Here is a 57,671-nt window from a genome sequence, read left to right on the forward strand (position 1 = left end):
AGTTTGTTCTCCATAGATCCGTTTTGTCATTTCCATCTTGGAAGTAAAAAGTGTTCCCTTTCCATCCCCTTTGTAATGCCACATAGAGGAAGAGTAAACCAGTCCTTCAATCTGAAATTCATTGGCGTAAAGGAGCATTCGGATAAAAGAATCCACATCGTCTATCTCTCCATCAGTAGTGACTATGGTTCGGGGTTTTGAAGGAGGAATATTGGATTCATCTTCGATTTTTGGGCTTGGTGCACAAGCAAAAATCATAAATGCTAATGCAAGGACTATCCAATGTGAATTGGTGGAGAAATTCATAGATACAGGAGTTTGAGAAATGAAAAATAAGAAAAATGATCCTCCTTTACGGAAACCAACCCCTACTTCCGATTTTCCTACTAAAATCCTGATTTAGGGACGATTATTTAAAGTCTTCCACTCGCATCCCTTTCCGGAAGGTATTAAATCCAAACATGGTAGGGTGATATTCGCCTACATATTCCATGTCCATATCAGGCATGATCTGATCAGACATTCCCAAAAGCCAAAAAGAAGCATTCACAATCAATCTTCTAAGGTCTTCACTTTGAAAGTCCAATGACGCCCCGAGTGTAGATGCAAAAGCCATTCCCGGGGAGCCTCCTTCCAGTTGGTAAGGTTTGGTCCAAGCAATCGGCATCACTGCTTTTTCCCAGATCACCGGAGCATCCGGGCTCATTCCTGCAGTACTTTGACCGTACAAAAGAACATTTGCATCATCGGACAAATGCTTGATTCCATAAACATCGGAAGCACCCCAAATATCTTGAACCCCTTGAAGAATCGGGTGACCATTCTGAAGATTGACCCCATCTACCAGCGCTCTCGTCCCCTCTTTTCCATGATTTCCATGATGATTGACCCAAGTTTCCCCAAAAATCCGCTGTCCAAATCCACGCTCCCAGCCTTCAGCTTTACTCATCCAATCCCATTTTGCAAAACGGGATTCTTTATTTTTTTGATAGGCAAAGGCATGGGTAGATGTTCTTAAGCCGATAATCGGTTTTCCTGCTTTCAGAAAGTTTTCGATGTATTGGGTCTGTTCGTCCGGAAGTTCCCGAAAGCGAATCAACATAATCATCAAATCCGCAGTTGCTAAATTTTCCAATCCGGGAATATTGTTTTGAAAATTAGGCACTACATCCCCCGTCTCAGGATCAATTGGAAATAGTACAGTGGTTTTAAATCCATAGCGATGGGCCAGTATTTTACCCAACATGGGCATGGATTCCTCCGATCGATATTCATCATCCCCTGCAACCAAAACGATATGCTTCCCTTTTCCTGGCCCCTGCTCCCCTTCAAATTGTAAATATTCTTGGCCCTTTGATGGAAAAGCTAAAAGGAGAAGAAAACAGTATAAAAGGTAAGGAGCGAATCGAAGCATGGGTCTATTAATTTTTGGTGAAGATTTTCTTGAAAATAAACAGCAATCCCACAGTTAGCAAACCCACCCCTAATCCAAGGAGAAGATCCTTGATAATTCCCGGCCATGAAGGCAAAAGATGGTGCAAAAACTCAATATTATGGGTAAAAATACCTCCGGAAACCAGCAACAAAGCGACCGTTCCGATATAGCCGATAACCCGGATAACAACTGGAAGTGCATTGACCAAAAAGCGGCCGATTTTATCTGAAATGGTATTATCTTCTGGATTGAGGGCAATCAATTTATATCCAAACTCATCCATACGCACAATCAAAGCAACCAATCCATAAACCCCAACCGTAGCAAGCAAAGCGATGATGGAAACCACCACAATCTGGGTAGTAATTGACTGATCTACCACCGTCCCCAATGCGATGATGACAATCTCTACTGAAAGGATAAAATCTGTCGTGATCGCAGATTTAATCTTGCTCTTCTCATGAGCCAAAACCTCCTCTTGGGTTATCTCTTCCTGCAAATTGATTTCCTGATGGTGGTGGTGAGGAATAAAAAACTCCAAGATCTTTTCTGCTCCCTCATAAGCCAAATACAAACCTCCCAAAAGAAGAATAATCGTCACAGCCACCGGCAAAAAGGCACTCAAAAGAAATGCAATTGGAAGGATAATTAGTTTGTTGAGCAAGGAACCTTTTGTAATGGCCCATAAAACTGGCAATTCTCGATCAGGAACAAATCCAGAGGCCTTCTCAGCATTTACTGCCAAATCATCCCCTAGAATTCCAGAGGTTTTCTTAGCCGCCACTTTGGTCATGGTCGCTACATCATCCATCAGGGTAGCGATATCATCAAACAATGCAAATAATCCAGAAGCCATGTTGAAGTAGGATTTACGAAATACGAATCACGAAACTAGAAAGAAATTGGGCTTTTCTACAAAAATGAATAGTGAAGCCTATTAATGAAAGTTGCAATTTTTCAATCTTTCAATTCAGCAGGGTCAAAAATCAAAGGGAAAAACTTCCCTTCCATTTTATGTCCTTTCGGAATTACTGGTACTCCTTCCAAAAGCGGTTCGTCCGTATTGGAAACCGTTCCGTCTGCAAAGACATTTTGTACAAAGGCTTTTCGGGATCGATTGGAGTAATTCGCAAAGCTTCCATGAACCAATAGTGGATGATGAAAGGCTGCATAGCCTGCTTTTAGTGGGATAGCTACCGGTTTGAAGTTAGCCTTTTGCTCCTCAGACATCATCGCCATTAGACCATCCATCTCTCCAGCTAGGGCGGGTTTTTCTAAAAGTCCCCATCGGTGTGAGCCTGGAACATATTGCAGACAACCATTTTCTTGATTTGCATCATCCAATCCACACCAGCAGGTCAAATGCTGCATCTCGATGGTTCGGGTCCAGTAGCTGTAATCCTGATGCCAGGCAACATTGCCCCCATGATGCGCGGGTTTGCAAAAAAGCTGATCATGCCAAAAGCGAACGGGTTTATCACCAAGTAACTGTGAGGCAACCATGCGAAAAGCCGGATTCCATATCACATCGTGAAAAGCCTCGGCAATTCGCCAGTGTCCCAAGGAATGAAAAAGAACCTTATTCGGATCTCCAGACTCATTGCTGTGAAACTCATGAAACAAGTGATGTAATGGATGCTTTGGGTCCATGACTTCATCCAGAGCCTTTTTCAAGGCTTCAATTTGCTTCTCGTCTAAAAGCTTGATACCTGCAAGATATCCATGCTCATGGAAAAATTCGATCTGCTCGGATGACAAGCGATATTGATCCCAATCAGAAGCTGTTTTGGGCTGAGGAAAAAGATCCGAAATGGGGGAATGAAAATCTGCTAGATCTTGCATAGATTGGCCTTTTGGAATTTTTGAAGATAAAAAATCTTGACCTGATTTCCATTATCTATTGCTTAAGCCTCAGCTTTCCAATTTTTGCAATCTTTCCAACAATGGAGGGTGTGAATAATTCACAAAAACATACCAAGGATCGGGGTTGATATTGCTAAGAGTCTTTACTGATAGTGTTTTCAGAGCTTCTGCAAGTGGCTTCCCTGCAAAAGTTTCCTTTGCAAAAGCATCTGCCTCAAATTCATTTTTTCTGCTTAACCAATTCATCCCCATCCCGATCACCATGGAAATGGGAGAAAAAAGCATGGTAAACCCAATAATATTCAATTGAGCAGACCATTCGGTTCCCCCTAAAGCCAAACTCATCGTTTCACTAAAAATAAATTGTGATAGCAAAAACAAAAGCAGCCCTACTTGGATCACCGAAGTCAGCATTCCCCAGATAATGTGCTTTTTCTTGTAGTGCCCCACCTCATGGGCCAAGACTGCCACCAACTCATCCGGTGGATGCTGGTCCAAAAGCGTGTCATAAAGCACCACTTTCTTTCGCTTCCCAAAGCCTGAGAAAAATGCATTAGCCTTGTCCGACCGCTTGCTTCCATCCATTACCAAAATATTGTCCAGTGGAAAAGAAACCGATTTAGCGTAATTGATGATTTTTTGCTTCAATTCTCCGTCTTCCAATGGGGTAAGCTTATTGAAAAGGGGCAGTATCCAGGCGGTATAAAACAAATTAACGAGAACCATAAATATGGCTGCGATAGCCCAGAAGATCCACCAAAAATGGGGACCCATTTGATGGATTAACCAAAGAAAAACCAACAATAATCCTCCACCTATTAAAATACTAAGGAGATATCCTTTCAACTTGTCACTAAAAAATGTCTGGATAGAAGTTTTATTAAAGCCATACTTTTCCTCAATCACAAAGGTGCTGTAATAATCAAAAGGCAAGCTAATGATATCCGAACCAATAAAAATCAAAGCGAAAAAGGCTACAGAATGAAGCAGGGGATTTTCTACATAGTTTCCTACCCATCCATCGATGAGTCCAAACCAACCATTCCATATGAAAAGAATGGTTAAGACAAAAGAGAAAATACCGGAGAGCAAGCCAAAACGATAATTCTCCAGTTGATAATTTTTCGATTCTTGGAGTTTCTCTTGACTTAGATATTGAGAAAGGGTATCAGGAATGGCGGGAACAGGCCGCTTAACATTTAGGTAGCTGAGTAATTTCTCAACCAAAAACCCAAAGCTAACCACCCCTACCAAAAGGTATTTCAAATTCTCAGGACTCATGAACGAAATTTAGAATTTTGGACAAGGAAGAATTGTGTCCCTACGCAAAGGTTTTCCCTGAAAGCTATTAGGAAGGGTCCAGGAGATACTTACCTCATGCGCACCTCCTGATTGAATTCCCAATTGGGAAACAGTATAATCAAAACTATACCCGATGTTCAAGCCATTAAGTAAATTTACTCCTACCATCATCACAATTGCATCGCGATTACTTTGATTGTTTACGGGTTTGTAAGGAAGACCTCTATACCAAACACCAAAAACGATAGGTTCTACATAAAAATAGGCTCCGACGTCCAGTTGTTCGAAGGGACCTTGACGCTTGTAATTGAAGGTCGGAGTCAAGGATCTTTGTTTCCGTGCATGCGTAAAATCCCCACGATACCCACCTTCACCCAATGGGATACGATAGCCACCATGAAGCGAGAACTTGGCTGGCAGTGGACTCAAACCATCAATAAACGACTGATTGGGTTGATTTACATGATGTGCAGAAAGACCTAACCAGAAATTCTCTGTGAAAAACAAACCTCCTACGGAAAGAGAAAGCATACTCACAGGATCGCCTAGACCTGGAATATCTGTTCCTGGAAGCAAAGGACCAAAAGGATCATTTGGATTGATTTCATTAGCGAAAACCAAATTTTCATAGAAACCAATCTCTCTTCTTATATAGCTCGCTTGAAAACCCGGGCGGAAATAAGAGTTCTCCCCTAGTTTCAATTCATAAGAAACCATGCCCGAAATGCTAGTCGAACGAAGTTTGGAAGCTCCTTCTGTATCCTGCATGACATGCACCCCAACACCGATATTGTTGTTGGGAAGGTATGTGTCATAAAAAGCGGAAAAGGTAGTGAATTGAGCATCAATACTCGGCCATTGATTCCGGTAGTTAAACCCCACTCTTCCTGTCAATTCCCCACCTGCCATCGCAGGGTTGAGATATAAAGGAGCTGCATAATATTGGCTATATTGCGGATCCTGAGCAATTGCCCGACCGGATAATGCCAATAATATCCCCAGAAAAAAAACAAGTTTAAGAGAAGACCGTAACAAGGAATTGTTCGTTTATTTGAGTACTCAGTCAGCTTCTAAAACGTTTTAGTGATAAGCTTGTTTTAGAAAGCAGTTGGAAAAATATGAAAAGCAGACCGCAATCCATACATATCACGCTTTTTTTCATCCTCTTTTTTGGATTTGGACTTGTTCAAACTGGTTTTGGTCAAGGTTTTAATGATAATGAATGGATTTTTGGCTATTGCGGACCTAATTCTACAAACAATTATTTATCCTTTGGAAAAGGGGAAAATCCCACGGTTCAAACTCTTCCCGGCAATGTCATCATAGATAAATTTAGTAATGCACTTGCAATCGATCCAATTACTGGACAGCCACTTTTCTATTCCAACGGGTCAATTGTATATGACTACAGTGCCTCCCCTATTCAAGGTCAAGTGGGCAATCTCAATGGACCTATCAATACCCGTCAGCAGGTAGCTACTGGATTTCTGAGTTACGAACCTGACGGAGATAAATTGTTTTATCTTTTTTATACTTCTCCCGCAGGACAACTGCTTTATTCTTTGATCGACATGAATGCCCCCGGGCAAGCAACCGGAAATGAGCGGCCTTTAGGAGAAATCATAGAACAAGACCAAGTAATTGGAAATGCGCAAGGTCCAATTTTAGTGGTCAAAACAGCAGCCTCTCCTTCCTACCTGATCAGCTTTGATGGAGGAAATCTAATCGCAAGACGGCTAGATGCAAATGCAGGGGATTTTACCCAAACTGACAGCGAAGGAATTCCATTTACTCCTAAGGCTATCCTTTTCGATGCCGAACGAGAGCAGTTATTGGTCATCCCAGAAAATCCAGGAGATGATATACTAGTAATTGATTTCAATACTTCTTCGGGAAATTTTGGGACAAGCCGAAGTATTTCGAATAGTGGGGAAACAGAACCCATTGAAGGGGCAGCATTTTCTCCAGATGGTAATTTCATCTATTTCTCAAGGGGCAACGAATTATTGAGAGTTCCTACTTCAGACTTATCAGCTGACCCGGAGGTAATTCCTTTAGACCCTGCACCATCAACTATATACGACCTTAAAGTGGGTCCTGATGACCAACTATATTTTCTTTATGAGGAGGTAATTGGTGGTCCGCAATTGATGGGAAAGGTGGAAAATCCAAACGAGGAAGATCTTGCTGCGATCACTGTAAATATAGACCCCTTTGCAGGCACGGATTTCTGTGGCACTATCTTTCCGGTCTTTGGTCCCAATGCAGACATCAGCCCAACAGTTGACTTTTCCTGGACACCTGATGAACCTTGTGCGAATAATCCGGTCCAATTGATTAGCGAAATCAGTCCGGAAAATTACCAACCCGTATCATTCAATTGGGAATTTAATCCACCCCTTACCGATTCAGACGGAAACCCCGTTCCTGCTGATTATACTCAAGAGCATTTTCTTGTACCAGCAGACGCGACATCGGAGCAGTCCATTTCGGTAACCTTGACGGTTACCTTTGCAGATGGACAAACCATCCCTGTAACTAAGGACATTACACTGACAGAAAACAATCTAGAAGCTGATTTTACCCCAGCAGACACGACGATTTGTGAAGGTCAGTGCGTGGATATCGGCGCATTACTGCAAGCACAATCAACAGCAGGTCAGCAAGATGGAGAAGCTCCTGGTGGTGGTATGGATCAGTACGAATACTTCTGGTCCAATTACAAAGATGAAGGCTGGACTAGTCGTCAGGAAAATGAAGTTTGTTTACCAGGGACCTATTGGGTACTCGTTCGTGAACCGAACTCCAGCTGTTATGCTTATGCAGAAATAGACGTCAAAGTCTGGGACTTACAGGATCAAAGTAACGGAATTTGGTATTTTGGAAATGGAGCTGGTCTCAATTTCAATCCCGATCCAGATGATGAAACAGTACCCGTGCCACGACCGATTGAGGAACCTCATCCACGAGATATTCCGGCTGGGACAACTACCATAACCGATGTCAGTGGAGAAGTGCTCTTCTTTACGGATGGGGAATCGGTATGGGATTTAAATGGCGATTTGATGGAAAATGGAGATTCCATTGGTGGAGATAATTCTTCTTCACAATCTGTCATTGCTATTCAAGTCCCCGAAGAACCCACCTTATATTATTTATTTACAACACAGGCCAGCGCTAATGGGACCAATGAGGTTCGATTTTCCTTAGTGGACATTAAGTCTGACAATCCAACAGGAGTTGGAAATGTGGTCACGAAAGACAATTTTCTTTTCAGTCCTGCTACGGAGCAATCTGCTGCGTTGGTCAATGGAGATACCACCTGGGTACTGTTCCATGAATTAGGCAATAATACGTTCCGGGCTTATCCGGTATCCACTGAAGGAATTGGACAACCTGTATTCAGTTCTGTGGGTAGCAATCACGGGTTTAATTCCGGCGTAGGTTCTATGAAATTTAGCCCGGACGGGGAAAAAGTTGCGGTAACGATATCAGAGAATGGTTGCAATCGCCTAGAAATATTTGATTTTGATTCAGATACTGGTGAACTCACAGAATATGCCTTATTGGATTTGGGATGCGATGGTGAAGTTTATGGACTTGAATTCTCGGATAGCGGGGACAAAGTCTTTGTGTCATATCGAAATGGAGGGCCAGGTATCGAAGAATTCACCATTCGACCTGTAAATGATGAAGATGACCCAGATGCCGCCACTTGTCCGGCTTGTTTTGGCAACGCTTCAACACGTCCTCAAATCGAAACCTGTATTTTATCAAATCGAAATACTGTAGGTGGAACAGCCGGATTGGATCTGGGAGCCTTACAAATTGGTCCTGATGGTAATGTCTATGTAGCTGTAGTAGGTTCCAATCAGATTGGTCAAATCCTTGTCGGGTCTGGATGTAATTCTACCAGTACTTTTAATCAGGATTCGGTAGAACCTATGCCCGGCACCACCAATCTAGGACTCCCCTCCTTTGCACAATTGAGTGGTAGTTCCATTCCAGAACCAGCCTTAGCAGGTCCTCCCAGACTCTGCTTGGATCCAGATGAAGGAGCTTCTGCCCTTTTTGAAGGAGGTGGGGAACCTGACATTGATTCTTATTTCTGGACCATTACCCATGAAGATGGAACTGTGATTCTTCAGGATTTTGGAGGGCCTGGCGATCAGTTCCAAACTTTGGAGCAGATTTTCGATACTCCTGGCCTTTACACGGTTAATTTGAATGTGACTCGCTGCGCCACTCCGGATTATTACGATGCTAGTCTCGAGGTACAGGTAGATGCCCCGCCGACTTTGACATTAGAGTCTGATATCACGCTCTGTTCTGGAAGTCCGGTTGTACTAACTGCTATTGAGGGCTATGATCCGTCAACAGGTATTTATGATTTCCTTTGGACCAATGCAGCCGGCCAGGTATTTGGAGATGAAAACTCAAACAGTATTACAGTAGATGAGGAAAGCATTTACTCAGTCGAAGTAACCTATCGTATTCCGGATGGACTTTCAGATGAGGAAGCAGCCTTATTTGAAACCTGTCCTGCTACTGCTGAAGTTTTTGTCGGCCCAGCATTTGAATTTAACATCAATCAGGATGCTCAGGAGGTCTGTTTTGAAGATTTGGTAGTCAGCTTCGCACCTGATACACCGATTTCAGGGGAATGGTATTACGAACAAAACCAAGATGGCAACCCTGTTCTCCTAGGAGAGTTTTTCGAACTAGCTTTAAATGTCAGCACACTTCCTGAACCTGGGAATTATGAAATCATTTTCATCACCGAAGACCCTATTTTGGAGGGATGTACGGTTGAAAAACGTGTGGATTTGATTGTGAATGAACTACCATTATTCACTGCTACCCAAACAAATCCTGCCTCAGATTGCGCTACGGCAGATGGGGGATTTGAGATTTCAATGCAAGGAAATGTAACTACATTGACTATTCAAGAAACTGGAGAAGTCTTTACTAACCTGAATGCTGGAGATATTATTCCAATTTCGAGCGTAATTCCTGGGATCTACACCCTAGAAGCAGAAAATGATTTTGGATGTAGATATATCGGGACTGTAACAGTGGAAAATAGCAATCCTCCCATAGATTATACTTTTACGGTTACTCCTACAGACGAAACTTGCGGGCCATCTGGTGTGGAACCAGGATTAATCACTATAACATTTGACAATGGAATCCCATCTGGAGGAACTTATGTAATTACACGGCGAGGAGATGGGCAAGAATTTACAGGCAATTTACCAAGCCAAACAAGTTTTGATGTTCAAGTTCCGTATGGAGACTATGCGGTAGAAATCATTGATCCAAGTAGCTGTAGCATTCCTGATCCTGATCTATACACCATTGCTCAAAAATTCACTGTAAACTTTTCAGTTCCAACAGACTTCACAGCATGTGAAAGCTTTACATTCCAACCAGAGCCCTCTGGAAACCTGACCTTTACCCTTTTGGATAATTCTGGAAATACCATCGACCCAGATGGAAATGGTGATTTCACCATTAATCAAACAGGGATCTACACGATGCGGGGAGAGGATCCAACTGGAGAAAATTGCCCATTGGAAATACCAATGAACGCCACCATTACGCAGCCAATTCAATTCCAACTCAACGGGCCTATTGTTGATTGTCAGGCAGGTGTGGCTTATGAAGCTGTTTTGACTAATGCCAACCCTGCGGATGTCTTGTTTTTGTGGAAGGATGATTTGGGTATAATTGTTGGGAGACAACAACGATTCGTTCCTCCTAGAGAAGGTGAATATAGCCTAGAAGTGCAGCCAGCTTTAGGTGCTCAATGCCAAGGAAATTCGATCCCATTCACAGCTGTGGTTTTGGACGAAGATGTGGATGTAGAATTAGACGTAACTCCATTTTGCGGGGAAGTAACAAGCACCACTATTTTGGTTTCGGCTGATTTGACTACTGTTGCCGCAATCGAGTGGTATTTTGTTGAAGGAGGAACACGCACGCGAATCCCACAATTTGACGACCTTCCACTGGTTGAAGTTGATCAAGAAGGAACTTACGAAGTAATTTTAAGAAGTGCTGCAGGTTGTGATATTGGAAGAGCCAATGGAACGGTAGTTCGATCGACCATCATCCCACCTGTGGTTCCAACAGGATTTACCATTTGTGCTGTAGAAGGAGTAACAACTAGTATTGATCCAGGTGATTACGACAATTATTCCTGGATATTGAATGGAGAAGTTGTTTCCAATGATGCCATATTTACTCCTACTCTACCTGGAGTGTACGAAGTGGTTGTCTCTGATAATTTAGGGTGTGAATATGTGGAAACATTCGAGGTATTTGAAGACTGTGAGTTAAAAGTCCGATTCCCATCTGGAGTGGTATTAGGTGATGAAAACCGAAATTTTGTCATTTATGCCAATGAATACATCGACGAAGCAGAGGTTTTTGTATTCAACCGATGGGGAGAATTGATTTTCCATTGTTCTCATGAAAATCTCGAACCAGCCCAACCTTTCTGTCCTTGGGATGGACAAGTCAATGGAAAATTGGTTCCGAATGGAACATATGCCGTAGTCGTGAAGTTTACCAGTAGAGATCAAAATTTAACCGAACAACAAGTAAAAGCAATTACGATTATTCAATAGTATGTTAATTCTAATTTCACCAGCCAAAACCCTCGATTACAGTACTCCCAAAATTGAAAAATACAGCCACCCTGATTTCACCTCCGAAATCAAATCATTGGTGGGAGTTATGAAAAAAAAGTCTGCTAAAGATATCGCCAAGCTGATGTCGGTCAGCGAAAACCTTGCTCAATTAAACGAAGAGCGCTATAAGACTTTTCAGAAAGAATTTACTCCAGACAATTCCAAGCAAGCTTTATTGGCTTTTAAAGGAGATGTATATACCAAGATTGACGTTGACAATTATTCAGAAGATGATTTCGAATTTGCTCAGGAACACCTACGGATTCTCTCTGGACTATATGGACTTTTAAAACCCTTGGATTTGATCCAACCCTATCGACTTGAGATGGGGACAAGATTAGAAACCAAAAAGGGTAAAAACCTTTACGAATACTGGAATAAAAAAATTGCGAAAGCGATTAATGCAGCTTCCGATGGTTCTCCCATTGTAAACCTAGCATCCCAAGAATACTTTAAAGCGGTAGACCTAGAAACATTGAAATCCCCGGTTATTAATATCCATTTCAAGGAACATCGTGACGGCAATTATAAAGTGATTGGTTTATTTGCAAAGCAGGCAAGAGGGATGATGACCGACTTCGCCATCAAAAATCGAATAACAAATCCGGAAGATTTAAAAACCTTTCATGAAGAGGGGTATGAATTTTCAGAGCCTCTAAGCACAGAATCCGATTGGGTATTTGTTCGATAAAGAAATTACAGAGCCCAAGTCGTTAAAATGACTTGGGCTTTTTTTTACCTCGAAATCATTTTTCTATCTTTATAGATTGATTATCAGAGATTTTTATTTCCCTAAATTTTGAAGGCTATTATTTCACTCACTTGGTTCACTTTGTTTTTGCTCTTTTTCCAAGTTGGGTTTGAGCCAAAAAATGAAGTTTCCATTAATGACCCGAATAAGTCCTTCAAAGTTCTGAATGACCCGGGAATTTCAGGGCCAGATCAGCTATGTAATGTCTTCGGGAGTGTTTTGGGTACTTTTTCAGGAGGAGGGATTCCAGAAACGGACGTTTATCAATGGACTATAACAGGACCTAATGGACAAGTTTTATTCGACCGTCCCCCAGGTGGGTTTGATGAAATAACCTATACTTTTTCTTTAATAGGAACACACACTATAGCCTTAAAAGTCAGTAGAGGAGGCATTCAGATTTATGAGGAAGAAAAGGCTGTAGAAGTAATCAAAGGGGCTGAACTCACACTAAATTCAATATACCAAATATGCAATGGCCAAACCTTAACTCTTGAAGCAATAAGTCCTAGTTCCAACAATTTTTCGGCTTATGAATTCGAATGGCGAGATGAAAATGGAAATATTGTAGGAAATCAAAACACACTTGATGTAAATACTACGGGAAGTTATGAGGTGACATTTTTCTTCACCAATTCCGCTGGTGACCCGGAATGTACAACTACCCTTCAAACAGAAATAGTAGAGCTTCCCTCTGTGTCTATTGTTGGGACAGATACAAACCTCTGCCCTGGAGAAACTTTAGAATTTACAACCGACCCTCTAATCGCAGGAGACTGGTATGTACAGGAATTGGGGAGTTCAAACCCAACCAAAATCGGGAGTGGAAATTCCATATCCATCGCAGGGGGTTCAACTATCAGTCAACCAGGGGATTATGAACTTATTTTCCGAGTAGAAAATCCAACCAATCCAAATTGTATTCCAGAGGATGTTCGAACTATTACTTTCAACCCCTTACCAAGTATTGAACTAGTAGAAGCATTTGGTGCCTCGGGTTGTTTTATAGCAGATGGAGCATTACGGGTTCGAGCTGTATCAGATATAGAATTGATTTTTATTGAGGGAATCGGACAAAACCAAGGCCCATTTAAGGCTGGTGATCTTATTGATTTTTCCGGATTGGAATCAGGATCCTATAGCCTTGGTTTCACCTCCAATGGTTGTACATCCTTATTTGGGACGGTTGTTCCTCTATCAGACCCTCCGGAGGGTCTTGAATTTGAAATTGAAGATATTCAATCAGAAGTCTGTACAGAGACAGGCAAAACAAAAGGATCATTCTTGATAAGAATGATTAATGAGCCTTTAGAAGGTTCTTATCGATTATTAAATTTTAGAGGGGAGGAGATATTTACCCAATCAGCTTCAGGTTTGGATACATTACGTATAGAGATTGGAGGGGGAAAATATTTCTTTGAAGTTTTTGATCAAGACAGCTGTATACTCCCAAAACGAGAAGAATTTGAAGTTCCTGGATTAGACCAAGTAAATTTCAATATTCCCGCAAGCTTAAATATTTGCCAGTCTTATGATTTAATTCCATCAAGCTCCCTGGATTTATCATATACTCTCATCTCTCCAGACGGTACGGAAATTACAAAAGAGGCAAATGAACCATTTACTCTAACAGAAGCCGGGGAGTACACCATGATAAGCCGATTAGCTGGTCCAGGCGATCTTTGTCCTACTCAAAAAACATTTACTGTATCCTTGGTCGAACCAGTTGATTTTGAACCTAGGCTCATTGATCAAGACTGCTTTGGCAACATGACTTATGAAGCAGACATTTACGGAAGAGATCCTAGCTCTGTGAAATTCCGTTGGCTTGACGAAAATGATCAATTAGTTGGTACAGGCCAATTCCTAAATCCCACAAGTTTTGGGAATTTCAAGCTTGACGTCCAACCTGCAAATAGTCAAGCCTGCCCAATTCCTCCTGTAGAATTTGAAATTAAGCAACCCATCTTAGAGGTGGAAGTTTCGCTAGAATCTACAAAGCTTTGTGAATTTGGACCTAGAGCAATCCTGGATTTAACCTCTACTTTCCCTGAAGAAATAACAGAAATAGAGTGGAGGCGATATGATTTCGAAGGAAATATTGAGGACTTACCTGAGTTCAACAATCAAACCCAGGTAATTGTTGATGTCGAAGGAATTTATGAGGCTGCTGTATTTAGCAGAATTCCTACCATTAATAAAGATTGCGAATTAGGCAGATCAATACTTCGAATTGACTTGGTTCCAGAAAAAGTACCCTTTGATATACCCGGAGATCTTTCCATTTGTGATCCTTATGAACTCCAACCACAGACAAATGGAGAGCTGGAGTTTCTTCTAATTTTCCCTGATGGCAAAGAAGAAATCAAACCTTCAGGAGAACCATTCCTCATTGACCAAGAAGGCGATTTTACTCTTTTGGGTTACGATCCTGATATTTCAGGCCCACTCTGTCCGGACCAAAAAATATTCAATGTAAAGATTAATCCTCCCGTAGATTTCGAACCCACTTTTGTCAATTTGGATTGTAGTGGAATTTACGAATACATCGCCGAAGTCACGAATTACCCACCTGACCAAGTTGATTACTTTTGGAGGGATTCAAATGGTAACATTTTATCAAGGGATCAAACATTCTTATCCAATCAGTATGGAGATTTCTCACTTGAAGTACAGCCTTCAGGGTCACTTGCTTGCGATATCAGCCCCAAGGAATTCAACCTTACTCAACCTATTCTGTCAATACCCGCTGAAATAATTGCAGAAACACTTTGCCCAGACCAACCAGATGCCGCACTTCGGTTAGAAGCAGATTTAGAGCAGGTTCAGACTATTGAATGGTGGTTTACTGACTTGAGTAATAACACGGAACTTCTTGCAACAAATCAACAAGAGATTTTAGCTGTAGAAGAAGGAAACTATGAAGTCCGAGTATTTAACCGATTTGGCTGCCTACTTGGAAGTGACGAAAACTTTGTGATTAGAAGTACCGATCAAGTTCGCCCTAATGTCAAGGAAAAATATCTAATCTGTCCTAATTTAGAGATTGGCCCTCAAATCAACCCCGGTAACTTCGCTTCCTACGAATGGTATTTTGAAGGACAATTGGTGTCTACGGCATCCACTTACAAACCACTACAAATCGGACAATATGAAGTAGTAGTTGTAAGTTCCGAGGGATGTGCTTATGCAACAAATTTTTTCACAGAAGAAGAATGCGAACTACGGGTTCAATTTCCAACAGCCCTTACCCCAGATGACCCTGATAAGCCGTTTTTGATTTATACCAATTACTTGGTTGACGAATTGGAACTTTGGATTTTTAATCAATGGGGTGAGTTGATTTTCCACTGTCAAAAAACAGATCTTATTACCGAAGAATCAACCTGCATCTGGGACGGTTATTACCAAGGAAAGAAAGTGCCAAATGGAGCTTATTCAATTCGAATAAACCTGGTCAACTACGAGAAAAACATCAAAAAAACACAATTCGGATCCTTGATGGTGATTGATTGATAATTGGGGATTAAAAATATGTATTTTAAAAAATACCTACGTCCTCATCCTATGGCTTTGAAGAAAAAGCCAAAGGTTCTCTTCTGGTAATTGATTAGGTAGAGAAATTTTTATAACCGGAAAAGTCAGAATGCAATATTTTTCCTATTTTGACAGCTTTCAATCATATGCATTATCTAACCTAATCCAAAAAAACCTAAATCTATGACGCAAAACATCAACCGAACCGCGCTTTTCAATGCGAGTTGTCTGGCATTGATTACCACCGCATTTACCTTTGCAATTCGTGCGGGAATTCTTCCGCAATTAGGTGAAGACTTCGGTCTAACTGCTGAACAGTTGGGCTTTATAAACTCCATGTGGTTCTTAGGCTTTCCCATTTCTATGATTTTGGGCGGACTTTTCTACCATCAGCTTGGTCCAAAAATCATAATGAACATTGCTTTTGTAACCCATACCATTGGGATTCTGATGACTCTCTTTGCTGGAGGTTACACTACGCTTTTAATTTCTACCCTTTTCATCGGTTTTGGAAATGGCTGTACAGAAGCTGCTTGTAATCCAATGATTGCAGATATGTACACAGGCGTGAAAATGAATAAGATGTTAAACCGATTCCATATGTGGTTCCCAGGCGGAATTGTTTTAGGTTCCTTGATTTCCAAATTTATGACAGATGCTGGAATGGGATGGCAGCCTCAAATCTGGGTAATGATGATCCCTACCATTGCTTATGCGGTTTTATTCTTTGGAAAAGCATTCCCTAAGCCATCCGTAGAAGAGTCTACACATATTTCCAGCAATGTAAAAGCAATGATCAGCCCGCTTTATATCTTCCTATTCATCTGTATGTCAATCACTGCCATCACAGAATTTGGAACTCAACAATGGGCGAATGTGGTATTGGATAGCTCTGGTGCTAGTGGTATGTTGATCTTGGCATTGACTACAGGTGTCATGGCAGTAGCTCGGTTTTTTGCTGGACCTGTGGTTGGAAAATTGGGTCAAACAGGCGTCTTACTCAGCGGTGCGGTTTTAGCTGCAATCGGAACTTACATGTTTAGCGTTGTGACAGGCCCTGTTGCTTATGTTGCGGCGGTAGTATTTGCTTTAGGTGTTGCTTATTTCTGGCCAGTCATGGTAGGAGCTGTAGCACAGCGAGTACCACTAAGTGGGGCATTGGGAATGTCAATTATTGGTGGCGTTGGAATGTTTTCTACAGCCATTTGGCAACCGATTATCGGTAGCTGGATTGATTCTGCAAGAGCTTCAAATGTCGCTGAAGGGCTTTCTGGTGCAGCCTTGGAATTGGCAACAGGTCAAGAAACTCTCTTAAAATTGACTATGTTCCCTTCCATTCTTATCGTCCTATTTATAGTATTATTTATTTGGCAAAAAGGAAGTAAACCTGCATTATCATCAGCAGGTCACTAAAAATAAGATGCAGCCTTCGGGCTGCATTTTTTTATTGACAATTATAGCTTTCATATTCCTCCTTAAATAAGGACCAGAGTTTCCCATCTTCATCTCGATAGGTAATGGCTTCTGTTCGGATGCTAATTTCTAAACTATGTGGAGTTTCGATGAGCGTTCCATCCACAAGTGTGATGGTACATGGGCCCTTAATCTTCTTGATATCGACTAGGCCAATATCCTGAAGCCAGCTTTCACATCCGGATAGGATCAATAAAAGTAACCCAATGCAAAAAAGTTTATATCCCCTCATAAAGCTTATTTTGTACACAAAGTAAATACTAAGGTTACAAAAAAAAAGCCAAATCAAACTTAGACTTGAATTTAAAAACAGACCTCAAAGCCTCCTTACAAACTTTTTGAGAAAGGTTTTTCTAAAATTAGATAATAAAAAAGCCCGACTCAATCAAGAATCGGGCTATGTGACCTCGTCAGGATTCAAACCTGAAACCTCCTGAGCCGTAATCAGGTGCTCTATTCAGTTGAGCTACGAGGCCAAAAGCGAATGCAAAGGTATTGAATATCGTTTTGTTTTCAAATACACCTTCTGAGCTTTTTTTATTTCTCAATAAAAATCCATTGGATTACCTTAAGAATTATTAAGAGCAAAAGCAGGTTAAATCCTTTTGGATTTTCTATTTTTGCCCGCATTAGCATAAAAACAAGTCTAATTTTGGTGAAAACTAGCACATCAAAACTATTCACTCTAGGTGAATGAAGCGATATGCAAAACCCTAACGGCCTACTTTAAAACAGCCGTGGTAGCTAAAAACAGAATAAAAACGCATGAAAAAATTATTCGGATTTCTCCTTTCTCTACTATTTTTGATTCAATTCGTTCAGGCCCAAGAAACCAAAAATCCTAAAGTGCCTATCGGAGGCCGCCCCAATATTCCTTCTGACTTAGTCATCGAATTTGGTTTCAATGTATTGAACAACCGTCCTGCTGATTTAAGCACACAATTTTTTGGATCAAGAACACTAAACATTTATTACCAGCATCCTATTTCGATATTTGGAGAAACCTCCGGCGTCACCTTCAATCCTGGATTTGGGATCGGTACAGACAAACTTGCTTTTTCAGATGAAAACAATCTTTTCAATGATCCTGAAAAAGGCCCTGAATCCAGTCAATATTTAGCCATTAGTGATGTCTTTGGCGAAAACATTCAGGTCAACTCCAACACTTTTGCTCTGAATTATTTTGATATCCCCTTAGATTTCACTTATCATTTCAACAAAAACAATTACTACAAAGGTTTTCGTTTGACTATTGGTGGAAAAGTTGGATTCCTTTACAATGCCCACAGCAAAATCCAATTTAAGGATGAGGATGGACTGACACGAAAAATCAAGGACTCCCAAAACTATGGTTTAGAAAAAATTAGATATGGGTTAACCTTTAAAGCGGGCTCTCCAGGTTTTTATGTTTGGAGTTATTTTGGACTGAATCGATTATTCCAAGAAAATCAAGGTCCGTTTAATAACAGAGCTGCCCAAATTAATTTTGGGATTGCAGTCAACTTGTTTTAATTCTACACTGGGCAGTTTGCCCGGTTTTTTTATCCCCATATCCACTGAAATCCGAGGTAACAGCTGAGGAAACCAAATGCAAATCCCACATAAACCTCCAATGGTTTGTGAGCATTTAAAAACAAGCGGGAAGAGCCTACTATTCCAGAAAGTAAAACACCAAGTAAAAGCGGATACAAAGATTGGAAGTTGGAAAAATGAATCCCTAGCACCACAATTAAAGCTACCAAGCCGCCAACTCCGGTCATATGAGCGGACATTTTCCAAAAAAATGTCACAAGGGTTAAAAACGCAACGACTATTGAAATCAATCCCATTGTTTGCCAAATGATTGGATCGAGTTCTGTGATTCTATAGATAAAATACGAAGTCAGAAAAAAATAAATACTTGTTACAGTGAATGGAATCATCCGATCCTGCGTACTGTGCATGTGAAGGCTCTTCAAGGTACCACTGAGTCGTAATCCAAAAATCGTCAACATAGGGATTACCAAAGTAGACATGATGATCAGATAAAAAATTCTGGTTTTGAATTCAAAAGGAACACTACTGGCTTCGGGCACACCAAACAAAATCAACCCGAAAACGAACATTGGAATGATCAGTGGCTGAAAAACTACAGATATGACTAAGGCCCCTATTTTACCCACTACAACTCTTTTCTTAATCGAGCAACCGGAATTTGTAATTGCTCCCGATATTTTGCAACCGTACGTCTAGCAATATTATATCCTTTTTGGTTGAGTAATTTGACCAGCTTATCATCAGAAAGTGGCCGTTTTTTATCCTCTTGGTCTACCATAGACTGGAGAACCGACTTAACCTCCCGATTACTCACATCTTCACCACTATCTGTAGCAATACCTTCAGAGAAAAAGTATTTGAGTGGATACACCCCAAACTCCGTCTGAACCGCTTTACTATTTGCAACTCGCGATACGGTAGAGATATCCATATCAATTTTTTCTGCAATATCTTTTAAAATCATCGGACGAAGATTTGTCTCATCTCCATCTAAGAAAAATTCATGTTGATACTCCACGATAGCATCCATGGTTCTGAGCAGGGTGTTCTGACGTTGCTTTATCGCATCAATAAACCATTTGGCAGCATCTAGCTTTTGCTTCACAAAGGTGACCGTCTCTTTCAGTTTTTTGTCCTTTTTGTCCGACTTGTCATAAGCGTCAAACATCTCCGCATAGGACCTAGAAATCCGAAGTTCTGGAGCATTTTTTGAATTTAGGGAAACTTCAAGTTTTCCTGAATTATTGGTTAAAATGAAATCAGGAATGATATACTGCGTACGGACCAACCCATCCGAAGTTCCTCCTGGCTTGGGATTAAGACGGGTTATCAAATTAACCGCTTCTTTGGTTTCCTCTTCGGTCAAATCACACTTCCGCTGAATCTTGGAGTAGTGCTTTTTGGTAAATTCATCAAAGCAATCCTGAACAATCTGTAGTGCATGCTGTACCACCGGATCATCGGGATGTTCTTTCCGCTCAAGCTGAATTAAAAGACATTCCTGAAGATTTCGGGCAGCTATCCCGGCAGGATCAAAGTTTTGGATTTTGACCAAAATCTCCTCCAACTCATCAATATCCGTCTCTATATTTTGACTGAATGCCAAATCATTGATGATGGCTTCCAAATCTCTTCGGATATATCCATCATTTTCAATACTTCCTATTAATTGCTGACCGATTAATTTTTGTCGATGATCTAGTTTTAAAAAATTCAATTGCTGAATCAATTGCTCGTGGAGAGAAGTCTGAGAAGAAATCGGTATTTCGCGATCTTCATCATCTGGATTATAATTTCCATCTCCCTGCATCTTATACCCACTATACTCCTCATCCAAATAATCATCCAAATTGATATCCCGATCATCTACAGAAATATCCTCCTCATAGTTGTCCTCAAAAGGATCCTCTTGTGAGGATTCTTCTTTCTCCTCCCTTCCTTCTTCCAAGGCAGGATTGATTTCCAACTCTTCCTCAATTCGTGCATCCAATTCCGCAGTGGGAACCTGCAGTAGCTTTATAAACTGAATCTGCTGAGGCGAAAGCTTCTGAGAAAGCGTCTGACTGAGATTTAACTTCTGCATCTGGGTAAATTAAAACCTTTCCTGTGGGTTTAAAAAAAGCTTTTTCTATCGAAAAAGCCTTGAATTCAAAGTTAGGAAAAACACGCAATTTTTTGATAAAAAGCTTATTTAATCGTTTTTTTGCAGACCATTTTGAGTGACTAAGGCCACTCGAATCAATTTTAATAAAACAAATATGGCATTTAACAATCGGGTCAAAATCAAATCTTTACTGGAACAGCCGCTTATAGGAGCTGAAGTTACCGTTATGGGATGGGTGCGAACCAAACGTTCAAACAAAAATGTATCCTTTATCGCGCTAAATGACGGTTCCATCATCACGAATTATCAAGTGGTGGCCGACCCGAATGTGATTTCGGAGGATATTTTAAAAAAATGTAGCACTGGAGCATGCGTAAAGGTGGTGGGAACCATTGCAGAATCCCAAGGTGCTGGACAAGCAGCTGAACTTCATGCCCAATCCATTGAAGTTTTGGGAGAGGCAGATCCAGAAAAATATCCACTTCAGCCTAAAAAACACTCCTTAGAATTCTTAAGGGAAATAGCGCACCTGAGAATGAGAACCAATACTTTTGGTGCTGTTTTCAGAGTAAGACATGCTTTGGCCTTTGCGGTACACAAATATTTCAATGACAAAGGCTTTTTCTACATTCATACCCCAATCATTACAGCATCTGACGCAGAAGGAGCAGGAGAAACATTCAAGGTCACTACACTTGATATTGGAAATCCTCCTCGTAATGAAGAGGGCGCAGTGGATTTTAAGCAGGACTTTTTTGAGCGTGAAGCAAACCTGACGGTATCAGGACAATTGGAAGGGGAGCTAGCGGCTATGGCCTTGTCTGAAATTTATACCTTTGGTCCTACATTCCGTGCGGAAAATTCCAATACCACTCGGCACTTAGCTGAATTCTGGATGATTGAGCCGGAAATGGCTTTTTACGATGCGGAAGACAATGCTGATTTAGCAGAGGATTTTCTGAAATACCTTATACGATATGCACTTGAGAACTGTAAGGAGGACTTGAATTTCTTGGAGTCTCGTTTATTGGATGAGGAGAAATCCAAGCCTGCAGATCAGCGCTCAGAAATGGGATTGATTGAGAAGCTTAAGTTTGTCGCAGAAAATGATTTTGTAAGAATCACCTATACAGAAGCCATCAACATCCTGAAGCGATCCAAACCAAATCAGAAGAAAAAATTTCAGTATCTAATTGAGGAATGGGGAGCTGACCTGCAATCAGAGCACGAACGCTATTTGGTTGAAAAGCATTTCAAAAAACCAGTAATCCTAACTGACTATCCCAAAGACATCAAGGCCTTCTACATGCGTCAAAATGAAGATGGAAAGACAGTAGCGGCTATGGATATCCTTTTCCCAGGCATCGGTGAAATCGTCGGAGGATCACAACGGGAAGAGCGAATGGATAAATTGGTTCAACGAATGGAAGAAATGCACATCCCTACCGAAGAGATGTGGTGGTTCTTAGATACGCGAAGATTTGGAGCCACGCCTCACGCTGGTTTTGGACTGGGATTTGAACGAATGGTTCAGTTTGTCACTGGGATGGGGAACATCCGAGATGTGATCGCTTTCCCAAGAACGCCAGGAAATGCAGAATTTTAATTTCAATCCCCGTCCAAAAGATCGGGGATTTTTTTAGGACTCTTCCAAAATGGAAACTGAAGTAGTATCGGTACATTCTCGTAGAAGTTCCAGGATACTTTTTCCTAATACCGGATGAACCAAATCAGGCAGCACATCTGCCAAAGGCTCCAGCACAAATCGCCTATTTGCAATCTCAGGATGGGGCACTTTCAAAACCGGTAAATCGATTTGATTTTGATCCCAAAATAGAATATCAATATCCATGGTTCGGTCTCCCCATTTGACATATCGCCTTCTGCCTAGATTTCGTTCGATTTGCTGAATCTGTTTTAAAAATCGCAAGGGCACTAACTGAGTTTTTAAAACCACAACTTGATTTAGGAAAGGCTCATCAGCCACTCCTCCCCAGGCCTCTGTCACAAAGATTCGGGATTCTACCTGAAGTTCACCGAGTTGAACTAATGCTTTTTTGGCATTTTCAAGGAGTTTTTTCCGATCTCCCTGATTTCCGCCCAATATCAAAACCGCCTCATGAACCATTTCTATGAAAAAATTGATTTTTAATACTACGCCAAATTAAACTAATTTAGGCTCGGAAATAAAATTACTATGAAATTCTTAGGGAACGTTTTAGCAGTTATTGTAGGCTTATTTATCTTCAGCATTTTGAGTTTTTTACTCTTTTTTGGGCTGATTGGAATTATTGCAGCATCAGGTGAAAAGGAAGTAAGTGTAGAGGATAATTCAATTCTACATCTAAACCTCAACGGGCGGGCTTTGGTCGAACGAACCTCAGATGAAGACCTCAATTTTGGACCTTTTGGAAACCCATTTGGAGGTGGACTTCAGGCAGGTTTGGTGAATTTGAAAAAAGCGATTCGCGAAGCAAAAACCAATGATAAAATCCAAGGAATTTATTTGAATACCGGGCTTATTTTAGCAGGCCAAGCCAACTTATTGGAACTTCGGGAAGAGCTTGAAAGCTTCAAAGAATCCGGTAAGTTCATCATTGCCTATGACGAAGCCTATTCTGAAGGAGGATATTATTTAGCGTCAGTTGCCGATGAAGTTTACCTAAACCCAATGGGCGCTATTGATTTTAATGGATTGGCCTCTGAAGTAATATTCCTTAAAGGCTTTTTCGAAAAAGTGGGGATTAAACCTGTTGTTTTCCGAGTGGGTGAATTTAAAAGTGCCGTTGAGCCTTTTATCCTTGATAAAATGAGTCCGGAAAACCGACTGCAAACACAATATTTTCTTGATGACATCAACCAAGAAATGATCCGCTCAGTAGCCAATTCCCGAGAAATTGCTATTGACAGCATGCTAGTCATCAATAACCAAATGCTCGTTCGAAAAGCACAAGATGCGCTAGGTTATGGATTGGTAGACGGACTAACCTACGAAGATGAAGTCCATGCAATCCTCCGAGAAAAATTAGGTTTGGGTGAGGATGATGAAATCAAGACGATCAATGCAACCAATCTCGGTTCAGTTGCAAAAAGCTCAAACTTAACGTCAAAGAATCGGATTGCGGTCATCTTGGCGGAAGGTGAAATCATGAGCGGAAATATGGATGGCGTAATCAGCTCGGACAAATTCGCAAAGGAAATTCGAAAAGCTCGAAAGGACGACAACATGAAGGCAATCGTCCTTCGTGTCAATTCTCCAGGGGGATCCATTTTGGCATCTGAAGTTATTTGGAGAGAGATGAATGAAGCAAAGAAGGTCAAACCAGTCATTGTTTCAATGGGAGAAGTGGCAGCTTCCGGGGGCTATTACATTTCTGCTCCAGCGGATACCATCGTTGCTCAACCCAACACCATCACAGGGTCAATAGGAATTTTTGGGCTTTGGTTTAATGTTCAGGAACTGATCAACGACAAGTTGGGTATTACCACCGATGTAGTTTCTACAGGAGAGCTTTCGGATTTCATGAATGTGGCCAGACCACTCTCTGAAGTAGAAAAAACCATTGTTCAAAACTCTATTGAAGAAGGGTATGAAATCTTTATTTCTCGGGTCGCTGAGGGTAGAAACATGAGTCCAGAAGCTGTGAAGGAAGTAGCATCTGGCAGAGTTTGGACGGGTAGCCAGGCTAAAGAGCGAGGATTGGTGGATGTCTTGGGAGGATTGGATACTGCAATTGAAATTGCTGCTGGTAAAATCGAGGCAGGAGATGATTATCGGGTTATCTATTATCCACAGGAAAAACCTTGGTTTGAAAAATTAATGGATGATTTATCCAACAATGTTCAGACTAAAATTCTTCAAGCGAGACTAGGGGAATATTTTGAACTTTATCAAAACCTTGAAAAAGTGAAAAATTACCAAGGTATTCAGGCGCGAATGCCTCAAGAAATAAAAATCTACTAGACGAGATAGAGGCTGGCTCGAAAGCCCAAGGTTACGTCATCGCGAGGGAAACGAAGCGATCTCAATATTGATTTAAATTAAATCGGGATAGATTGCTTCTCCGCCACGACGGATCGCAATTACGTAACTCTTTTGAGCCAGCCTCTTTTTTTAAGCTTTTTGTAATAAAATCAACCAGGCCTTTTTCACATCCCCTCCTTCCAAAACTTCTTGGGCATAGCGATGTAAATGATCAATCCAACTCGCTTGGTCATTTTGAAAACGAGCCCGCATTTCTTCAATCATTGGACTCTTTCCAAAATCCAAAATCTCTTCCTCAGCAGGCAGGCTTTCTACATTCCCTAACCTCCCTAAATTATTTCCAGTCAAAACAGGACTGTTTCTTATTTCCTCTGGTATCTGATCTACTCCTATCCCCATCGTGCTCAAAGGCTTGGGAATCTCAAAAAGACAGGGGCCATGAGTACGGGAGTACCAATTACCTCCCAGCCTTGCAACTAAATCGAGCTTATGAGGATCTATGACTCCTTTTTCGTTGAATATTGCTTCGTCCACATGTACACACAGAACCTCACAAATTACTAAGTTCCCAGAGCCTCCTTGATCTCCTAAGGGTTTTACCTCATTCACTTTACACTCAAATGAAACTCTCGCCTCTTTAATTCGGGGAGGTTTAACATGGGTAGATGCCACGGGAGTAAATCCAGCTTTCACAAATTCATCAACACCCTTTGGATACTCGGTACTTGCCAAAGACATCTGCTCAACCATTCCAAAATGAACCACATGGATGACGACTTCCGGAACCTCATGAACATTTTCCAAGGTATGCTTGGTGGTGTTGTCACGAACACGGCGAGAAGGGGAAAAAATCAAAATGGGTGGATTGGTACTGAATAAATTGAAAAAACTAAAGGGACTCAAATTCACATTTCCCTCTGCATCGATTGTACTGGCGAATGCTATCGGACGGGGTGCAATACTCCCCTGCAACAAGGCATGAAATTGAGGAATCGGTAGGTCTTTGGGATAAATTGTCTTCATTTAATTTTTAAGATTCAGGGATTCAGATTTCAAAAGAGCCTATGAATTACACTAAGGCTTTTCTTTTCTTCAAATTAAAAGGCATTTTTAAATGATAAACAAAAAGAATCCGAATAGTTCCATGAAGAATCTCACAAATCGTCTCAGCTTGGCTTTTTCCCTCTTTTTTCTAGTAGCAATTAATGCTACCATATCGGCTCAAAATCACCAAGTGGCCACGTTTAATATCCGCTGGGACAATCCCAATGATGAGGGAAATCTTTGGAAAGATCGGCTTCCTCATGTAGTTGGGTTAATAGAGTTTCATAAAATTGGTCTTTTCGGTATTCAGGAAGGCTTGCATCACCAAGTAACCCAACTTCAGGATGCGCTAGGTTATCAATACTTGGGTGTGGGCCGGGATGATGGAGATGAAAAAGGAGAATACACTGCAGTATTTTTTGATCCCAAGGAATTTAAAGTGCATGAGGAAGGGACATTCTGGCTCTCCCCCACTCCTGAAAAACCGAGCAAGGGATGGGATGCAGCCTTGAACCGAATTTGCTCTTGGGGAAAATTTGAAGATTCTGATGGAAACCAATTTTATGTTTTCAACATTCATTATGATCACATTGGTCAGCAGGCAAGAGAAGAAAGCAGCAAACTCGTTGTCCAAAAAATTGAGGAAATCAATACCCAAAGTTTACCGGTAATTTTGCTTGGAGATTTTAATGTGACTCCTGACAATCCCGCATACACCACCATCATCCAATCTTCAGGCTGGAAAGACACACGTTTGATATCCAAAAATCCATCCTATGGCCCAAGAGGAACATTTACTGGCTTCGATTGGGAGGTTTTACCGGATGGCATCATCGATCACATATTTATCAACGGTGACGCACAGGTTCTCCGACATGGAATTCTTAGTGATAATTATGGCAAAAAATACCCTTCGGATCACTTTCCTGTCATGGTAGAAGTCAAATTCTAAAACTGAAAAAGCCCCAATTGGGGCTTTTTTTATGCATTCATCAACTCTTCGATTTCTTCTACTTCGATGGGAATATTCCGCATCAAATCGAAATAACCATTTTCTTTAATAACGATATCATTTTCCAAACGAACCCCCAAGCCTTCTTCTTGAATGTAAATTCCCGGTTCTACCGTAAATACCATTCCTGCCGTAATTGGGTAATGCATGGTCCCTACATCATGGACATCCAATCCCAAATGATGGGAAGTGCCATGCATAAAGTATTTTTTATAGGCCGGCCAATTCGGATCTTGGTTTTTGATATCGGTTTGATCAATTAATCCAAGTCCCAGAAGCTCGGATTGCATAATCAACCCTACTTCTTTATGATAATCCTGAATGGTTACCCCTGGTCTCAAAATATTCATGGCTTCCCGTTGAACCCGAAGGACCGCATTATAAACTGCTTTTTGTCTATCGGTAAAACGGCCATTCACAGGAATGGTCCTAGTCATATCCGCGTTATAATTTCCGTATTCGGCTCCCACATCCATCAACAATAAATCTCCAGCCTGACACACCTTGTTGTTTTCAATGTAGTGCAACACGCAAGCCGCAGGTCCAGAAGCAATAATCGGTTCATAAGCAAAACCCTTACTTCTTCTGCAAACAAACTCATGCAAAAACTCTGCTTCGATTTCGTATTCAGTAACTCCCGGTTTAACAAAATTCAGGATTCTACGAAAGCCTTTCTCTGTGATATCACAGGCTATTTGAAGCTGATCGATTTCCTCTTGTTCTTTTACTCCACGCAATTCGTGCATGATTGGTGCTAGGCGCTCGTATTCATGAAGCGGATAGCGTTCTTTACAGGATTTGATAAAACGAGCATCTCGGGTTTCCACCACCACTCCGGCTCGAAGATGTTCATTGGTGTTGAGAAAAACCCGCTCAGACAAAGCCATTACCGAATTAAAAATGAGGTCAAAGTCAGCGAGCCAATGAATGTTTTTAATACCTGATGCACTTTCGGCTTCCTCCTTTGTGTACTTATGTCCTTCCCAAATTGCAATATGCTCATTTGTCTCCCGAAGAAACAATACCTCCCTCCAAGCAGGATTTGGGCAATCTGGAGCTAGCAATAAAATAGTCTCTTCCTGATCGATCCCACAGAGATAAAACAAGTCATTATTCTGCCGAAACTTCATCGTGCCATCTGCATTAGTAGGCATAATATCATTGGAATTGAGGACAGCGACTGAATTTTTGGCTAATTTCTGTGCTAATTTTGCTCTGTTTCGAATGTAGAGATCCGCTGGAAGTGGGGTATATTTCATTCCGATAATAAATTTGAAATTGAATTAAGTACCGGTTGGAAAATTACTTTCTTTGTAAAACCGGAGATTGAAATTGAGATAATCTTCTCAGTATTCCAAAAGACTTTGGATTTTGATTTTTGGTTGATTAAAAAAGCTATGCATCAAGTAAAAGAACTTGCCAATGGCATTCGGATTGTCCATCAAGAAGTGACCCATACCCGATTGGTTCATTGTGGATTTATCCTGAATATTGGGAGTCGCGACGAGACGAAAGAACAAGAAGGATTAGCCCATTTTTGGGAACACATGGCCTTCAAAGGAACGAAAAAGCGAAAGACCTTTCACATCCTTAATCGTCTCGAATCTTTGGGAGGAGAGTTGAATGCCTACACAACGAAAGAAAAAATCTGTTTTTATGCTTCTGTCTTGAAGGACCATTATGCGAAAGCGGCCGAATTACTTTTTGATATCACCTTCAATTCTACTTTTCCAGCCAAAGAAATCGAAAAAGAGCGTCAAGTGATTTTGGAGGAAATGGCCATGTACCGGGACTCGCCGGACGATTCTATTCAGGATGAATTGGACGCCTTGGTCTTTGAACATCATTCGCTCGGTCGAAATATTCTTGGAAGTGAAGAAACAGTCGGAAAATTCACTCAGCAGGATTTTTTTGATTTCATCGCAAGTCGCCTTGACACTTCACAGATCGTGTTTTCGGTGGTAGGAAACATTTCATTCTCCAAAGCAATCAGAGCTATTGAAGGAATGCTTTCCGAAATCCCAACCAAACGAACCCTCTATTTACGAAGTGGATTTAAAGATTATCAAGCAAAAACTGAACAAGTCAAGCGAGACATTACGCAATCTCTATGTGGAATGGGAAGACCTGCCTATTCCCTCCACGACCCCAAGCGATATAAATTATATCTGCTAAATAATATTTTGGGAGGTCCGAGTATGAATAGCAGGTTGAATATGGCCCTTCGGGAAAAGCATGGCTTGGTTTACAGCATCGAATCAAGTTATCAGCCATTTTCCGATGTTGGATTCTTTGGTATTTTTTTCGGCACCGAAGAAAAAACCTTGAATAAAGCCATCAAAATTGTCCAAAAAGAAATGAATCGGCTTCGGGACAAAAAATTGGGCACCCTTCAGCTTCACATGGCAAAAGAACAAGCCATGGGGCAAATGGCTATGGCTGAAGAAAATTATGCTGCCTTGATGTTGGTCTTTGGAAAAAGCCTAATCGACCATGGGAAAATCGACCCCTTAGAACGGATTTTTGACCAAATCAGGCAAACCACAGCCGAAGAATTGTTGGAGATTGCCAATGAGATTTTTGAGCCGAATCAAATCACCCAACTCACTTATTTACCGAATTAAGCATGGAGTTCATTGATCCTGAATTGCTCGCCTATTGTGAGGCTCATACCAGTTCCGAAGAAGAAATTCTTCAAAAAATCACTCGGGAAACCCAAGCCAAGGTACTCATGCCCCGAATGCTTTCGGGACCATTACAAGGAAAATTCCTTGAGCTTCTAGTCAAAATGTATCGCCCTCAGACTATTCTTGAAATAGGAACATACACCGGGTACTCTGCCATTTGCCTTGCGAAAGGGCTTGGTGAAAGTGGAAAACTGATTACGCTGGATATCAATGATGAATTGGAGGATCGTGTACGGGGATTCTTTGAAGAAAGTGGTCTGAATGAGAAAATAGACTATCGATTGGGAAATGCCTTGGATTTAATCCCTCAAATCCCAGGAGATTTTGATTTTGTTTTCATTGATGCTGATAAGGAAAATTATCTAACCTACTACCAATTAGTAATTGATCGGGTACCTTCAGGTGGAGTAATCCTAGCGGATAATGTACTCTGGTCTGGAAAAGTCCTTCCCAAAGGGAGAAAAAAACTGGATAAAGACACCGCTGCTTTATTGGATTTCAATCAATTTGTTGAAGAAGATAGTCGGGTGGAAAACATCCTTCTCCCCCTTCGGGATGGAATCATGCTAGCAAGAAAGCTTTAATCATATTTTAGGAATCATTTTTGCAACAGGGTGAGGCAGTAAAATTCTTATCCTGAAAATGAAGATTATTTCCAGACTCGCTTTTTCTATTTTTCTTTTGATTAGCCTTTGGGGAGAAGCATTGGCCCAAATCCCCCAAGTTCCTGCCGAGATGGAATTTGCCAATATGATTGTCCGAATCAATCCGCAGGCAAGACGTGAAATTCAGCTGGATGTGGATGCACTTTATCGAAGTCCCAAACATTTTCAAATCAAACTCGATCGAGTTAAGCTTTACATGCCGATTGTCGAGCGTGAATTTCAAGCAGTGGGAGTTCCTCAGGATTTGAAATATTTAGTCATTCAAGAAAGCGGTTTGATTGCGGATGCCGTCTCCACTTCCAATGCGGTGGGTTTTTGGCAGTTCAAACAAGGTACAGCAGAAGAAGTATTTCTTCAGGTAGATCGACAAATCGATGATCGAAAAAATATTGTCAATTCTTCCCGCGGCGCGGCACTTTACCTGAAAAAACACAATGAAAGTTTCGATAATTGGATGTGTGCGCTTGTTTCCTATCAAATGGGATTGGGCGGGGCCAAAGGCTACTTTGGAACTCGATACAATGGAAAACGAATCGTAGATATCGACCGAAACTCGCATTGGTATTTCAAGAAATTCCTGGCTCACAAAGTCGCCTTCGAAAATCAATTGACCGTTTTCGCAAGTGCAGGAAGTCCGAGATTAGTAGAAGTGAAGGTTCAAGGTCCTACTACCCTCTCTGATTTAGCTAAAAAATACAAGGTCTCTGAAGAACATCTACAGGAAATGAACAAATGGACATCCAATGGGAAAATTCCAGGAGGAAGAACGTATTCGCTGGTGTTTATTTCCACGGATGAATTGGATTTCAAACCTGCAATTGTCGAAAAAAACAAATCTACCAACCCGGCAACGAGTACTTCACCAAAATATAGTACTGCAAATTCCTATCCGAGAATTGGGGGAAATACCAGCAAATCAACCCAGCCTGACCAAATTACCGTCAATGAATTAGATGGGGTCCAGGCAGGCAAAACAACAACTCAAGCAAATTTTGCAGATCAAATCGGAATCAAAGAGAAAAAATTCAGACGCCTAAACGACCTAGAAGCTGGTGAGCGGATCGAAGCGGGAGAGTACTATTATACCGAAAAGAAGAAAACAAAAGCAGATGTAGCGACTCATATCGTTCAACCCGGAGAAACCCTATGGAGCATTTCGCAGAAATACGGGATCAAGCTTTCTGCTTTGAAAGCGAAAAACCGAATTCGAAGAGATCAAGACTTGAAGGCGGGAATGGTATTGAATCTGCAGGAACACAGAAAAAGAGGGGAAGATATTCCGATTGTTCCAATAAGGCAAGCCTCCAAAGAGGTGGTCGCAAAAAACACAAACACTTCAAGTCAGGGAAATTCGGGACGAATGCAATCCTCAAAATCACAGCCAACAGCTTCTAGCGCAGGAAGTAGCTTAACACATATTGTTTCTCCTGGAGATACATTGTATGGGATCAGTAAAAAATATGGAGTGACAGTGGACCAACTGAAAAGTTGGAATCGAATCGGGAATCAAAATATCATCAGTGTGGGGCAGAAATTAACTATCTTCAAGCCCTGATTTCAGCCTGTCTCAAAAATCCTATGAGCCGATTTTTATTTTTTGTTTGCCTTATTTTCATGGGGCTTGGGGGAAAACTACTCGCCCAAGACAGGCAGATTATTCCTGATACAGTCTTGATCAATGGGGACACACTTCTTATGCTTGGAGATTCTTTGTTGATTGAAGAGCCCGTGAAGGAAATCTTCTGGAAAACGGGAGGCAATTACAACCTGAATATTCAGCAAGTTACCCTAAGCAACTGGGCTGCTGGTGGGGCATCTTCCTTTGCCCTCAACTCAGGAGTTTCCCTTTTTGCTAATTACAAGAAAGATAAAAAGGTTTGGGATACGCAGCTTACCATCAATCTTGGTTTCAACCGCCAATCTGATCGGCAATATCAGACTCGGAAAACCAATGATAACTTCGTATTTGTCAGTAATTATGGCCGGGAGCTTTCTGAAGTCTATTACCTCTCCACACAAATTGATGCTCGAACGCAACTGTTGGAAGGTTTTAAATACTCCAGGCCTTCCGGAAGCGAAACAGACGTACGGACCAAAATTTCTGACTTGCTTTCACCAGGATATGTACAGTCTTCAACGGGTCTGAATTATCGAAAGACCTATGAAAAGGGAGGAAAGTTATCCGTCATTTTATCTCCATTTACAGGACGATTCACCATTGTCATGAATGACTCCTTAAGTAATGCTGGAGCCTTTGGGGTGACCCCGGGAGAAAATGTCAGAGCGGAAGCAGGAATGTCCCTCAACACATCCATCAATGGCTTTCAGTTGATGGAAAATGTGACATGGAAAGCAGAGCTGAACCTTTTTTCCAATTATGAACGCTTCGGAAATATGGTTGTGAACTTAAATTCAATCATCCGATTGAAAGTAAACAAATATATTTCTACCCGGATTGAGACTGCTATTATTTATGACGAAGAGGTTTTTATCAAACAGGACAACGGTACTTCCAAACAGGCCGTGCAGCTCCAAAACCTGATTAACTTTGGGATATCCCTGGATTTTTAGAAGTCGGTATCCAACTCAAATTTCTTAGCCAACTCCATCAAAGCAGGATGCTTTTTTAGAAGAAAATTCATCTTGTCTCGATCGGTATAAAGTTTCTGATGGGACTCATGAACTTCCTCTTTGACCTCTAATTGAACTGAAAAAGAGTTAGCTCCGGTCAATTTTCTAACCAAACCAATCAATTCCGGTTTCATCTTTTCAGCGATCTCTTCTTGGACCGTACCAATCACCTCAATCACCAAATCCCCATTTTGGACTTTAATTGGTTGTTGAAGAATGGCAAGCTCCAAGTTTTTCCCCTGACTTTTAAAATGAGCAAGAATATCAGGGAGATGCTTTTCTACCAATTCTCGAGAAAGATGCTGAACAGAAGTGGAAGGAATTAGCTCAACCGGGGATTCTTTTTCTTTAGCTGCCTCAGAAACTTCTTGTTTAGGCGTTGAAACCTCCTGCTTGCGGAATTTTTTGGCTTGTGCCAAATTGGTTGGAACCGAGATAGTCCTTTGGACAGGGGTTACCTTGGTGTGTATTTCAGTCGAAGCTTGCTGGTTGGAAGTCTCAGAACCAGGACTTGACTCAGCTTTTAGACTTTTTTTTTTGAATCCTCCACCGACAAGGCAGCCAATTGCAATGCGGCTGGAATTTTTGCCATTTTCATCAACGCCAATTCCACATGCAAGCGTTGATTTTTGCTGGCTTTATAATGGATATCACACTGATTCGCCAAATTAAGTGCTGAAAGTAAAAACGATTGGCTCGTCTGTCTCGCTTGCTCTAGGTAACGGACTTTCACTTCATCAGAAACTTCCATCAAGTCAACCGTCTGCTCATCCTGAGATACCAGCAAATCCCTGAAATGCTCGGAAAGACCAACGATGAAATTGTGACCATCAAATCCATTCCGTTGGATTTCATCAAAAATCAACAAACTCTTTGAAATATCTCCTTCGAGCAGAGCATCAACTACCTTAAAATAGTAGTCATAATCCAAAATATGAAGGTTGGAAATGGTCTCTTGGTAGGTGACCTTTTTGCCGGCAGAGTAAGTGACAATTAAATCGAAAATAGAGAGAGCATCCCGAAGGGCTCCATCAGCTTTTGCCGCAATCAAGCGAAGGGCCTCTTCTTCATAATCTACCTGCTCTTGCTTGGCGATGTATTGCAAGTGTTCGGAAATATGCTTGACTTGGATTCGATTGAAATCAAAAATCTGACATCTGGAAAGAATAGTCGGAAGAATTTTATGCTTTTCAGTCGTGGCCAAAATAAAAATCGCATACTTCGGCGGCTCCTCTAGTGTCTTCAAAAAGGCATTGAAGGCACTGGCTGAAAGCATGTGAACCTCATCAATGATGTATACTTTGTATTGGCCTTTTTGAGGAGCATAACGCACCTGTTCTACGAGATTCCGAATATCATCTACGGAATTGTTAGAGGCCGCATCTAGCTCATAAATATTGAAAGAAGCGTTATTTTGGAAGGAAACGCAAGACTCACAAGAGCCACAAGCCTCCTGATCTTCTCCGCGATTTTCACAGTTGATGGTTTTTGCCAAAATACGTGCGCAGGTGGTTTTCCCTACACCACGAGGGCCACAAAATAAAAATGCTTGTGCTAAATGGTTGTTTTTGATTGCATTCTGTAGTGTCGTTGTAATATGCTGCTGCCCAACTACACTTTTGAAATTATCAGGTCTGTATTTACGTGCCGAAACGACAAAATTTTCCATCGCTGCAAGATATAAAAATCTCTTTGATTGGAATGAAAGATTGGAAGATTTGAAAATTGAAAAATTTCAAAAAGGGCGGGAAGGTTTCTAGTTTTCGTTCTTTTTATCGGCCACAAACATCCTCTTATTTTTTCCTTGAAGGGAACCAAATTAGATTTACATTTGTCTTCCCATTGAATTGGGGCTGACCGGTTTTGACAGTAAGTGTAAAGATCGGGCTCGCATGCAGGCTGGAGTATGTACGGCCTTGAAAGATTCATACGAACGATAAATGGCGAAACTTCTTACGCCATGGCTGCATAATCTAACCTCAAGAGGATAGATCGCTTAAAGGGTTGAGTCCGCAAGGCGGATTCCCCAGCCACATCTCACCGTCTGTTGTCTGATCCGGGCGGATTCGAGGTGTCGACTTGATCGGGCTGCGGCTTGTGATGCGATTATGCGAGCTTAAGTTTTAATCGCTAAGCCAGACTCAGGTGTGTCACCCAGCATAGTCTGGTCGAAAACCCAATCGGTGACTAAGCATGTAGACGGTACGGTGTTTCCTTATCTGGACGCGAGTTCGAATCTCGCCAGCTCCACACCAAATCCCTCCATTTTAGTTGGGGGGATTTTTTTATGCCTCAGATTTCTTCCCAAATTCCTTAGGGTATTTGGCAGAATAGGCCATGATAAAACTTGGAATCGTAGCAATCACAACCCATACGAAGAAGCCGGGATAGCCCAACCATTCCTGCATATATCCTGAGATCATTCCCGGAACCATCATTCCCAAGGCCATAAAACCTGTAGCCAAGGCATAATGGGCTGTTTTATATAATCCTTCAGCCAGGAAAATCAAAAACACCATATATGCCGCAAAACCAAACCCATAACCCAACTGCTCAATCAGTACAACTGTCGCTGGAAAAAGAATACTTTCAGGCTGATACCAAGAAAGTAAGACATAACCCAAATTGGGTGCGTTGATGGCGAAAACCATGGGAATCATCCATTTTCCTAGCCCATGTCTCGAAATCAGGATTCCGCCGACAATCCCTCCTACGAGCAAAGCAATTACCCCTAGAGTCCCATACAAATATCCTACTTCGGTTACCGTCAGTCCCAAGCCTCCTTTTGCCCGATCATCCAAAAAAAACGGTGAGGCCATTTTAACCAATTGCGATTCCCCAAGCCGGTAGAGGAGAACAAAAGCTAGTGATAAACCAATGTTTTTCTTGGTAAAAAAACTAGAAAATACTTTCCCAAAACTAGGTTGATCTTCTTTAGAAACACGCTCCTCGATTACTTTCGGAGTAGCAAGGAAGTTAATCCCAGTCAAAAGCAACATCAAACCGGCCACCCCAATCATGGTCCAAGACCAAGCGGTCGAGGGATCGCCGAATTTTTCTTCCAAAAAGCCTGCTCCAATGACAATCAAACCCTGACCTGTAATCATCCCAACCCGATAAAAAGTACTCCGCATCCCCACGAAGAAACTTTGCTGGTCAGGTTTTAAAGCGATCAAATAAAGCCCATCGGAGGCAATATCATTAGTTGCAGAAGCAAAAGCTCCCATCCAGAAAAAGGCAAGCGTGATCAGAAAAAATTGATTCAAACCTGTCGTCAAGCCTACGCCCAAAAAGACTAGAGAAAGGATCAATTGCATTGTTAAAAACCATTGCTTCTTATTACCAAACAACTCCAGGATGGGACTCCAAATAGGTTTGATGACCCAAGGCAAATACAAAAAGGAAGTGTATAAACCGATATCGGAATTAGATACGCCGAGGCTTTTGTACATGATCACCGAAACCGTAATGATAATAACATAGGGCAGAGACTCGGTCAAATACAAAGAAGGCACCCAAATCCAAGGGTTTTTCGATTGATGTTGGGTCATGATTTTCTTAATAAATGCTTATAAATACTGACTTCAGAGCCTTCAATAATTTGAGCTCCAACTGCCTTTTCATAAAACTCCGCCGGGCCTACTCCCCCAATAATTGCATAGGCATATCCCATTTCCCGAAGGGATTCCAAGGATTTGATCAAAAGAACTTTGCCAATCCCTTTGCCCCTTTCGGTTTCTTTGGTCCCAGTAGGGCCAAAAAAATTCCTGGCTGTGCTCTCATAGCAAGCAAATCCCAGGATTTGATTTTCCCGTTGGGCGATCCAGCAAGTAATGGGCTGCCGGGAAAAGGCTACCTCCACTTCTGATTTCCAATACTCTCCAAATTGCTCTAGGACCCATTCACTTACCAAATGCTTCTCTGGAGCAATGGCTCTTCGAAATACGACCTTGTCTTTTTCAAAAAGTCTTTTTTGCAAATCGGAAACATCCGGGAGTTCAAGGAGTCTAACGAGCATATCTTTCATGGCAAAGAAGGGCTTAGATTATGAAATACCTGCGATCCTAGGATCCTACCAAAATGATCAAGCCAATGGATAGCCAAAAACTCCTGATTACTTGTTCTGATAGCCAGATTTGATACTCGGGAACCTCCCACCCAAATTTTTTGAATAGGAGCAGTTTGTAAGCTTTCAAGGCTTTTCCCCTCTCGAAACAGGACATATCGGATCGCTGGATCAAGAGGACCATCAAGTTCCAATCGGAGTTCTTGTCCTTCATTACTCAGGCCACGAACCTGCGGCATACTAATTTCAACTTGCTGTCTAGGTTCAAATGCCGGTGGAAGCACGGGTTTATCATACAATTGATTTTTTAGTAATCCTGCTACATCCTGATTTTTGGAATAGAGCGATTTTGCAGAAAAATAAGAATTGCCACCCAATGCAGGCAAGGTACGGATATAAGCTACCTGTCGGATTAATTCTTCGGGATCATTCCAAGCCACATCAGCATTATCGCGAATTTTGTAAGGACCATTACCGATGTAAACGGCAGTTCCAAAAGATCGCTCATTCCACCAGTCACTGAGCACCCGATAACTTGCCAAGGAAAAGTCCATACTCCAGTAAAGCTGTGGAATCAGGTAATCGATCCACTTATTTTCCATCCAGGTTAATGGATCTGCGTAGAGATCATCAAAGTTTGTTTGTCCAGCTTGTGTGGCAGAGCCATTGGGGTCTTTGTCTTTATTTCTCCACACTCCAAATGGGGAAATCCCAAATTGAACCCATGGTTTGGAAGCTTTGATCGTCTGACACACTTCTTTCACCAAGGTATTTACATTTTCTCTTCGCCAATCGGCTATGCTTTGACCTGATTTCTTGAATTTTTGAAAGGTAGCCTGATCGGGAAATTCTTGGTTAGCTACCTTATATGGGTAGAAATAGTCATCAAAATGAATGGCATCCACATCATAATTATAAACTATTTCCTGAATGATTTTTTTCAAATGTTCTTTGACTTCAGGCAAACCTGGATTGTAATAATACTTAGAACCATAATTCAACATCCAATCGGGATGTAGAAAAAAATCATGATCTGGACTCAGTAATTCTGTCTTATCATCAAAGGTTGCCCGGTAGGGATTGAGCCAAGCATGAAATTCTATTCCTCGAAGATGTGTCTCGCGAATCATCCAGGAGAGGGGATTTTCTAAGGTTTGGGGAGACTTTCCTTCCTGCCCCGTAAGATATCGGGACCAAGGAGCGTAATTACTTGGATAAAATGCATCCCCTGCAGCTCGAATCTGCACAATTGCTGCATTGAAGTTCAAACCTTGATAATAATCTAGAAGCTTCAAAAAATCAGCCTTTTGCTTTTCCCAGGAATCGGTACCTGATTCCGGCCAATCAATATTTACCACTGTGGCCACCCAGAATCCTCTAAATTCCCGAGGTTGTTGTGGCAATTCAAAATTCACCTCTACAAAATCTGTTTTTTCAGAAGGTGGTATAGGTTCTATTTTAGGGGTTTCTTCTCTCGGGGTTTCCGGTTTCGGTTCAACTTTTTGAGGAATGGTTTGCTGCGTTTTACAAGCTACCATCAGAAACAAAAATCCGAAAAGCAAAAAAAGTAATGAAACGTATCGATTCATAAATCAGAACTTGGGAAGGGGTTGAAGTCCTAGATCAGAGAGGTTTTTTCGAAGTTTGTTCATAAAAGCATCCCCAGGATCGGTTTTGACAGTCCGATAATCAGGGTCAGCCTCTTTCCAAAGTGGTGTCTCCTGAAAAAGCTGATACTCGTGATGCCCGATCACATAGTCAATCGCAGGGTATTTTTTCTTCAAATAGCGAATAAGTTCTTCGTTTGCCACCAGTTGCTCATCTGTCAGAGGAGCATCAGGCCCTCCCACATTTTCAATTCCGATGGCACAATAATTCAAGCCGATGGTATGCCTGGCAAATGTAGTATCTGGTAAAAGCCGAAAGATAGTCCCATCTCGATCGATCAAAAACTGGCTCGACACATTGAGATTACTCGCGCTGGTAAGATCTTCTCTACCCCCTAAAGTTGGACTATCAAAAACATCAAAGGTCACTTCGATATTATCAATAGCTGTCCAATGCACTACCACCATTTGAGGTTTGATAGTAGCAGTTTCTTGAATCAGCCCATGACGGTCTTTGAGGTATTGAATCGACAAAGCCTCTCGCTCATCATTCCAAGTGATGGGTTTTTCAAAAATCCGAAAGGTTGATTTGGGAGCACAGGAAAAAATCATCAAGGGTAAAAACCCCAGTAAAAAGGAGAATGAAAACCAACTTTTTTTCATAATGCAATCAAATTTCTGGTTGAGCTAAACTACCTAGAAAATCGCATTTTCGGGAAGCAAACTCGACAATATTTACCAGCCTATCACAATTTTCTCATCCACTTCCTTTGGATTTTCCTCAATAAATGAGAAAAAGAGCAGATCGATTTTTTAATGAAAAATCGAGAAATTATTCACCACGACCAGTTTCCATCAAAGGAATATCTGTCAAATCTTCAATCCTCACCTGCTTGCCTTGCTCAATCGAATTTCGAGCTGCAATTCCTACCAAGATAGACATCGCTCCATCCCTGCTTCCCGCGGATTGCCGCCAAGGATCAGGCATATTCGGGTCTTTAAATAACTTATCCTTTAAGCGGGTATCCCCTCCTCCATGGCCACCTCCACCATGCGGAATGATGATCTCTTCTCGTTTCCCAAAATTTTTGATCAGGTAAAGCACATCCTCCGCTTTCTCTTCCCAAGGCTGCCGCTCTTTGATCCATGCTTCCAAACGACCCTTTGTTCCATTAAAAGCAATCCGATATCCCTCATATGGGGAATATGAAGTCAAGGAATAGCTGACTTGAACTTTGTTTTTGTACTTGATTTGAACAGCCATTTTATCATAAATATCTACATCTTCCTGGAAGACACAGCCGTCCCGATCATAGCCATCGTATTCATAATTATCCACATAGAGCTTCTTTAAATGTTCATTTCGGGTGATATCCCAGAAAAAATCACACTCACCTTTGTGTGGACAGGTTCTACAATTTTTACCACGAAAAGGTCCATTTTTTCCATAAAATTCCAATTCTCCATAAGCAAAAACTTCCTCTGGATCTGAATCAATCCACCAGTTCAACAAATCGAAATGATGGGTTGACTTATGCACCAATAAGGATCCTCCAAACTCTTTTCTTCGATGCCATCTTCGGAAATAATCAGCCCCATGATAAATATCCAAATACCAATGAAAGTCGACTGAGGTTAAATCTCCAATCTCTCCAGTCCGCAAAATCTCATACATCCGTTGGCGATGGGGCGAGTACCGATAGTTGAAGGTAACAATCAACTTTTTCCCGGACTTTCGTTCTGCATCCAATATTGCCTGACACTTGAATTCATCTGTGGTCATTGGCTTTTCAGATATGACATGGAGCCCTGCTTTTAGTCCCATTATGATATATTCATGGTGTGTACTGTCCATCGTCGTCACAATAAGCACATCGGGCTTGGTTTCCTGAATCATTTGAGCACCATCCGTGAAAATTGGACAATCGACACCAATATATTCTTTGGCATAGTTCAACCGCCCTTCATTGATATCACTAAGCCCCACAAATTCCACTTGATCTCCATAAGCTCGAACCACATCTCTACCAAACATGGTCGTTCCTCGAATTCCTGTTCCTATCAGGGCTATTCGCATTTTTTCACTAGGCCTATTAAAAATTGACAAAGCCTCCGCTACCGGATGAACAAAAAATGATCCTGCTAATAGGCTTCCAGAAAGTGCAATAAAATCTCTTCGGGATTGGGCATTTTTAGAATTCATGGTTTTGGGGTTTAAAAAGGATTCCATCTAAGATAAAAATCAAAAGTGGCTACTCCCAACTAATCCTCGGAAACCATTTCATTTTGTCAATTTCTGTTTTTGCAAAACTTTAAAGTGTACTAATTAGTATTTTTGAATATGAATCAAACAGCCACCCTAGAGCGAAACATCTCTATTAGCGGTCTTTTACGAATCAGTAGACCGATCAATTTACTTTTGGTGGCTTTCACCCAACTGATGACTGCTTATTTTTTGATTGAAAGCAGTCCCCAAGGCACGCCGGTATTGGAAGACTTCCGACTATATCTCCTGATTTTCTCCACCCTATTGATTACCGCCGCCGGCTACATGATCAATGATTATTACGATGTGAAAATTGATTATGTCAATCGCCCGGAGGAAGTAATTATCGGAAAAGGAATCAAGCGTCGGGTAGTTCTTGTGTTACATACACTTTTCAATTTCGCCGGAATTGGATTAGGCTGGATCGTCTCTCCTAGGATTGCCCTGGTTAATTTTTTTGCAGCTTTCCTGCTTTGGCTTTACAGCAACCGATTAAAACGGGAACCCTTCATTGGCAATCTAACCGTAGCTTTTTTGACAGGCCTTTCGGTTTACATGCTTGAGTTCTACTATCAGAAAAACGAGCTATTGGTTTTTACTTATGCCATTTTTGCGTTTTTCTTGAACCTAATTCGTGAAATCATCAAAGACATTGAAGACCGACAGGGAGACCGAAAACACGGTTGCAATACGCTTCCCATCGTCTTGGGTTTTCGGAAAACAAAACAGATCATTTTTGTAATTGCAGCGAGTTTCGTGACGGCGATTGTGATTGTCACCATTCAGCTAAATGACCCAAGACTCTTCATCTATTTCGGAGCCTTGGGAATCCTTTTTTCTTGGTTTATGCGTCGAGTATATTATGCGGACCGCAAGACTCACTTCACTCAATTGAGCTCCTTTGCAAAAATCCTAATGTTATTGGGAACGCTAAGCATGGGATTCCTCTGAAAATTGACTTTTTATAATAGAAAGCTTTATTTTTTTACCAATTTTTTAATTTATCTGATACTTTTATTAAAATTTTACAATATGTCCAGCCAGCAAACCCTTGTGATAAAAATTGGCTCCAATGTCCTAACACAAAGCAATGGCCTTCCGGACCTTTCCCGAATGGAGCATTTGACGGGACAAATCATGGCCCTTCGAAAAACTGGTAAAAAAGTAGTGTTGGTCAGTTCCGGGGCGGTTGCTTTTGGAAAGCAACACAACCCACTTCCTGAAAAACTAAACCCAATTCTTAAGAAACAGATTTGGGCAGCAACTGGCCAAGTTCGGTTGATTCAAGAATATCAGCATCTCTTTCAAGCAAAAAACCAAGGCATCGCGCAGGTTTTGGTTACTAAAGAAGACTTCCGGGACCGGAAACATTATTTAAATATGAAAAATTGTGTGGAAGCCCTTCTTCAACAGGACATCATCCCCATCGTAAATGAAAATGATACGGTGACGATCACCGAACTGATGTTTACTGACAATGATGAGCTTGCAAGTCTTACGGCTGCCATGATAAATGCCGACTCCTTGCTTATTTTGAGTAATGTGGATGGGATTTTTACAGGAAATCCTGAAGACCCAAGTTCGGAATTAATTGAATCAGTCAATGCTTCAGTGGCTGAAATTTCCAACTACATTACTGCTTCAAAATCCTCTTTTGGACGCGGAGGCATGCTAACCAAGTTTGCAATGGCAAAAAAATCAGCGGACTTAGGAATAGAAGTAATTATCACCAATGGGAAAAAAGATGGATGTCTGACGGATTTTTTGAATAATAGGCTTCGATGTACGCGTTTTGAGACCAAGAAGAAAAAGCAGGCGAGTAAAAAATGGCTGGCACATGGAAGCGACTATTTCAAAGGGGAGGTCTTCATCAATGAAGGGGCAAAAAAATCCCTGACTTCGACTGTTATCAGGAGTCTATTACCGATAGGTGTAACTCAAATAAAAGGAGAATTCGAAAAAGGAGATATCATTTTGATTCGGGATGAATCCAATGAAAAGATTGGTCTGGGAAAGGCGGCCTATTCCTCCAAATCTGCAAATGAGAAAATCGGTCTCAAAAACCAAAAACCCATCATCCACTACGATTACCTCTACTTATTTGATCATGACTGATTTTACACCGATTTTTCAATCTGCAAAGATATCCAGTCGCAAACTGGCTTCACTTGAAAACAATCAAGTCCAAAAAATCCTATTCAACTTGGCAGATTTCATGGTCAGTCAATCCGATTTTTTAATTCAAGAAAATCAACGCGATCTAGAGCGAATGGATCCATCAAACCCGATGGTTGATCGCTTATTGCTCACCCCGTCTCGAATAGAAGGAATCGCCCAAGAAATGCGACAGGTCGCTGAACTTCCAAGCCCTCTTCATATTTCATTGGAAGAAAAAGTACTCCCGAATGGGCTTTTTCTAGAAAAAATCACTGTTCCTCTTGGGGTAATTGGGATTATTTATGAAGCCCGACCCAATGTCACGTTTGATGTGTTTTCACTAGCATTGAAATCCGGGAACGGCTTGATCCTCAAAGGTGGTTCAGATGCTGATTTTTCAAATCGTGCGATTATGTCATTAATCCATCAAGTGCTTGAAAAGTTTGGTATCCCAACCGATGCTTTTCTACTATTGCCGGCAGATCGAGCTGCCACAAAAGCTCTTTTGGAGGCAGTCGATGAAGTGGATGTGATAATTCCCAGAGGTTCTCAAGGGCTCATTAATTACGTTCGACAACATGCAAAAGTCCCTGTAATTGAAACCGGTGCGGGAATCGTCCATACCTATGTAGATGAAACCGCGGATTTGGAAAAAGCAAAAACCATCATTCATAATTCCAAAACCCGACGACCTGGCGTATGTAATTCCTTGGACTGTTTAGTGATTCAAGAAAAACAGCTATCGAATTTATCGGAACTGATCCAACCTCTATTAGACAGTGGTGTCAAAATTTTTGCGGATGAAAAAGCATTTGCTTCTCTCCCAAAACATGATCTGGTTCAATTGGCAGAAACGGAGCATTTTGGAATAGAATTTCTAAGCCTTCAACTAGCCATCAAAACGGTAAAAAATATAGATGAGGCCTTAGAGCATATCGCCACCTATTCTTCCCGTCACTCGGAAGCGATTGTTTCGGAAAATCAAGAGAACCTAAATCGGTTTTTAAGAGAAGTGGATGCTGCTGCAGTTTACGCAAATGCCTCTACTGCATTTACCGATGGGGCTCAATTTGGTTTGGGTGCCGAAATCGGAATTTCTACACAAAAACTTCATGCGCGAGGACCTATGGCCCTACGTGAATTGACCAGCTACAAATGGATTATTCGAGGAAACGGGCAAATCCGAACTTAGGATTTTTGAGCATGCCGCTGAATCAAGACTTCCATTACTTCGTCCAATTCGATTTCTTTCGCTTCCAACAAAACCAAGTAATGGAAAAGCAAGTCTGCAGCTTCTCCTAAGAAAAGATCCTTGTTGTCATCTTTGGCCTCAATGACGATCTCAACCGCTTCTTCCCCGACTTTCTGTGCCACCTTATTGATTCCTTTGGCAAAAAGGGAGGCGGTATAAGATTTATCAGATGGGTTATTTTTCCGATCCTTAATTATCGACCGAAGTTGATCGATAAAACCTGTTTTAGATGAATTCACTTCAAAAAAACAAGTATCTGCTCCCGTATGACAAACGGGGCCTTTTGGATTGGCCTTGATTAAGATTGAATCACCATCACAATCAACAGCCATTGAAACCAACTCCAAAAAATTTCCAGAAGTCTCTCCTTTGGTCCACAATCTGTTTTTGCTTCTGCTAAAAAAAGTAACCATACCCGTATCTTGTGTTTTGCTGAAGGCCTCTTCATTCATATAACCCTGCATGAGCACTTTCCCGCTCACCGCATCCTGCACAATTGCCGGCACCAAGCCGTTCATTTTATTGAAGTCGATATTCATCTTTATCCTTACTATTTAACTGAATTTTAAAAAGATAGCTACGCAGATATTTGAAGATATATCCGCTTTCGCAGATAAGATATTTAACCAATTATCACGTGTCAAATTGCCAATATCTTGCCAAGCTTATCTTATTTTCTAATCGATATCCCCTCCCCAATCAAATATTCTTTCAGTTCAGGAATAGGAATTTCTTTAAAATGGAAAATACTTGCTGCCAATGCTGCATCTGCTTTCCCAAAGGTAAAGACATCTTTGAAATGAGGCATACTTCCCGCTCCTCCTGAAGCAATAACCGGAATGGATAAAGCCGAAGAAATTTCAGCTGTCAATTCATTCGCGAAGCCAGATTTGGTTCCATCGTGATCCATCGAAGTCAACAAAATTTCTCCAGCTCCACGGTCGGCAACTTCCTTAGCCCAAGCTTGGGTTTTAAGTAAAGTAGGTTTTCTTCCTCCATGTGTATGAACAAAGTCTATCCCATCCATATTTCGGGTATCAATGGCCACCACCACACATTGAGATCCAAATTCCTTGGCCATTTCATCAATCACTCCGGGATTTTTTACCGCTGAGGAATTAATTGAAATCTTATCTGCGCCAGCTGCCAATAGCACTTTCACATCTTCCACCGTGGAAATCCCACCTCCTACCGTGAAAGGAATATTGATGGCTTTCGCAACATTGGTCACCAATTCAGCCAAGGTTTTTCGTTTATCGACTGTGGCTGTGATATCCAAAAAAACCAATTCATCGGCACCTTCATCGGAATAGATTTTTGCCAATTCTACTGGATCTCCAGCGTCCCGCAATTGGACAAAATTGACCCCCTTGACGGTGCGGCCGTCTTTGATATCAAGGCAAGGAATGATTCGTTTGGTTAGCATACGATTGAAATAAATAGAACTAAGTAGGTACTTCAAGTTTGGGAAATACTCCGCGAAGCATTTTTCTATCAAGAATTAAATGCCGCTAGTTCGTCCAAACTCACCTTCCCTTCATAATAGGCTTTTCCGACAATCGCTCCATAAACACCGATTTTCTGGAGCTCCTCTAAGTCTTTAACCGAAGAAACGCCTCCACTAGCGATCAACTTCAGCTCAGGGATTTCTTGTAAAATCTCTCGATATAAGTCTACAGAAGGTCCTTGCAATAAGCCGTCCTTCGCAACATCGGTACAAATGACATAGCGAATTCCTTTTTCAACATAGCTTTTGATAAAAGGAATCAAATCGACCGAAGTTGTCTCCTCCCAACCACCAACAGCTATTTTCCGATTCTTTGCATCAGCTCCGAGAATGATTTTATCCGAACCATACTTCGTAATCCATTCATCGAAGAGTACAGGATTTTTTATCGCAATACTCCCACCAGTCACCTGCTTTGCTCCTAAGGAAAATGCCTTTTCGATTTCGGAGTCCGACTGAATTCCTCCACCGAAATCCACTTGTAGATTCGTTCCTTCACAAATTCGCCTCAACACTTCTCCATTCTTTATTTTTTTGGCTTTCGCACCATCCAAATCGACTAAATGAAGCCGCTGAATTCCAGCATCCTCAAAACGTTTGGCCATTTCTAGCGGATCATCATGGTACTCTTTTTTACTACTATAATCGCCCTGACTGAGGCGAACGCATTTTCCTCCGATTAGGTCGATGGCGGGAATGATGTGCATATTTTAGATTCAAGAGCCAAGATTCAAGGATCAAGACTGTTTGATTTAAGGGTTACAGATATGTGTTTTTTGTGGTCTCGACTCCGCTCGACCTGACCGCAAAACATTGTCAGGCTGAGCGGAGTCGAAGCCTAATAAAATAACTAGACTACTATTTAAATACTTAGAAAATTACTCAACAACTTCTCCCCGACCGTACTACTTTTTTCAGGGTGGGCTTGAATCGCCCAATAATTATCCCGGTGAAGAATAGCTGTAAAATCATGAATGTAATGGGTAGTTGCAATGGTTACCTCACTTAGTTCTGCATAGTAGCTATGAACATAATACAAAAACTTGGGGTCTGGCAAATCCCTCAACAAGGGGTTTTCCGCCAAATTTTCAATTTCATTCCATCCAATATGAGGGACTTTGAACTCCTGAGAATTTTCGGGAATGAAGCGCTTTACCTTCACAGGAAATATTCCCAAGCAGTCCGTATCATTTTCTTCTGAATGCTCACAAAGCAACTGTAAACCCAAACAAACTCCCAGAAAGGGTTGCTTGATCTCACGAATGATTTGATCCAAGCCTCGGGATTTTAGATATGCCATGGCTGAACTGGCTTCTCCTTGTCCAGGAAAGACAATCTTATCAGCTGACAAAATTTTCTCCGGATCATCTGTCAATTCAGCATCAGCACCCAAGCGCTCCAAAGCGTAAAGCACTGACTGCACATTGCCTGCGTTATATTTGATTACAGCTACTTTCATTTTTTATTCAATAGGGAGAAATCCTAATTAGCTTCTATTTTACCTTACTTTCAGCTAACATCTCCTCTAAAACTGATTCGATTTCAGGAATGGAATTATATAGTTGCTCGTAACTCTCAATGACGAAATACTTGTCCTGAAATTTATTCTTCCAGTATTCCTGATTCATGATTCTTCGGACATCATATGGATAGTGTGCTGGTTCATCAGAAAGAGAAAATTTAGTCTCACCTGCCGAACTCAAAATACCCGCCCCATAGATACGCAACTCCCCATTTTCACGGATCAAACCAAATTCAATAGTAAACCAGTAAATACGACTAAGCAACTGAATAGCCCAAGGATCATCGATGTGCTTCAATGCAATCCCTGACAACTGTTCCAAGAAGTCTACATATGGCTGATTGGTCAACATCGGCATGTGTGCAAAAGCATCGTGGAACATATCCGGTTCTTCGAGATAGTCAAGTTGATCCATGGTTCGCAACCAAGTAGATGAAGGAAAACGCTTGTTATTCAGCAAACCGAAAAACAAATCATCATCAATTAAACCTGGAACAACCTGTACAGCCCAGCCAGTTGTTTCTGCCAAAATTTCGTTCAGTTCCTCAAAGTTGGCGATGCGATCAGCAGTAAATTTGACTGTCTTTACCCCATCCAAATAGGCTTGGGAAGCCGCATCAGGTAAATTTGGCATTTGACGCTCAAAAAGGATTTTCCAAACCTTGAAATCCTCTGGCGTGTAGGCTGCGTAGTCTTGTTTCAGATCCTGTAATCTCGGGTCGCTAAACACCCAGTCTTTTGGTTTATCAGTCATCGTTTCCGTATTTGGGTTTATATTTTATCTAACTTTTAATCTTCGATTGGGTTTCAGTTTTTTTTATTCCAACCCTCTGAGGGCTAAAGGCAATAAAACCAAAAAAGCCTATCCCTGAGTCGGAATAGGCTTTCATATCGTTTTCCAAAAAAACATACTCATCCTATTCCATCATTGAAGATAGTAGTGAGAGTGATGAATATATGTTCTTGGAGTTGGATTCATGTTTCGAATTTAATCAGCTAAGCGCCTGATTGCAAAATTATTTTACAGCAAGTCGAAAGTTTTTCTTTTTTCGAAGATTTCTCTAATCCAAGCGGTTAACCTGGCACTTTGTGCAAAATCGAGAGTTTGCTGACCATCAGAAAAAGCTTTCTCTGGAATCTCATGGGATTCATAGATAACCCCATCCGCTCCTGCCATTACTCCGGCTAAAGCCATCTGTGGCACATAAGCCCGAATTCCAATTCCATGGGACGGGTCAACGATCACAGGAAGATGAGATTTAGCCTTCAAAATCGGAATAGCATTCAGATCCAAGGTATTTCTTGAAGCCTTTTCATAAGTTCTGATTCCTCTTTCACAGAGAATCAGCTTTTCATTTCCTCCCGAGAAAACATACTCCGCAGACTGTAGCAATTCTTCGATCGTACCAGAAATCCCCCGCTTAATCATGACCGCTTTATCTACTTTCCCGAGCTCATCAAGCAAATTGAAATTTTGGGAGTTTCGAGCCCCCACTTGATAGATATCCACATATGGATACATTTCCTCAATTTGGGAAGTCTGCATCACCTCAGTGACGATTTTGATTCCAGCTTCCGATGCGATGGAATGCCAAAGCTTGAGTCCCTCAATCCCCATGCCCCTGAAGGCGTAGGGAGAAGTTCGTGGTTTAAACACACCGCCTCGCATCATTCGGATACCGTTTTCTACACAATGATCGACCACTTTTCGGATTTGCTCTTCTGACTCGATGGAACAAGGTCCGGTGATAATGGCCATTTCCCCATCCTTTATAAAGACCCCATCTCCCAAATCAATAGAAGTGGGCTTGGCTTTCCATTTTTTGGAAACCAACTTGTATTCATCAGAGACGATGTGAATATCCCGAATACCATCTAACTGGCCGATCTTCCGGATATCGAATTCCTTCTTACCAATACCGATGATGTAATCACCTAATTGGGTTTTTACTTCGGTGGTTTTATATCCGATTCCATTGACCTTTTCGATCAAATTTTCCTTTTGCTTTGAGGAAATATCGGGTTGTAATTGAATAATCATAACGATTTTTGATTTACGAAGTACGATTTACGAGACTTCAGAGCACTTCATGTTTAATTGAACGGTAATTGTAGAATCAATAGTTTTTCAATTCAAAACAGATTGTAGGTAACCTTGTATATCTTGGTTTAATTTTTTTGACTCTTTGATTTTCTTGATAAAAGCCGAACCGATAATGGCTCCATTGCTATAATTAGAGGCAGTGGTAAAGGTTTCTGAATCGGAAATCCCGAAACCAATCAATCGAGGATTTTTCAGATTCATGGCCTTCACTCTTTCGAAATAGGCTATTTGCTCCTCACTGATCCCGCTTTTTGCTCCTGTAATCGAATGGGAAGAAACCATATAGATAAAGCCATCTGTATTTTCGTCAATCTCCCGAATTCGCTTTTCAGAAGTTTGTGGTGAAATCAGAAAAGTATTTACCAAGCCATACTCCTCAAATAAAGATTTGTAATCATCTAGATACTGCTGCATGGGCAAATCAGGAACGATCAACCCATCAACTCCTACCTCTTTACACTTCTGGCAAAATTCTTCCATCCCAAATTGAATTATAGGATTTAAATACCCCATCAAGACGACAGGAAGGTTGACTTTTGCACGAAAGCCACGCAATTGCTCAAAGAGCTTTTTCATACTCATCCCATTTTCCAAAGCAATTTTATTGCTATCCTGAATGGTGGGACCATCTGCAATGGGATCGGAATAAGGAATTCCAATTTCGATGATGTCAGCACCCCCAGCTTGAATCGCTTCCATGATCGGTAGCGTATCTTCCAGATTGGGAAAACCAGCTGTAAAGTAGATCGAGAGTACTCGCTCCTGCTTGTTGTTGAATAAATAATGTATTCGGTTCATTTTAAATACGATTTACGAAATACGAAATACGAGGCTTTTTTGAGCTTTTGACCCTGAAACTTAATCTATTCGTAAATTCAAATAGATATTTCTTTGCGATTGAAAGTGGCTTTTGGAATGAGGTTCAAAATCAGCTCGTGATTCGTACTTCGTATTTCTTAATTTTCAATATCCTCCCCATTTGATATACGTCTCCAGATCCTTGTCTCCTCGACCGGAAAGATTGATGACGATCACATCGTCTTTTCGGTATTCGATCATATTCAAGGCATGGATTGCGTGTGCAGATTCGATAGCCGGGATGATTCCTTCCAATCGACTTAATTCAATCCCTGCTTTCATGGCATCTTCATCCTCAACAGCCACAAATTCCGCCCGCCCCACGTCATATAAATGTGCATGTACGGGTCCAATTCCAGGGTAGTCTAATCCTGCAGAAATAGAGTGTGGCTCGACTACTTGACCATCTTCCGTCTGCATCAAGATGGTTTTTGAACCATGCAAAATACCCGGCGTTCCCAAAACGGTGGTTGCCGCTGATTTTCCCGAACTCACTCCCAAACCTGCAGCTTCAGCAGCTACCAATCGAACTTCAGGAGTATTGTAATAATGGTAAAAAGCTCCCGCTGCATTTGACCCTCCTCCGACACAGGCGATCACCAAATCGGGATTTTCCTGACCTTCTTTTTCCTGCAATTGCCATTTCATTTCCTCGGAAATTACGGATTGAAACCTGGCAACCATCTCGGGATAAGGATGCGGGCCGACAACGGATCCAATGATATAATGGGTATCAACTGGATTATTGATCCACTGCCGCATGGCCTCATTGGTTGCGTCTTTTAGCGTCTTGGATCCGGAGGTCGCTGCAACAACGGTTGCTCCAAGAATTTTCATACGCTCTACATTTGGACGTTGTCGTTGAATATCCAGCTCTCCCATGTACACCGTACATTCCATGCCCATCAGAGCACATACCGTTGCAGTTGCCACTCCATGTTGGCCAGCGCCTGTTTCTGCGATGATTCGCTTCTTCCCCAGCTTCTTAGCCAGGATAATCTGACCGATGGTATTGTTGACTTTATGGGCACCGGTATGACAAAGATCTTCCCGCTTCAGATAGATCTTAGCACCGTACTTTTCTGATAATCGCTGTGCCAAATACAAAGGAGTCGGTCTTCCCACATAGTCTTTCAAAAGCATTCGAAACTCCTTTTGAAACTCAGGGCTTTCCATGATTGCCTCATAATTTTCTCGAAGCTCCTCCACATTCGGATGAAGCATTTCAGGAATATAGGCTCCTCCGAATTTGCCATAAAAGCCTCTTTCATCCACTCTAATCATATCTTGTCCAATTAATTGACTTCCTCAAAAAGAAGTCTATGTTTAAATTCTTTCAGTTTCTCAATGTTTTTCAGCCCTGGTGCATCCTCAAATTTAGAATTGAGATCAACCCCTTCTAGTTGAGGAATTTCCTTTTGCAAAGCCTTTATTTCTGCAATACTTTCTTCATCCAATCCCCCGCTTAAAAGAAATTCTTTGTTGAAGGGATAAGTTTTCAAAAGCTCCCAATCAAATTTTCTCCCCGTGCCCCCATGTTTGGGACTAGCGGTGTCAAATAGAAATTTGCTAACATAAGGCAAAAAGCCCTCTAAATCTTCCCAGTTAATTTCACTTGCTACCGATACTACTTTCCACAATTCACAAGTAGATTTTTTAGATAGGTTTTTAACTAGTTCAATTCCTTCATTTCCGTGAAGTTGAATTGCAGAAAGATCAAAGAGTTGAACCTTTCTGAGAATTTCATCTAATGATTCATTCACAAAGACTCCAACCTTCTTGATTGGAAAATCCTTCAGTTCCTCCGCATATTCATCTGAAACATAACGGGGAGATTTGGGATAAAAAATCATCCCCATCCAGTCTGGATTTACTTCTGAAATCAGACTCTGGATATTATCCGAATCCCGCATGCCACAGACTTTGATTTCCATCAGGCTTTTGATAAAGCTTCAGCTCCCAATAATCTTTTGTATTCCTTTATGAAATTATAGGCTGCTTGCTCAGGACGACTTGACTTCATGAAGTTTTCACCGATCAAAAACCCATCAAATCCAGCCTTATTAAGTTTTACAAGGGTATTCGGGTCAGAGATTCCGCTCTCAGAAATCTTTACAAAGGAAGATGGAATTTGATCCACCAAGCTCAAAGAGGTGTCAAGTGACACTTCAAATGTTTTTAAATTTCGGTTATTGATCCCAACCAAATCCACTCCATCGTTCAAGCTTTTTTTCAATTCTTCACCATCATGAACTTCCAGCAAAACTTCCAGCCCAAGACTTTTTGCGAAGTAAGCCAATGACTTTAGCTTCTCGGGTTCCAATGCTGCTGCAATCAAAAGCACACAATCGGCTCCAATGGATTTTGCCTCAATCAATTGATATTCATCCACTACAAAATCCTTTCGCAAAATTGGGCAAAAGTTGAATTTTCGAGCAGTCTTCAAATCTTCATTGGATCCCCCGAAGTATTCCTTATCGGTTAAAATGGAAAGTGCTGAAGCGCCTGCTTGCATATAGCCAATACTCACTGTTTCGACCAGAGCATTTCCATTAATCAAGCCTTTAGATGGGGACTTTCGTTTGAATTCAGCTATAATTCCTGATTTTTCAGGATGCTGAATATATTTTTTCATGGATACCACCTGACCTTCGAAAAAGATGCTTTTTTCCAAAAGCTTTACTGGAATTAAGCTTTTCCGCTCCTCAACCTCTTTGTATTTATCTGCAATTATTTTTTCTAAAATATTCATAAGTAACTCTTAATTAAACGAAACTGAAGTTTTGGGATTAACCAATCCATTAAAGACATCCAATGCTTTCCCACCTAATAAAACTTCTTCTGCCTTAGCTACCGCATTTTCAAAAGAAAGCGAAGGATCCGCTGTCACCAAGGCTGCTGCCGAATTTGCCAGAACCACCTGATTTTGAGCTTTGGTACCTTTTCCTTTCAAGATGGATTCAAAGATTTTTGCTGACTCCTCTACTGTAGCTCCTCCTTTTATTTCGGATGCCTTCAGCGTAGAAAGACCGATTTGCTCTGGCTTGTACAATTTTTCTCCAGTATTTGAAATCATCTTGAAATCACCTGTCAAAGAAATCTCATCATAGCCATCTAAGGAATGTAAAATCGAAAACTGGGCATCAGATTCCTGATACAAATAGGCGTAAAGCCGGGCCAACTCAAGACTGAATACTCCAACCAATTGCTTCCGCGGAAAGCTTGGATTTACCATAGGGCCAAGCATATTGAAAAAGGTTTTGACCCCTAATTCCTTTCGCACTGGAGCGACATTTTTCATTGCAGGATGGAATAAAGGCGCATGCAAAAAGCAAATTCCTGCCTCATCCAAAGAACGACGAATTTCATCAATATTATTGGTGAATTCGTAGCCAAAATACGCTAGAAGATTGGATGAACCACAGATAGAAGAAACCCCTGTATTTCCATGCTTAGCAACATTTTGACCCGCACCGGCCACAATAAAAGATGAAAGTGTAGAAATATTGAAAGTATCTTTCCCATCGCCACCGGTTCCGCACAGATCCATCGCATCGTATTCAGAAATTTCTACTGGAATACACAGTTCCAACATCGCTTCTCTAAAGCCACGCAACTCTTCGACCGTAATACTACGCATCAAATACACTGTCATAAAAGCAGCGATTTGACTGGAATTATAACCACCTGTTGCAATATTTTTTAATACTTCCCGAGCTTGATCCTGTGAGAGGGTTTTATGCTCGATCAATTGATTTAATATTTCTTTCATACTCTTCTTTCTTATCGATTTTCAACTTCTATCAGGATTCCAGCCAGTTTTTAATGATTTGGACACCATGTTCGGTCAAGATACTTTCCGGATGAAACTGAACCCCTCGAACCGCAAATCGCTTATGCCTAACCGCCATGATTTGATGATCGGCTGTTCGGGCAATTACTTCCAAATCCGGGGATAAAGTTTCTTCATTGATCACCCAAGAATGGTATCTACCAATTTGAAATGATTCTGGAATACCTTCAAACAGCAAATCCCTTTCCACTTTTACTTGCGAAGCAACTCCATGAAGAACCTCAGAAAGATTAATCAAACTACCACCAAATGCTTCTCCAATAGCTTGATGACCTAAGCAAACCCCCAAAATGGATTTTTCTGAAGAATACATCTTTAGTAATTCCGGCATTATTCCCGCTTCGGACGGAATTCCAGGACCTGGTGAAAGTAGGATTTTATCATAAGAAGCCACTTCTTCCAGACTGATTTTATCATTCCGAAAAATATCCATTTGCTGCCCATACCCCAATTGCCTGATAATATATACCAGATTATAGGTGAAGGAGTCGTAATTATCGAGGACTAGAATTTTCATATTTCTTCCGCTGCTCTTAATGCTACCCTTAACGCTTCCAACTTATTCGCCACTTCCTGTAACTCGGATGGGATGGAGCTTTTGGCAACGACTCCTGCACCTGCTTGGAATCGCAATTGATTGTTTTCAGACACAAAAGACCGGATCAAGATGGCGTGATTGAAATCTCCGTTAAATCCCAAATAACCAATGGCTCCTCCATAGAATTGTCTACTGGTATTTTCCAATTCATCAATCAATTCCATGGCTCGGTATTTTGGAGCTCCTGACAAGGTACCTGCCGGAAAGGTATCGGCCACCAATTGAAGTGGATTAGCCCCTTCTGCCAATTGACCCGTCACTTTGGAAACGAGGTGGATCACATGAGAATAATATTGGATTTCCTTGAAGACCTCAACTTCCACTAAATCAGAGGATCTGGATAAATCATTTCGCGCTAAGTCCACCAACATTACATGCTCTGAATTCTCCTTAGGGTCATCGTAGAGCTTACGAGCCAACTCCGCATCCTCAGCATCATTGCCTGTGCGTCGAAAGGTGCCTGCAATAGGATAAATCGTAGCTTTTCGGTTTTTGACTACAATCTGGGCTTCGGGTGAACTCCCAAAAACCTTGAATGAACCGTAATCAAAATAAAACAAATAAGGCGATGGATTGACCGAACGAAGTGCTCGATACACATTGAATTCATCTCCTTTGAATGCTGTTGTAAAGCGTCTTGATAATACAATCTGAAAGACATCTCCTCGAAAACAATGCTCCCGACCTTGATTTAAAATTTTCAGGAATTCTTCATCGCTGTAATTGGAAATCTCCTCTCCCACAGTTTTGAAGGAATAAGCCGGAATATTTTTATTGTTGAGCAACGTTTCGATTTCTGAAATGTATTCTTGATTTTTTGCCCCAGCTACCCGGTGTTCGAAGAGATACAATTCATTTTTATAATGGTCCACCACGATGATATTCTGATACATCGCATAGTACATCATAGGGGTATCATTCGGCTGAGTTTTGCTCAACTTGATATCTTCAAACCACCCAACTGTATCGTATTGAATGTATCCAAAAAGTCCATTGGTACTGAACTTAAATTTATCTGGAGTCGGATCGAATTTATTCCCAAAAGCCCGAAGAGAATCCATCAAAGACTTTTTTGAACCGACTTCGTACTGAATCTCCTCCCCATCAGGAAGCTTTTCGGTGATCTTGCCTCCATTGAAGGAAAATGTAGCTAATGGATTAAAGCAGATATACGAATAACTATTTTCCTGACCGTGGTAATCAGAACTTTCCAACAAAATCGGATTGGCAAAACGGTCCCGAATCTGCAGGTAAATACTAACTGGAGTGATCGTATCAGCCAATCGCTTTCGGAACGTCGTCAGAATAGGAAATTTTACGTGGTTCATTTTGAAATTTTTTAAACATAAAAAAAGGCTTACCGGGAAATCCAGTAAGCCATTTTATATTCATTGCAACTCAAATTTAGGCAAGGGCTTGCTGTACTTTCCCGGGGAAAGAATTCAAATGCCACCACCAATATTTGTTTGTTGTTGTTTTCATAAGTCTGTGACAAATTTAGAAAGGGATTGGAATTGTCAAAGCCCATTCCTAAAATTTATCGCCTATTTTTGAAAAAAAATTAATCGATCCCACATGGCCAAGGCAATCACTCAGTATTTCAAGCGAATTTTTGACGATTACCAAGTTTTGGTACAAGTGAATCCAGAGGACTTCACGGGTATCGAACTGATCGTACACCCTGATGGGAAAATTGAAAAGACTGAGATGGAATTTGATGAAGAGATATTTGAGGACCTAGAAGAAGATGAATTTCAACCCTGCAGTCCTTTGGAATTTCAACTTCTTTTGGCGAAGGCCTAATCAGAAAGTTATCGAATCTTTGTCAACCTGAGCGGAGTCGAAGGGTCCTCGACTCCGCTCGGACTGACAAGTAATTACTTTATGGGAAGCGCGAAGTGGGATAAAAAATTTCCCCAAAAAATCACTTCTTCATATACCCATCTCTGATCGCTTTAAACTCAGAACCTTCTTTCCAATTGGGCCATTGAATGGAGTTTGAAATGTTTTGTCCGACGTTGTAAAGCAATTGCACGTCATCTACAGCACCCTCTAAGTTCCATCGGCCCGGATCATATTCATCCGATGGTTTGTGATAATATTCCATCGTATAATTGTCTTCCATTTCCATCCCATATTCCTTCCCCTTTTCTTCGTGGTCTACCCCATTTTGAAAGTACAAGGCAGGTACGCCTACTTTTGCAAAATTGAAATGATCCGAACGGAAATAATAGCCGGCAACAGGGTTAGGGTCAGGCGCGGCATAGCGTCCTTGCTTTTCCAATTCAACTTCCAACAAATCTTCCATCTCAGACTGTCCTTTCCCAATCACGGAAACATCCCGCATTTTCCCATAAGGATTCACCCCATCAATATTGATATTGGCAACGGTTTTATCCACTGGATAAATTGGATTTTGTGCGTAGAAAGCAGAACCTAACAATCCTTGCTCCTCAGCAGTCACCGCCAAGAAAACAACAGTCCGTTTTGGCGCCTTCGACTCATGAAAAGCCTTTGCTAAGGCCAACAAGGCAGCTGTTCCTGAAGCATTGTCCAAGGCTCCATTGTAGATGCTATCACCTGTTTCATCCGGTTTTCCGATTCCAAAATGATCCCAATGTGCCGAATAAATTACATATTCTTCAGGACGTTCCGTTCCGGTGATTTTTGCAACCACATTTTTGGAAGCATTGTAAGTTGCTTTGACCGTCATGGACGAACTTGCAGTCAAGCCCAATGGAATAGCTTCAAAATCTGCCTTTCTGGCTTTTGCCAACAACTCCCGCTCATTGAGACCTGCCATTTCAAAAAGCTTGTTTGCTGTAGGAAGCGTAACCCACCCTTCGATCGCTAGCTTATAGCCCTCTTTTCCACGATCATCCAAGTACAATTTGGAGGCATTCCAAGAATTTTGAATCACATTAAAGCCATAACCTGCAGGAATGGTATTATGAACTATCAGACACCCCAAAGCTCCTTGACGAATAGCCTCTTCATATTTGTAGGTCCATCGTCCATAGTAGGTCATGGTATTCCCTTTGAAAAATGAAGCATCTTCGGTTCCAAATCCCGGGTCATTCACTAAAACCACGACGATCTTTCCTTTCACATCGATGTTTTTATAATCATCCCAACCATATTCAGGAGCTACGATCCCAAAA

Annotated in this window: 49 protein-coding genes, 1 tRNA gene and 1 other RNA gene (2 of these 51 cut by a window edge); 17 read left to right on the forward strand and 34 right to left on the reverse strand. The window is 41.3% G+C overall.

Going from position 1 to position 57,671, the window contains the following annotated elements:
- The 6 genes from HWE15_RS08335 to HWE15_RS08360 form a co-directional block, all read right to left on the reverse strand.
- A protein-coding gene (locus tag HWE15_RS08335; RefSeq protein ID WP_290507064.1) for a DUF1593 domain-containing protein crosses the window boundary here: on the reverse strand, positions 1 to 306 show its 5' portion. It extends 903 nt beyond the left edge of the window; the window shows 306 of its 1,209 coding nt (coding positions 1-306); its start codon is at positions 304 to 306; its stop codon lies off the left edge, out of view.
- A 103-nt stretch (positions 307 to 409) separates the two neighbouring features.
- Positions 410 to 1,414: a ThuA domain-containing protein gene (locus HWE15_RS08340; RefSeq protein WP_290507065.1), complete on the reverse strand. Its 1,005-nt coding sequence runs from the start codon at positions 1,412 to 1,414 to the stop codon at positions 410 to 412.
- Between the two features lie 7 nt (positions 1,415 to 1,421).
- Positions 1,422 to 2,291 (reverse strand): DUF808 domain-containing protein, encoded by an 870-nt coding sequence (locus HWE15_RS08345; RefSeq protein ID WP_290507066.1) that lies wholly within the window; start codon positions 2,289 to 2,291, stop codon positions 1,422 to 1,424.
- Between the two features lie 101 nt (positions 2,292 to 2,392).
- The gene (locus HWE15_RS08350; RefSeq protein WP_290507067.1) at positions 2,393 to 3,277 is read right to left on the reverse strand and encodes a phytanoyl-CoA dioxygenase family protein; all 885 of its coding nucleotides are present in this window, start codon (positions 3,275 to 3,277) and stop codon (positions 2,393 to 2,395) included.
- A gap of 69 nt (positions 3,278 to 3,346) precedes the next feature.
- Positions 3,347 to 4,579, reverse strand: a complete 1,233-nt coding sequence (locus HWE15_RS08355; protein ID WP_290507068.1) for a M48 family metallopeptidase — start codon at positions 4,577 to 4,579, stop codon at positions 3,347 to 3,349.
- A gap of 9 nt (positions 4,580 to 4,588) precedes the next feature.
- Positions 4,589 to 5,635 (reverse strand): type IX secretion system membrane protein PorP/SprF, encoded by a 1,047-nt coding sequence (locus HWE15_RS08360; RefSeq protein WP_290507069.1) that lies wholly within the window; start codon positions 5,633 to 5,635, stop codon positions 4,589 to 4,591.
- Positions 5,636 to 5,718: 83 nt separating this feature from the next.
- On the opposite strand from HWE15_RS08360, the gene HWE15_RS08365 reads away from it, so the two are divergent.
- The 4 genes from HWE15_RS08365 to HWE15_RS08380 all read left to right on the forward strand — a co-directional run bounded on the left by HWE15_RS08365 (position 5,719) and on the right by HWE15_RS08380 (position 16,996).
- Entirely contained in the window at positions 5,719 to 11,232 is a 5,514-nt protein-coding gene (locus HWE15_RS08365; protein WP_290507070.1) for a gliding motility-associated C-terminal domain-containing protein, read from the forward strand.
- Position 11,233: 1 nt separating this feature from the next.
- Positions 11,234 to 11,986 carry a peroxide stress protein YaaA gene (yaaA, locus tag HWE15_RS08370; protein WP_290507071.1) on the forward strand — a complete coding sequence of 251 codons (753 nt, stop codon included), beginning with the start codon at positions 11,234 to 11,236 and terminating at the stop codon, positions 11,984 to 11,986.
- A gap of 108 nt (positions 11,987 to 12,094) precedes the next feature.
- On the forward strand, positions 12,095 to 15,562 hold the full coding sequence (locus HWE15_RS08375) for a gliding motility-associated C-terminal domain-containing protein (protein ID WP_290507072.1): 3,468 nt from the start codon (positions 12,095 to 12,097) through the stop codon (positions 15,560 to 15,562).
- A 204-nt stretch (positions 15,563 to 15,766) separates the two neighbouring features.
- Entirely contained in the window at positions 15,767 to 16,996 is a 1,230-nt protein-coding gene (locus HWE15_RS08380) for a sugar MFS transporter (RefSeq protein WP_290507073.1), read from the forward strand.
- Positions 16,997 to 17,027: 31 nt separating this feature from the next.
- Here the strand turns inward: HWE15_RS08380 and HWE15_RS08385 are convergent, their stop codons facing one another.
- Both HWE15_RS08385 and HWE15_RS08390 read right to left on the reverse strand, forming a co-directional pair.
- Positions 17,028 to 17,288: a hypothetical protein gene (locus HWE15_RS08385; RefSeq protein WP_290507074.1), complete on the reverse strand. Its 261-nt coding sequence runs from the start codon at positions 17,286 to 17,288 to the stop codon at positions 17,028 to 17,030.
- A gap of 170 nt (positions 17,289 to 17,458) precedes the next feature.
- Positions 17,459 to 17,532: transfer RNA gene (locus HWE15_RS08390), tRNA-Arg, on the reverse strand.
- Between the two features lie 289 nt (positions 17,533 to 17,821).
- Here HWE15_RS08390 and HWE15_RS08395 point away from each other — a divergent pair.
- Positions 17,822 to 18,568, forward strand: coding sequence for a porin family protein (locus tag HWE15_RS08395; protein ID WP_290507075.1), 747 nt, complete (start codon positions 17,822 to 17,824; stop codon positions 18,566 to 18,568).
- Positions 18,569 to 18,597: 29 nt separating this feature from the next.
- Here HWE15_RS08395 and HWE15_RS08400 read toward each other — a convergent pair whose 3' ends face one another.
- Positions 18,598 to 19,071, reverse strand: a complete 474-nt coding sequence (locus HWE15_RS08400) for a PA-phosphatase (protein WP_290507076.1) — start codon at positions 19,069 to 19,071, stop codon at positions 18,598 to 18,600.
- 146 nt (positions 19,072 to 19,217) lie between these two features.
- On the reverse strand, positions 19,218 to 20,675 hold the full coding sequence (rpoN, locus tag HWE15_RS08405) for an RNA polymerase factor sigma-54 (RefSeq protein ID WP_290507077.1): 1,458 nt from the start codon (positions 20,673 to 20,675) through the stop codon (positions 19,218 to 19,220).
- Positions 20,676 to 20,850: 175 nt separating this feature from the next.
- On the opposite strand from rpoN, the gene asnS reads away from it, so the two are divergent.
- A complete protein-coding gene (gene asnS / locus HWE15_RS08410) occupies positions 20,851 to 22,302 on the forward strand; it encodes an asparagine--tRNA ligase (RefSeq protein WP_290507078.1) in 1,452 nt (483 codons plus the stop codon).
- 33 nt (positions 22,303 to 22,335) lie between these two features.
- Here the strand turns inward: asnS and folK are convergent, their stop codons facing one another.
- Entirely contained in the window at positions 22,336 to 22,824 is a 489-nt protein-coding gene (gene folK / locus HWE15_RS08415; RefSeq protein WP_290507079.1) for a 2-amino-4-hydroxy-6-hydroxymethyldihydropteridine diphosphokinase, read from the reverse strand.
- 69 nt (positions 22,825 to 22,893) lie between these two features.
- On the opposite strand from folK, the gene sppA reads away from it, so the two are divergent.
- Entirely contained in the window at positions 22,894 to 24,660 is a 1,767-nt protein-coding gene (sppA, locus tag HWE15_RS08420) for a signal peptide peptidase SppA (protein WP_290507080.1), read from the forward strand.
- A gap of 150 nt (positions 24,661 to 24,810) precedes the next feature.
- On the opposite strand, the gene HWE15_RS08425 is transcribed toward sppA, so the two are convergent.
- Entirely contained in the window at positions 24,811 to 25,704 is an 894-nt protein-coding gene (locus tag HWE15_RS08425; RefSeq protein WP_290507081.1) for a flavin reductase family protein, read from the reverse strand.
- A 121-nt stretch (positions 25,705 to 25,825) separates the two neighbouring features.
- On the opposite strand from HWE15_RS08425, the gene HWE15_RS08430 reads away from it, so the two are divergent.
- Complete coding sequence (locus tag HWE15_RS08430) at positions 25,826 to 26,677, forward strand: endonuclease/exonuclease/phosphatase family protein (RefSeq protein ID WP_290507082.1); 852 nt, start codon at positions 25,826 to 25,828, stop codon at positions 26,675 to 26,677.
- Between the two features lie 29 nt (positions 26,678 to 26,706).
- Here the strand turns inward: HWE15_RS08430 and HWE15_RS08435 are convergent, their stop codons facing one another.
- On the reverse strand, positions 26,707 to 27,996 hold the full coding sequence (locus tag HWE15_RS08435; RefSeq protein ID WP_290507083.1) for an aminopeptidase P family protein: 1,290 nt from the start codon (positions 27,994 to 27,996) through the stop codon (positions 26,707 to 26,709).
- A gap of 138 nt (positions 27,997 to 28,134) precedes the next feature.
- Here HWE15_RS08435 and HWE15_RS08440 point away from each other — a divergent pair, with 138 nt between their 5' ends.
- Genes HWE15_RS08440 through HWE15_RS08455 form a run of 4 tightly spaced genes read left to right on the forward strand, consistent with a single transcriptional unit; the run spans position 28,135 to position 32,660 of the window.
- A complete protein-coding gene (locus tag HWE15_RS08440; RefSeq protein WP_290507084.1) occupies positions 28,135 to 29,361 on the forward strand; it encodes a pitrilysin family protein in 1,227 nt (408 codons plus the stop codon).
- A gap of 2 nt (positions 29,362 to 29,363) precedes the next feature.
- Positions 29,364 to 30,008 (forward strand): O-methyltransferase, encoded by a 645-nt coding sequence (locus HWE15_RS08445; RefSeq protein WP_290507085.1) that lies wholly within the window; start codon positions 29,364 to 29,366, stop codon positions 30,006 to 30,008.
- Between the two features lie 58 nt (positions 30,009 to 30,066).
- Positions 30,067 to 31,644, forward strand: coding sequence for a LysM peptidoglycan-binding domain-containing protein (locus HWE15_RS08450; protein WP_290507086.1), 1,578 nt, complete (start codon positions 30,067 to 30,069; stop codon positions 31,642 to 31,644).
- Positions 31,645 to 31,667: 23 nt separating this feature from the next.
- Entirely contained in the window at positions 31,668 to 32,660 is a 993-nt protein-coding gene (locus HWE15_RS08455; protein WP_290507087.1) for a DUF3078 domain-containing protein, read from the forward strand.
- Here the strand turns inward: HWE15_RS08455 and HWE15_RS08460 are convergent.
- Both HWE15_RS08460 and HWE15_RS08465 read right to left on the reverse strand, forming a co-directional pair.
- A complete protein-coding gene (locus tag HWE15_RS08460; RefSeq protein WP_290507088.1) occupies positions 32,657 to 33,139 on the reverse strand; it encodes a hypothetical protein in 483 nt (160 codons plus the stop codon). The genes HWE15_RS08455 and HWE15_RS08460 overlap by 4 nt on opposite strands.
- A 104-nt stretch (positions 33,140 to 33,243) precedes the next feature.
- Complete coding sequence (locus HWE15_RS08465) at positions 33,244 to 34,389, reverse strand: DNA polymerase III subunit gamma/tau (RefSeq protein ID WP_290507089.1); 1,146 nt, start codon at positions 34,387 to 34,389, stop codon at positions 33,244 to 33,246.
- Between the two features lie 180 nt (positions 34,390 to 34,569).
- Between HWE15_RS08465 and ssrA the strand changes: the two genes are divergently transcribed.
- Positions 34,570 to 34,973, forward strand: a transfer-messenger RNA (tmRNA) gene (ssrA, locus tag HWE15_RS08470).
- Positions 34,974 to 35,005: 32 nt separating this feature from the next.
- Here ssrA and HWE15_RS08475 read toward each other — a convergent pair.
- The 5 genes from HWE15_RS08475 to HWE15_RS08495 form a co-directional block, all read right to left on the reverse strand.
- Positions 35,006 to 36,271: an MFS transporter gene (locus HWE15_RS08475; RefSeq protein WP_290507090.1), complete on the reverse strand. Its 1,266-nt coding sequence runs from the start codon at positions 36,269 to 36,271 to the stop codon at positions 35,006 to 35,008.
- Positions 36,268 to 36,747 (reverse strand): GNAT family N-acetyltransferase, encoded by a 480-nt coding sequence (locus HWE15_RS08480; protein WP_290507091.1) that lies wholly within the window; start codon positions 36,745 to 36,747, stop codon positions 36,268 to 36,270. Before HWE15_RS08480 ends, HWE15_RS08475 begins: the two co-directional genes overlap by 4 nt.
- Positions 36,744 to 38,375: a family 10 glycosylhydrolase gene (locus HWE15_RS08485; RefSeq protein WP_290507092.1), complete on the reverse strand. Its 1,632-nt coding sequence runs from the start codon at positions 38,373 to 38,375 to the stop codon at positions 36,744 to 36,746. The genes HWE15_RS08480 and HWE15_RS08485 overlap by 4 nt, the downstream gene beginning before the upstream one ends.
- 3 nt (positions 38,376 to 38,378) lie before the next feature.
- Positions 38,379 to 39,056: an N-acetylmuramoyl-L-alanine amidase gene (locus HWE15_RS08490; RefSeq protein ID WP_290507093.1), complete on the reverse strand. Its 678-nt coding sequence runs from the start codon at positions 39,054 to 39,056 to the stop codon at positions 38,379 to 38,381.
- Between the two features lie 169 nt (positions 39,057 to 39,225).
- On the reverse strand, positions 39,226 to 40,596 hold the full coding sequence (locus HWE15_RS08495) for a Gfo/Idh/MocA family oxidoreductase (RefSeq protein ID WP_290507094.1): 1,371 nt from the start codon (positions 40,594 to 40,596) through the stop codon (positions 39,226 to 39,228).
- A gap of 138 nt (positions 40,597 to 40,734) precedes the next feature.
- On the opposite strand from HWE15_RS08495, the gene HWE15_RS08500 reads away from it, so the two are divergent.
- The 3 genes from HWE15_RS08500 to HWE15_RS08510 all read left to right on the forward strand — a co-directional run bounded on the left by HWE15_RS08500 (position 40,735) and on the right by HWE15_RS08510 (position 44,008).
- Positions 40,735 to 41,610, forward strand: coding sequence for a geranylgeranylglycerol-phosphate geranylgeranyltransferase (locus HWE15_RS08500; RefSeq protein WP_290507095.1), 876 nt, complete (start codon positions 40,735 to 40,737; stop codon positions 41,608 to 41,610).
- Positions 41,611 to 41,691: 81 nt separating this feature from the next.
- The gene (gene proB, locus HWE15_RS08505; RefSeq protein WP_290507096.1) at positions 41,692 to 42,774 is read left to right on the forward strand and encodes a glutamate 5-kinase; all 1,083 of its coding nucleotides are present in this window, start codon (positions 41,692 to 41,694) and stop codon (positions 42,772 to 42,774) included.
- Complete coding sequence (locus HWE15_RS08510; protein ID WP_290507169.1) at positions 42,767 to 44,008, forward strand: glutamate-5-semialdehyde dehydrogenase; 1,242 nt, start codon at positions 42,767 to 42,769, stop codon at positions 44,006 to 44,008. Before proB ends, HWE15_RS08510 begins: the two co-directional genes overlap by 8 nt.
- Here the strand turns inward: HWE15_RS08510 and hisIE are convergent.
- The 13 genes from hisIE to HWE15_RS08575 all read right to left on the reverse strand — a co-directional run bounded on the left by hisIE (position 44,005) and on the right by HWE15_RS08575 (position 55,838).
- Positions 44,005 to 44,607 carry a bifunctional phosphoribosyl-AMP cyclohydrolase/phosphoribosyl-ATP diphosphatase HisIE gene (gene hisIE / locus HWE15_RS08515; protein WP_290507097.1) on the reverse strand — a complete coding sequence of 201 codons (603 nt, stop codon included), beginning with the start codon at positions 44,605 to 44,607 and terminating at the stop codon, positions 44,005 to 44,007. The genes HWE15_RS08510 and hisIE overlap by 4 nt on opposite strands.
- Before the next feature lie 131 nt (positions 44,608 to 44,738).
- The gene (gene hisF, locus HWE15_RS08520) at positions 44,739 to 45,494 is read right to left on the reverse strand and encodes an imidazole glycerol phosphate synthase subunit HisF (protein ID WP_290507098.1); all 756 of its coding nucleotides are present in this window, start codon (positions 45,492 to 45,494) and stop codon (positions 44,739 to 44,741) included.
- Positions 45,495 to 45,562: 68 nt separating this feature from the next.
- Positions 45,563 to 46,282: a 1-(5-phosphoribosyl)-5-[(5-phosphoribosylamino)methylideneamino]imidazole-4-carboxamide isomerase gene (gene hisA / locus HWE15_RS08525; protein WP_290507099.1), complete on the reverse strand. Its 720-nt coding sequence runs from the start codon at positions 46,280 to 46,282 to the stop codon at positions 45,563 to 45,565.
- A 155-nt stretch (positions 46,283 to 46,437) separates the two neighbouring features.
- Positions 46,438 to 47,034 carry an imidazole glycerol phosphate synthase subunit HisH gene (hisH, locus tag HWE15_RS08530; protein ID WP_290507100.1) on the reverse strand — a complete coding sequence of 199 codons (597 nt, stop codon included), beginning with the start codon at positions 47,032 to 47,034 and terminating at the stop codon, positions 46,438 to 46,440.
- Between the two features lie 34 nt (positions 47,035 to 47,068).
- Positions 47,069 to 47,851 (reverse strand): phenylalanine 4-monooxygenase, encoded by a 783-nt coding sequence (locus tag HWE15_RS08535; protein WP_290507101.1) that lies wholly within the window; start codon positions 47,849 to 47,851, stop codon positions 47,069 to 47,071.
- Positions 47,852 to 48,118: 267 nt separating this feature from the next.
- A complete protein-coding gene (locus HWE15_RS08540) occupies positions 48,119 to 49,138 on the reverse strand; it encodes a bifunctional 3-deoxy-7-phosphoheptulonate synthase/chorismate mutase (protein WP_290507102.1) in 1,020 nt (339 codons plus the stop codon).
- 87 nt (positions 49,139 to 49,225) lie between these two features.
- A complete protein-coding gene (gene trpA / locus HWE15_RS08545; protein WP_290507103.1) occupies positions 49,226 to 49,999 on the reverse strand; it encodes a tryptophan synthase subunit alpha in 774 nt (257 codons plus the stop codon).
- Positions 50,000 to 50,164: 165 nt separating this feature from the next.
- Positions 50,165 to 51,343, reverse strand: a complete 1,179-nt coding sequence (gene trpB, locus HWE15_RS08550) for a tryptophan synthase subunit beta (RefSeq protein ID WP_290507104.1) — start codon at positions 51,341 to 51,343, stop codon at positions 50,165 to 50,167.
- Positions 51,344 to 51,354: 11 nt separating this feature from the next.
- A complete protein-coding gene (locus HWE15_RS08555) occupies positions 51,355 to 51,993 on the reverse strand; it encodes a phosphoribosylanthranilate isomerase (protein WP_290507105.1) in 639 nt (212 codons plus the stop codon).
- Positions 51,993 to 52,811, reverse strand: a complete 819-nt coding sequence (trpC, locus tag HWE15_RS08560) for an indole-3-glycerol phosphate synthase TrpC (protein WP_290507106.1) — start codon at positions 52,809 to 52,811, stop codon at positions 51,993 to 51,995. Before trpC ends, HWE15_RS08555 begins: the two co-directional genes overlap by 1 nt.
- Positions 52,812 to 52,820: 9 nt before the next feature.
- Positions 52,821 to 53,831 (reverse strand): anthranilate phosphoribosyltransferase, encoded by a 1,011-nt coding sequence (gene trpD, locus HWE15_RS08565; RefSeq protein WP_290507107.1) that lies wholly within the window; start codon positions 53,829 to 53,831, stop codon positions 52,821 to 52,823.
- Positions 53,832 to 53,862: 31 nt separating this feature from the next.
- Positions 53,863 to 54,429 carry an aminodeoxychorismate/anthranilate synthase component II gene (locus HWE15_RS08570; protein WP_290507108.1) on the reverse strand — a complete coding sequence of 189 codons (567 nt, stop codon included), beginning with the start codon at positions 54,427 to 54,429 and terminating at the stop codon, positions 53,863 to 53,865.
- Positions 54,426 to 55,838 carry an anthranilate synthase component I family protein gene (locus tag HWE15_RS08575; protein ID WP_290507109.1) on the reverse strand — a complete coding sequence of 471 codons (1,413 nt, stop codon included), beginning with the start codon at positions 55,836 to 55,838 and terminating at the stop codon, positions 54,426 to 54,428. The genes HWE15_RS08570 and HWE15_RS08575 overlap by 4 nt, the downstream gene beginning before the upstream one ends.
- 247 nt (positions 55,839 to 56,085) lie before the next feature.
- On the opposite strand from HWE15_RS08575, the gene HWE15_RS08580 reads away from it, so the two are divergent.
- A complete protein-coding gene (locus HWE15_RS08580; protein WP_290507110.1) occupies positions 56,086 to 56,313 on the forward strand; it encodes a hypothetical protein in 228 nt (75 codons plus the stop codon).
- A 121-nt stretch (positions 56,314 to 56,434) separates the two neighbouring features.
- On the opposite strand, the gene HWE15_RS08585 is transcribed toward HWE15_RS08580, so the two are convergent.
- A protein-coding gene (locus HWE15_RS08585) for a M28 family metallopeptidase (RefSeq protein WP_290507111.1) crosses the window boundary here: on the reverse strand, positions 56,435 to 57,671 show its 3' portion. The gene runs 398 nt beyond the window's last position; 1,237 of the gene's 1,635 nt are visible here — the last part of the coding sequence; the start codon falls outside the window, past its right edge; the stop codon is at positions 56,435 to 56,437.

Source organism: Algoriphagus sp. (genome assembly GCF_013373065.1).
GTDB lineage: Bacteria > Bacteroidota > Bacteroidia > Cytophagales > Cyclobacteriaceae > Algoriphagus.

Excerpts from the sequence above, each read along its gene's own strand:
- HWE15_RS08445 (WP_290507085.1), top strand. The coding sequence starts at position 29,364 with ATGGAGTTCATTGATCCTGAATTGCTCGCCTATTGTGAGGCTCATACC.
- rpoN (WP_290507077.1), bottom strand. The coding sequence starts at position 20,675 with ATGCAGAAGTTAAATCTCAGTCAGACGCTTTCTCAGAAGCTTTCGCCT.
- trpA (WP_290507103.1), bottom strand. The coding sequence starts at position 49,999 with ATGAACCGAATACATTATTTATTCAACAACAAGCAGGAGCGAGTACTC.
- trpD (WP_290507107.1), bottom strand. The coding sequence starts at position 53,831 with ATGAAAGAAATATTAAATCAATTGATCGAGCATAAAACCCTCTCACAG.
- HWE15_RS08435 (WP_290507083.1), bottom strand. The coding sequence starts at position 27,996 with ATGAAATATACCCCACTTCCAGCGGATCTCTACATTCGAAACAGAGCA.
- HWE15_RS08430 (WP_290507082.1), top strand. The coding sequence starts at position 25,826 with ATGAAGAATCTCACAAATCGTCTCAGCTTGGCTTTTTCCCTCTTTTTT.
- HWE15_RS08535 (WP_290507101.1), bottom strand. The coding sequence starts at position 47,851 with ATGACTGATAAACCAAAAGACTGGGTGTTTAGCGACCCGAGATTACAG.
- HWE15_RS08400 (WP_290507076.1), bottom strand. The coding sequence starts at position 19,071 with ATGTCTACTTTGGTAATCCCTATGTTGACGATTTTTGGATTACGACTC.
- trpC (WP_290507106.1), bottom strand. The coding sequence starts at position 52,811 with ATGAATATTTTAGAAAAAATAATTGCAGATAAATACAAAGAGGTTGAG.
- HWE15_RS08510 (WP_290507169.1), top strand. The coding sequence starts at position 42,767 with ATGACTGATTTTACACCGATTTTTCAATCTGCAAAGATATCCAGTCGC.
- HWE15_RS08425 (WP_290507081.1), bottom strand. The coding sequence starts at position 25,704 with ATGAAGACAATTTATCCCAAAGACCTACCGATTCCTCAATTTCATGCC.
- HWE15_RS08465 (WP_290507089.1), bottom strand. The coding sequence starts at position 34,389 with ATGGAAAATTTTGTCGTTTCGGCACGTAAATACAGACCTGATAATTTC.
- proB (WP_290507096.1), top strand. The coding sequence starts at position 41,692 with ATGTCCAGCCAGCAAACCCTTGTGATAAAAATTGGCTCCAATGTCCTA.
- HWE15_RS08485 (WP_290507092.1), bottom strand. The coding sequence starts at position 38,375 with ATGAATCGATACGTTTCATTACTTTTTTTGCTTTTCGGATTTTTGTTT.
- HWE15_RS08340 (WP_290507065.1), bottom strand. The coding sequence starts at position 1,414 with ATGCTTCGATTCGCTCCTTACCTTTTATACTGTTTTCTTCTCCTTTTA.
- HWE15_RS08490 (WP_290507093.1), bottom strand. The coding sequence starts at position 39,056 with ATGAAAAAAAGTTGGTTTTCATTCTCCTTTTTACTGGGGTTTTTACCC.
- HWE15_RS08500 (WP_290507095.1), top strand. The coding sequence starts at position 40,735 with ATGAATCAAACAGCCACCCTAGAGCGAAACATCTCTATTAGCGGTCTT.
- HWE15_RS08475 (WP_290507090.1), bottom strand. The coding sequence starts at position 36,271 with ATGACCCAACATCAATCGAAAAACCCTTGGATTTGGGTGCCTTCTTTG.
- folK (WP_290507079.1), bottom strand. The coding sequence starts at position 22,824 with ATGGTTCATGAGGCGGTTTTGATATTGGGCGGAAATCAGGGAGATCGG.
- HWE15_RS08365 (WP_290507070.1), top strand. The coding sequence starts at position 5,719 with ATGAAAAGCAGACCGCAATCCATACATATCACGCTTTTTTTCATCCTC.
- asnS (WP_290507078.1), top strand. The coding sequence starts at position 20,851 with ATGGCATTTAACAATCGGGTCAAAATCAAATCTTTACTGGAACAGCCG.
- HWE15_RS08540 (WP_290507102.1), bottom strand. The coding sequence starts at position 49,138 with ATGATTATTCAATTACAACCCGATATTTCCTCAAAGCAAAAGGAAAAT.
- HWE15_RS08450 (WP_290507086.1), top strand. The coding sequence starts at position 30,067 with ATGAAGATTATTTCCAGACTCGCTTTTTCTATTTTTCTTTTGATTAGC.
- hisA (WP_290507099.1), bottom strand. The coding sequence starts at position 46,282 with ATGCACATCATTCCCGCCATCGACCTAATCGGAGGAAAATGCGTTCGC.
- HWE15_RS08455 (WP_290507087.1), top strand. The coding sequence starts at position 31,668 with ATGAGCCGATTTTTATTTTTTGTTTGCCTTATTTTCATGGGGCTTGGG.
- HWE15_RS08495 (WP_290507094.1), bottom strand. The coding sequence starts at position 40,596 with ATGAATTCTAAAAATGCCCAATCCCGAAGAGATTTTATTGCACTTTCT.
- HWE15_RS08355 (WP_290507068.1), bottom strand. The coding sequence starts at position 4,579 with ATGAGTCCTGAGAATTTGAAATACCTTTTGGTAGGGGTGGTTAGCTTT.
- HWE15_RS08385 (WP_290507074.1), bottom strand. The coding sequence starts at position 17,288 with ATGAGGGGATATAAACTTTTTTGCATTGGGTTACTTTTATTGATCCTA.
- HWE15_RS08380 (WP_290507073.1), top strand. The coding sequence starts at position 15,767 with ATGACGCAAAACATCAACCGAACCGCGCTTTTCAATGCGAGTTGTCTG.
- hisH (WP_290507100.1), bottom strand. The coding sequence starts at position 47,034 with ATGAAAGTAGCTGTAATCAAATATAACGCAGGCAATGTGCAGTCAGTG.
- hisIE (WP_290507097.1), bottom strand. The coding sequence starts at position 44,607 with ATGAATATCGACTTCAATAAAATGAACGGCTTGGTGCCGGCAATTGTG.
- HWE15_RS08345 (WP_290507066.1), bottom strand. The coding sequence starts at position 2,291 with ATGGCTTCTGGATTATTTGCATTGTTTGATGATATCGCTACCCTGATG.
- HWE15_RS08580 (WP_290507110.1), top strand. The coding sequence starts at position 56,086 with ATGGCCAAGGCAATCACTCAGTATTTCAAGCGAATTTTTGACGATTAC.
- HWE15_RS08570 (WP_290507108.1), bottom strand. The coding sequence starts at position 54,429 with ATGAAAATTCTAGTCCTCGATAATTACGACTCCTTCACCTATAATCTG.
- HWE15_RS08350 (WP_290507067.1), bottom strand. The coding sequence starts at position 3,277 with ATGCAAGATCTAGCAGATTTTCATTCCCCCATTTCGGATCTTTTTCCT.
- yaaA (WP_290507071.1), top strand. The coding sequence starts at position 11,234 with ATGTTAATTCTAATTTCACCAGCCAAAACCCTCGATTACAGTACTCCC.
- HWE15_RS08440 (WP_290507084.1), top strand. The coding sequence starts at position 28,135 with ATGCATCAAGTAAAAGAACTTGCCAATGGCATTCGGATTGTCCATCAA.
- HWE15_RS08575 (WP_290507109.1), bottom strand. The coding sequence starts at position 55,838 with ATGAACCACGTAAAATTTCCTATTCTGACGACGTTCCGAAAGCGATTG.
- HWE15_RS08480 (WP_290507091.1), bottom strand. The coding sequence starts at position 36,747 with ATGAAAGATATGCTCGTTAGACTCCTTGAACTCCCGGATGTTTCCGAT.
- sppA (WP_290507080.1), top strand. The coding sequence starts at position 22,894 with ATGAAATTCTTAGGGAACGTTTTAGCAGTTATTGTAGGCTTATTTATC.
- HWE15_RS08555 (WP_290507105.1), bottom strand. The coding sequence starts at position 51,993 with ATGGAAATCAAAGTCTGTGGCATGCGGGATTCGGATAATATCCAGAGT.
- HWE15_RS08395 (WP_290507075.1), top strand. The coding sequence starts at position 17,822 with ATGAAAAAATTATTCGGATTTCTCCTTTCTCTACTATTTTTGATTCAA.
- trpB (WP_290507104.1), bottom strand. The coding sequence starts at position 51,343 with ATGATTAGAGTGGATGAAAGAGGCTTTTATGGCAAATTCGGAGGAGCC.
- hisF (WP_290507098.1), bottom strand. The coding sequence starts at position 45,494 with ATGCTAACCAAACGAATCATTCCTTGCCTTGATATCAAAGACGGCCGC.